The organism is Oxalicibacterium sp., assembly GCF_057353965.1.
The window spans coordinates 57,378-113,962 of the sequence record NZ_JBMQZD010000002.1 but is presented as its reverse complement, the minus strand read 5'-3'; the positions used below and the strand labels follow the sequence as shown (position 1 = coordinate 113,962).

The window sequence follows — 56,585 nt, the reverse complement described above, 5'->3', positions numbered from 1 at the left end:
GCTGTTGTCGGCATCGTCAATATCCTTGTTATCGTTCTTGATGTAATCAGCGCGAATAGCACTGACGCCAAACGGAACTGTGACGCCGAGCATGGCCGTGCGAATCTTGTCATCGAAGTCGGTCGCCCCCAAGGCGGCTACGGTTGCCGGGCCCTCCAGCTTGCGTTCGCCATAGAAGCCATGCAGTTTCAAGACGGAGAAATCATAGGTGGCGCCGAGCAGGATATTCTTGTCGTCCAGATCGGCTCCCGTGCCGCTGAAGCCGAGTACATTTGTCGTGCCGTTGTAATTTTGCTTCTGATAGGCGAATTGCACGTTCAGCGGACCATTCGCGTAACTGAGTTGTGCGCCGACGCCGCGATTGGCGCTATTGTCGCCGGCAACTTCACCAAAGATATAACCGAGGGAGCCGGAAAAACCGCCATAGTTATTGCTCAACCAAGTCAGCATATTGGGCTGGCGTTGCGGGACGCCGCCGCCGGCATAGAAATTCCGTGCGTTGCCGACGCCAGCTGCGCTGAATGGGTCGAGCTTGATGATTGCTTCGCTGATTTGATTATCCTGTCGACCCATGCGAATTTTGCCGAATCCGCCATTCAATCCTATGTATGCATAACGGCTGAAGCCCGAGCCTCCGCTGCCATCATCCGTGTTGATGCCGTTCTCCAGTTTGAATTCGGCTTGAAGTCCTCCACCTAGATCTTCTAGGCCTTTGAAACCGATACGGCTGGCACTGTTGTTGCCGCTGCTCAGGCCATTCGTACGATCGGTTCCGTTGTCGACGCTGGAAAAACCGGTGTCGACGATGCCATACACGGTGACGGAGGACTGCGCATGTGCCTGATATGCGAAGGCCCCCAAAATGGTCAGGGCCATAATGCTTTTCTTCATGAGTTGCTCCCGAGATATAGAGAATGAAGCTTGTCGTTGTAATGAATAGTGGATGTCAATATGGATACCACTAATATATTAGTAGCATACTTTTGATAATGGAAAAAGCTTTTCTCCGCATCTGCCCCGGTTGTTGTTTGATATGCGACAGTTGGCATGCATAAAAAAAGCGCCCCGCAGGGCGCTTTGGGCTGAATACGCAGTGAAGCGATATCAGAAGTTGTGCTGAATGCCGACCGCGAAGCCGCTGGTGTTTTCGCCTGCAACGACGTCGCCGCCACCGCTGAAGCCTTGTTCCGACAGGTCGTCGTTATCTACGCGGGCGTAGGTTGCGTACAGCGTTGTGCGTTTCGACAGCGAGTACGTGTAGGACAGAGCCAGCACATTGTTGTCGTAATCGTTGCGATCGTCGTTGTTGTTGATGTATTCAGCACGGATTGCGCTGGCGCCAAACGGAACCGTCACGCCGATCAGGCCGCTCTTGATCTTCAGATCGTCGCCGCCGATATTGCTTTCCAGTTTTTTCTGGCTGTATGCGCCGTGCAATTTGACTGCGCCGAAATCATAGGTGGCGCCGATCATTGCGATTTTGAGGTCGCTTTCGTCGACGAAAGGATCAACGTCGGTATCGGTGGTGTTGCCATCGCTGTAGCCGAATTGGACATTCAGCGGGCCGTTCGAATAGCCCAGTTGCGCACCCCAGACGCGATTTGCGCTGTTGTCGCCTTCGGCTTCGCCAAATTGATAAGCGATTTCGCCAGAGAAGCCGGAGAAGTTAGGCGTGATGTAAATAATTTGGTTCGGATTGCGTTCAGGAATGGCGCCAATGCCGTTCGCGCTGCCACCCAGGAAGGTGATGGCGTTGACCATGCCGCCGGTGCCGAACGGATCGATCTTCGACAGGGCTTCCTTGATCGGCGTGTTTTGTTTGCCCAGGCGGACTTTACCGAAGCCGCCTTCGAGGCCGATGTAGGAAATGCGGCTGAAGCCTGCGTTGCCGGTGCCATCATCCGTATTGATGCCGTTTTCCAGCACGAAGGTCGTCTTCAAGCCGTTGCCGAGGTCTTCTGCACCCTTGAAGCCGATACGGCTGGAGTTGTTGTTGCCGCTGCGCATCGCGTTGACGCTGTCGCCGCCGTTGTCGAGGTGAGCGATGCCGGTGTCAATGATACCGTAGATGGTGACCGACGATTGCGCCGATGCGGTGCCGGCGAACGCGCCGAAGATTGCAAGCGCCAAGAGTGATTTTTTCATTCCAATTCCTCGAGAGTTGTTTAAAGGTCACTTGCTGAGTGACGATCTTTCAGACCTTGCTTGTAATGCCTGCAAGCTGACGAGAGGATTGGAACAAAGAAATGTGACAGGATTGCTACAAGAGGACGGCGAACGAGGTGTTGATGGGTTTTTGCAACAGAACGCAGCGATTTATGACAAGTTCGTGTCAATTTGATGACAGTTTGATGTCAACCGTGTGACATATCATGCATTCAGAATGCGTGATTGAGGCCGAGCGAGATGCCTGTCTGGCTGGTTTGACCGCCAGTTGTCAACGTGGCAAGGCCGCTTAATGCGGCGTTGTCGATGGCGGCATATAGATTGGTGCGCGCCGAGAGCGCGTAGGTCGCACCGATAATGGAAAAATTCCGGCGCGCCCGTTCGTTGCCGCCGGTTTCAAAGGTTGTCCGGTAATAGCCGACCGTGACGCTGATGCGTGGCGTGAAGTCGTGGCTGGCGCCTATCCAAGTGTTTTTCGCCTGATGGCCGGGCAGCGCTGCAGCATCGTCGCTGCTGGTGCGCATATAACCACCTGCTACGCGGATCGAGCCGAAGCGCCATGATCCGCCGAAAGTGACTTGGCTTTGATTGCGGAAAATCGCGGTGCTGGCGGCGGAGACATTCGGCCGTTGCCGTGTATAGCCGCCGCCTATCGTGAAGCGCTCGTTTGCATAGCCGGCCGCGACGGCATAGGCGGAGCCATCCTTCGTTGCGCCACTTTTTTCGCCAAATGCATATTCGGCACCATAGGTCAGGCCGCCGGAAGTGCCTATATACTGAACGTCGTTGCTGAAACGGGTGCCGATCATCGTTCCGAACGGATAGCCGGGGAAGTTGCGTTCGCTGTCGCCGGCGGAAAATCCAGCCAGCGGAATCGTATGGACGTAGTGGTATTCGAAGGGATCGTAGAAGCTGATGATCTTGCACGACAGCGACGGGATGCGGCCGAATTCCAGTTTGCCGAAGTCGCCGTTCAGGCCGACCAGCGAGTAACGGTTGAAGAGCCGGCCTTGCGTGTTGTCGAGTTCGCCGGTGCCGCCGTTCCAGCCGCTTTCGAACTGGAAGTGTGCATTCAGCCCATTGCCCAGCACTTCGTTGCCTTTGATGCCGATGCGATTGTTGAAGAACTCGCCGTTCGAGCTCATTTTCACGAGCCGATCGCCGTCGGCATTGGCGTGCGTCAGACTGCGGATGCCGACGTCGATCGTGCCGTAGAACTCGACGGAAGACTGGGCGTGGGCGTTCAGGCAAAACATGCCGGACAAGGCAAGGGCGATGCGCGTGATTTTCATCGATGGGGAAGCGGCGTGCGGCCTGCGGCCTGCGGCGGCGAGGCGAAGCTGTCGAATAATTGTTATGCGGCGCATTATCCATGCCTAACGGCAACATGACTGTTAAATTTAGATAAGTTAGGGAAGGCACCATGTATTTTCTGGATCGACTGATTACCGAATTCGATTCGGCGTTGCGCACGATGGCCGCTGTCTCTGTCGCACGGCGTCCGTCGCCGGCTGCAAATGTGGCGGAAAGCGAAATGGATGCAAAGGATCGGCGGCATAGTGCGGGACTGATGCGCGTCAATCATGTCGGTGAGGTGTGCGCGCAGGCGCTGTATCAGGCGCAGGCAAGGTTCGCGCGCAACGATGTTGTGCGTGCGAAGTTCATCGACGCCGGTCATGAGGAAGAAGATCATCTGGCATGGACGGCGCAGCGTTTGCGCGAACTCGGTTCGCGCCCCAGCTTGCTGAATCCGCTCTGGTATGCGGGTTCTTATGCGTTGGGTTCGGTTGCTGCTGCGCTTGGGGATGCGCGCAGCCTGGGCTTTGTCGTCGAAACCGAACGTCAGGTCGAAGCGCACCTCAACAAGCACATGGGCAGTCTGCCGCCCAAGGACATGAAGTCGCTGGCGATCGTGGCGCAGATGAGTGTGGATGAAGCCGCGCATGGTGCGGCCGCACAGGAGATGGGAGCAAAGCCGGTTCCGCCGTTGGCGCGGCAATCGATGCGTGCGATGGCAAAGGTCATGACGACGACGGCTTATTATCTCTAGCCGTCTGCAACGCAGACATGCAAAAAGCCCGGCCTTGGTGCCGGGCTTTTCTTTTCAGGCTTCTTTGTCAGGCAGCAGCGGGAGCCAGATCGTCGATGATCTCGAACGAGTGCGTGAGTTCTGCTGTCTTGGCTAGCATGATCGAAGCCGAGCAGTATTTATCGTGCGACAGTTTGATGGCGCGTTCGACAACGTTCGGACGCAGGTTGCGACCGGTGACGGTGAAATGGAAATGCGCCTTGGTAAAGACCTTCGGGTCGGTTTCCGCTCGTTCTGATTTCAGCGAGACTTCGCAGCCGCGTACATCCTGGCCGCTCTTGCGCAGGATGACGACGACGTCATAGGCGGTACAGCCGCCGGTTCCCAGCAGGACGACTTCCATCGGGCGCGGCGCAAGGTTGCGACCGCCGCCTTCGGGAGCGCCGTCCATCGCGACGACGTGGCCGGAGCCGGTTTCAGCCAGAAAGGTCATGCCGGACAGGCCGGTCCAGCGTACTGTGCATTCCATTGTTGAATTCTCGTCAAGTTGCCAATCAAAAGTGCTGACATTGTAATGGCTGGCGTCGCGGTTCGTACGCCCATTCGCATTGCCGGATCGGCAATAACCGGCGAAAACAGCTCCTCGCATGTCGCCGGAATGTCACGGATTGGCATTGCCATGGCTGGGTTTGCGATGGATATTTGACGCCAAGTCCTTGAAAAGTCTATAATTTGCGGTTCTTCCGTTTGCTCAGGAAGAGATAACAAGGATGCGTACGCGGATTAGTGGTTTAACTGCGTAACCGCCATTTTGAGCAAGTCAATCAACTAGGAAGTCATCATGAAAACTTTTTCCGCTAAAGGACATGAAGTCCAGCGCGATTGGTTCGTGATTGACGCGACGGACAAAGTCCTCGGACGTGTTGCCAGCGAAGTGGCACGCCGACTGCGCGGCAAGCACAAACCGGAATTTACTCCTCACGTCGACACGGGCGATTTCATCGTCGTGATCAATGCAGGCAAACTGCGCGTGACCGGCACCAAGGCCACCGACAAGACCTACTATCGCCACAGCGGTTATCCGGGCGGTATCTACGAAACGAACTTCCTGAAAATGCAACAGCGTTTTCCGGGACGCGCGCTGGAAAAAGCGGTCAAAGGCATGCTGCCTAAAGGCCCGCTCGGCTACGCGATGATCAAAAAGCTCAAGGTCTACGCAGACGGCACGCATCCGCACGCCGCGCAGCAGCCTAAAGCACTCGAACTCTAAGGAACGGACATGATCGGTAACTACAACTACGGAACCGGCCGTCGCAAGAGTGCAGTGGCTCGCGTCTTCATCAAATCGGGCTCCGGCCAGATCGTCGTCAACGGTAAACCGGCCGCCGAGTACTTCTCGCGCGAAACCGGCCTGATGGTCATCCGTCAGCCGCTGGAACTGACGAACAACACCGAACGTTTCGACATCATGGTCAACGTCCACGGCGGTGGTGAATCGGGCCAGGCAGGTGCGGTCCGTCACGGTATCACCCGTGCACTGATCGACTACGATGCCGCATTGAAAGCGGAACTGTCGAAAGCAGGCTTCGTGACTCGCGATGCACGTGAAGTTGAACGTAAAAAGGTCGGTCTGCGCAAAGCACGCCGCGCCAAACAGTTCTCCAAGCGTTAATCTGCGTCTATCGAAACCCAGTTTCAGCAATATCGAAAAGCCGTCAGGTTCGCGCCTGGCGGCTTTTTTATCTTCCGGGCCGGATTTGATTGATGGAAACATTCTGAAAAATTCGGCTGTTAGAATATGCAATCGCGTATGCAAAGACGTATGGCAAGGTGATACGCGTCTTATTGGTAGGAAAGAACATGATCAAGGTTGGCATTGTTGGCGGTACGGGTTACACGGGCGTGGAACTGCTGCGGATTCTCTCCACGCATCCACAAGTGCAATTGACGGCGATTACGTCGCGCAAGGAAGACGGCATGCCGGTGGCGGACATGTTCCCGTCGCTGCGCGGTCGCGTCGATATCGCTTTTTCGTCGCCGGACAATGCCAGGCTGACCGAATGCGATGTCGTGTTCTTCGCGACGCCGCACGGCGTGGCGATGGCGCAGGCGCGCGAATTGCTGGCGGCCGGCGTCAAGGTCATCGATCTGGCAGCGGACTTTCGCCTGCAGGACATTGATGCCTTCGAGAAGTGGTACAAGATGCCGCACGGCTGCCCGGATCTGCTGAAGGAAGCGGCATACGGCCTGGTCGAACTGAATCGCGAAGAAATCAAGAAGGCGCGCATCGTCGGCAATCCGGGTTGCTATCCGACCACGATGCAGTTGGGCTTTGCGCCGCTGCTGAAGGCCAGCGTAATCGATGCGACGCATCTGATCGCCGATTGCAAATCCGGCGTATCCGGTGCCGGACGCAAGGCGGAAGTGGCGACGCTGTTCTCCGAAGCCGGCGACAACTTCAAGGCTTATGGGGTTTCCGGTCATCGTCATTCGCCGGAAACGCTGGAGCGCCTGTCGCATATGGCCAAGGGCAAGGTCGGCCTGATCTTCACGCCGCACCTGACGCCGATGATCCGCGGCATGCACTCGACGCTGTATGCACGCCTGACGACGAACATCGACAATGCCGGCCTGCAGAAGCTGTACGAAGAGATGTACGCAAACGAACCGTTCGTCGACGTGATGCCGTTCGGCTCGCATCCGGAAACGCGTTCGACGCGCGCATCCAACATGCTGCGTATCGCATTGCATCGCCCTGACGATGGCGACACCGTCGTCGTGCTGGTGGTGCAGGATAATCTGGTCAAGGGCGCATCCGGCCAGGCGGTGCAGTGCATGAACCTGATGTTCGGGCTGGATGAAACGACCGGTCTGATGCACGTGCCGGTGCTGCCGTAAGGATCCCCGCGCAGATGGCACGCAAGCAGCCGAAGCCGGTATTCAAGTCGCTGCAGCGCAAGCGGTGGCTGCAGCGCTGGTCGGTCGCCGCGCCGCGGATGACGATCAGGAATCATCTGCCATGGCCGCTGCGCGCCGTGTTCATCGCCATCGTCGTCGGGCTGGGCGGTGCGATCGCGATGTGGGCTTACGACACGGGGCGCAATTTCACAGGGTTCAATCCGGGTGCGACCAAGGCGCAATTGTCATCATTGCGCGAGCAGTTGCAGCAGGTGACAGCGGAGCGCGATCGCTTCCAGGCGACGGTGAATGCGGCGGAAAGCCGCCTGAACATCGAACATGCCTTTCAGGCGCAACTGACCGAGCAGATCAAGTCGCTACAGGATGAGAACGGCAAGTTGAAGGATGACCTGTCCTTCTTCGAAGGGCTGCTGCCGGCCGGTGCGCACGGCGTGGCCATCCGCAGTTTCAGGGTGGAAATGGTTGAGCCGCGGCAATTGCGTTATCGCTTGTTGTTAATGCAAGGCGGCAGGACGACAGTCAACGATTTCGTCGGGAGTTATCAGCTTGTTTTGACGCTGTTCCAGAACGGCAAAAATGCTATGATGACCCTCCCAAAACCGGAGGCGGCAGCATCCTACAAGCTGTCATTCAAGCATTATCAACGCGTCGAAGGCGTACTCGATATTCCCGAGGGTGCGACCGTCAAGTCAGTCCAGGTAAAGGTTCTTGAAAAGGGCGCCGTACGCGCGCAGCAATCCGAAAATCTGTAAAAGGAGCGTCATCATGTTTGGCCGTAAAACCAAAAGTACGATCGATAGCCTGATTGGCGCCGAAACGAAGATTTCCGGAAACGTGCATTTCAAGGGCGGTTTGCGGATCGATGGTCATGTGAAAGGCGATGTGATCGCCGATGCGGACGAAACCAGCATGCTGGTCATTTCCGAACATGCCAAGGTAGAAGGCGAAGTACGCGTTGCGCACCTGCTGGTCAACGGCGAGATCGTCGGCCCGGTCGTTTCGTCCGAACTGCTTGAATTACAGCCGAAAGCCCGCATAACCGGTGATGTGTATTACAAGGCGCTGGAAATGCACGGCGGTGCAGTCGTTTCCGGCAAACTGACGCATGAAGCCTCGGAAGAACCGTTGCTGAAACTGGCGACCGTTCCTGCGCTGGCGGCCAACAATACGTGAAATCCGGCCAGCGTCTATAATGGGAAGTAACGAATTCCAGCAGGAGTATGAAATGAATGCAATCGCAGAAATGCCGTCCCCGATCAACTTCAGCGACAGCGCTGCGGCCAAGGTAGCCGAACTGATCGAGGAAGAGGGTAATCCGGACCTGAAGCTGCGCGTTTTCGTGCAAGGCGGCGGATGCTCGGGCTTCCAGTATGGCTTTACGTTCGACGAGATCGTCAACGAAGACGATACGACCATGACGAAGAATGGCGTCCAATTGCTGATCGACCCGATGAGCTATCAGTATCTGGTCGGCGCCGAGATCGACTACAAGGACGATCTGGAAGGTGCGCAGTTCGTGATCAAGAATCCGAACGCGACGACGACTTGCGGTTGCGGTTCCTCGTTCTCGGTCTGATCGCTCCTCCGTCCTAAACAAAAAGCGCAGCTTAGGCTGCGCTTTTTGTTTGTACGTCGACTTTCGCGGACGTTTGGGCGCACTCACTCAGGCGGGATAGAGCGCTCCCAGCACGCGCAGACCTTCCGCGCCGGTCACGGCCGGCATGTTGCCCGGTTCGCGCGCATCGAAACGTTGCGCCAGCCAAGCAAAGGCCAGAGCTTCGATCTGGTTCGGCGGAATGCCGAGCGCTGCCGTCGATTCGACGACGATATCCGGCTGATGCAGCTTCAGCGAGAAATAGATCAGCGTCATCAGATAGGTGTTGTAGGCGCCGCCGCCGCAGACGTAGACGGCCTTCGTCGTCGGTGCGTATTGCTTGATCGCATCGGCAATCGTGGTTGCCGTGAACACGGTCAGCGTCGCCTGTACGTCGGCGCTGGCGATACCGGGAAAGGCTTCGAGCTTGGCAGCCAGCCAGGCGGGGTGGAACAGATCGCGGCCCGTGCTCTTGGGCGGCGTCGCGGACAGAAACGCTTCGTCGCGCAGCGTGGCTAGCAGCTTGGGATTGACCTTGCCGGTCTTCGCCCATTCGCCGCCGGCATCGTACGGTTGCCCGTTGTGCTGCGCGATCCAGGCATCTAGCAGCACATTGCCGGGGCCGGTGTCGAAACCGATGGCCGGTACGTTGAAGCGGCTCGGCAATACGCTGATGTTGGCGATGCCGCCGATATTGACGACCACACGATCTTCTTCGCGGCTGGAAAACATCGCGTAATGAAAGCCCGGTGCCAGCGGCGCGCCCTGTCCGTGCGCGGCGATGTCGCGGCTGCGGAAATCGGCGATCACGTCGATGCCGGTCAGCTCGGCCAGCAGCGCCGGATTGTTGGTTTGGCGCGTATAGCCGGCATCGGGGCGATGGCGGATCGTCTGGCCATGCACGCCGATGGCCGTGACCTGCTGCATCGACGTCTGCGATTGCTGCAGCAATGCCGCGACGCATTCGGCGTAATGTTCGACGAGGCGGTTGGCGGCCAGTGCCTCGCGATGAATTTCGTCGGTGCCGCTTTCCTGCAAGGCCATTAGTTCTGCGCGCAGGTCGTCGGGAAAGGGAACGTGTGCGCTGGCGAGCGTTTCGCGCAGTGTGCCGTCTTCGCCGAATGCGGCGAGGGCGCCGTCGACGCCGTCAAGGCTGGTGCCGGACATCAGACCGATGTAGAGAGACACGTTGCCCGTGTCGTTTTGTTGCGGGAAAAAAGACATGAAAAAACCGTTCGTCTGGAGAAAAGTGCAGTCACTCTACACCAGAGGAACGGTTGAAGGCCACCCATCGGCGGCGGAAAGAATTACTTTGCGGCGGCCAGTTGCACGCTCTCGTTGTTCGGCGTCAGCAGCGCGAAGCGGTGCGACATGTCCGAAGCGACGGCGCGGAAGCGCTGCATTTGCGATGCGACCAGCGGCTGTGCATTCGGAATGTTGATCTTCAGCGGATCGCGCGGCACGTTGTCAACGCGGAATTCATAGTGCAGATGCGGGCCGGTCGCCCAGCCGGTCATGCCGACATAGCCGATCAGATCGCCTTGCGAAACCTTCATGCCGTTGCGGATGCCCTTCGCAAAACGGCTCATGTGGCCATAGACGGTCGAATAGTTGGACCAGTGCTTGATCATGATCACGTTGCCGTAGCCGCGCTGCTGGCCGACGAAGGTGATCGTGCCGTCGCCGGAGGCGCGGATCGGCGTGCCGGTGGCTGCGGCGAAATCAACACCCTTGTGGGCTTTCCATTTGCCGGAAATCGGATGGCGGCGCATCGAGAAGCCCGACGAAATACGCGTGAACTGCAGCGGCGACTTGAGGAAGGCCTTCTTCAGCGACTTGCCGTCGAAGCTGTAGTAGCCACCGCTCTTGCCTGGCTCCTCGAACCAGACAGCCTGATAGGTCGACGGGCCGTTCATGAATTCGCCGGCCAGCACGCGGCCGGAATAGACGAACTCGCCGTTCATCCAGAATGTTTCGTAGACAACATTGAAGCGGTCGCCGCGACGCAGGTCGGAACCGAAGTCGATGTCGGTCGAGAACATGTCGACGATCTGCATGGCGACGTTGTCGGGAATCTGTGCGGCATCGGTGGCGGCGAATAGTGACGAGCGGATGGTGCCGGTGCGCATTTCGACACGGCGCTCCAGTGCGCCCGGCGTATCGGTCGAGGTGAACTTGTCGCCGTCGCGCGTGATGACGATGTTGCGTACCTTGCCATCGCGGCCGTCCATGATCATGCTGCTGAGGCGGGTCAGTGCGCCGTTCTGGTCGGTCTGCGCCTGCACACGCTTGCCGGCCTTCAGGCTCAGCAGGTTGCGAGCGGTCGGATCGGACTTGATGAAGCTGAGGGCATCGTTGTCGTCGACGCCGAGACGATCAAGCAGTGTGCCCAGCGTATCGCCGTAGCGCACGCGCTCTTCATTGATGTAATGCTGATTGCTTTCGTCCAGTGCCGCGATCTGTTCGGACAGTTGTGGAAGTTGCAATTCGCGCGTGATGGACTTGATCGGGAGGTCGTCCGCATCAGGCGCCATTGGGGCGACGCCGGCCGCGCCAAAAGCGCACAGGGCCAAAAGCAATGCGGAGGCGGAAACGATGCGGGTTTTACGCGATGAACCGAGAAGGAGCTTCTTTCCTGCTGAGGCGGCGCTCAGGAATCTGTTCAATGTCAACATGCAATAAGTTAAAATCAGCCGCTTGTCGGTTTCTATCTTGTTGCTTTTATCAGATTCGGGACGGCAAGGTTAAATAAAGGATTTTGCGGATTTAAATAAACGGGCATTGTACCGGCGCTTCTGCTTTTCCTACACCCCTTTTCCCCGCTTTTTCTCTTTTTCTTACAATTTTCTCGACATGGACGCTTCATCCCCATCCAGCGCCGCGGCGCTTCCGCTTTCCGATTCCGTGCAGGAGGCCCTGGCGGTCGCGAAACGCGGCGTCGAGGAACTGCTGATCGAATCTGAATTCGCGCAGAAACTGGCGCGCTCCGAGCAGAGCGGCAAGCCGCTACGCATTAAACTAGGACTGGACCCGACCGCACCCGACTTGCACCTGGGACACACAGTGGTGCTGAACAAGCTGCGCCAGTTGCAGGATCTGGGCCATCAGGTGATCTTCCTGATTGGCGATTTCACGTCGATGATCGGCGATCCGTCGGGCCGCAACGCCACGCGGCCGCCGCTGACCAGAGAGCAGATCGAAGAGAACGCGAAGACCTATTTCGCGCAGGCAAGCCTGGTGCTCGATCCGCAGCGCACCGAGATCCGTTACAACTCCGAATGGTGCGATCCATTGGGCGCGCGCGGCATGATCGAGCTGGCGGCCAAGTACACGGTGGCGCGCATCCTCGAGCGTGAGGATTTCACCAAGCGTTTCCATTCGAACACACCGATCTCGCTGCACGAATTTCTGTATCCGCTGATGCAGGGCTACGATTCGGTCGCGCTGAAATCCGATCTGGAACTCGGCGGCACCGATCAGAAGTTCAATCTGCTGGTCGGCCGCGAATTGCAGAAGAGCTACGGCCAGGAGCAGCAGTGCATCCTGACAATGCCGCTGCTGGAAGGCCTGGACGGCGTCGAGAAGATGTCGAAGTCGAAAGGCAACTACATCGGTATCACCGAGCCGGCGAACACGATGTTCGCCAAGGTGATGAGCATTTCCGACGTGATGATGTGGCGCTACTACGAGCTGCTGTCGTTCCGTTCGTTGGGCGAGATCACACAATTCCGCAGCGAAGTCGAAGGCGGCCGCAATCCGCGCGACATCAAGGTGCTGCTGGCGAAGGAAATCGTCGCGCGTTTCCATTCGGCGCAGGCAGCCGACGGCGCACTGGACGATTTCAACAACCGTGCCAAGGGCGGCATCCCGGACGATATTCCGGAAGTCTCGCTGAGCGGTGCACCGATCGGCATCGGTCAATTGCTGAAGCAGGCCAATCTGTGCGCGTCGACATCGGAAGCGCTGCGCATGGTCGAGCAGGGCGGTGTACGTATCGACGGCACCGTCGTCAGTGACAAGGCATTGAAGGTGGATGCCGGCACCTGCGTGGTGCAGGTCGGCAAGCGCAAGTTCGCGCGCGTGACGTTGGCTTGATGTCGTCTTGATCGCAGGTAGAGCCGCATGATCGCATTGCTGCAGCGGGTGACGCAGGCGCGCGTCACGGTCGCCGGTGAAACCGTCGGCGAAATCGGCGCAGGTTTGATGGTGCTGCTCTGCGCCGAGCGCGACGATACTGAAAAGGAAGCGGCTGCGTTGCTGGCCAAGCTGCTGTCATATCGTGTATTCGCCGATGACGCCGGCAGGATGAACCGCAGCGTCGCCGACATCGGTGGAGGCCTGCTGCTGGTGCCGCAGTTTACGCTGGCGGCCGATACGCGTTCCGGCACGCGGCCGTCGTTCACGCCGGCTGCGCCACCCGACGAAGCGCGCGCATTGTTCGATCGCTTCGTCCAGCTAGCGCATGACGCACATACGCATGCGACGGTCGCGACTGGCCGTTTCGGCGCGGACATGCAGGTATCGCTGACCAATGACGGGCCGGTGACGTTCTGGCTGCAGATCCGGCCGGGCGAGGGGCGCCCCGGCTGATCGTTTGCGGCAATCCCGTTACAATGCGCCAACACGAACGAGACGAGGACATGATGAAACTGTGGAGCGATTCCTTCAACGACGGCGCAGCGATTCCGGGCGAATTTGCCTTTTGCGTCATCGATCCGGCAACGCATGTCGCCATGTCTTCCAACCGTAATCCTCACCTGGCATGGAGCGATGCACCTGCGGACGCCAAATCGTTTGCACTGATCGTGCATGATCCCGACGTGCCTTCGCGTGGCGACGACGTCAATCAGGAAGGCAAGACCGTGCCGGCCGATCTGCCGCGCGTCGATTTCTTCCACTGGACGCTGGTCGATCTGCCGTCGTCCGTGAATGCGATTGCGGCCGGTGCATTTTCCGACAGCATCACGCCGCGCGGCAAGGGCGGTCCGGCCATTGCAGATTCGCCGATTGCCGGCGTGCGTCATGGCGTCAACGATTACACCGGCTGGTTCTCGCAGGACAAGGATATGTCGGGCGACTACTTCGGCTACGACGGTCCGTGTCCGCCGTGGAACGATGCGATCGCGCATCGTTATACGTTCACGCTGTATGCGCTGGATGTTGCTTCGCTGCCCGTACACGGCCGCTTTACCGGCGCACAGGCGCGCGAAGCCATCGCCGGTCATGTACTGGCCGAGGCATCGCTGACCGGCTGGTATTCGCTGAATCCCTCCGTACCTGCCACGGGAAGCAAAGCGTGATCGAACTCCTGCTGATCCGTCACGGCGAGACCGAATGGAATGTCGAGAAGCGCCTGCAGGGACATCGCGACATTACGTTGAATCGCGAAGGACTGCGGCAGGCGCTGGCGCTGGGGCGCTGCCTGCTCGACGAATCGATCGATGCCATCTATTCCAGCGACTTGCAGCGCGCGCTGCACACAGCGCAGGCGATCGCGGTGCCGCGCGGCATGGATGTGCTGCTGGAAAAGGGTTTGCGCGAACGCTGCTTCGGCGCATTCGAAGGGCTGGTGCATCCTGAAATCAACGCGCGCTATCCGGACGATTACGCAGCCTGGCAGCGGCGCGACGTCGATGCGCGCTATCCGAGCGGCGAGTTCCATGCAGAAACCTTGCGCGAATTCATGCAGCGCACGGTCGACTGCATCGAGCGCCTGGCGAGCCATCCCGGGCGCAAGCGCATCGTGCTCGTCACACACGGCGGCGTGCTGGACACCATCTATCGCCGCGCCACCGGCATGGCAAGCGAACTGCCGCGCAATTTCGACGTGCTGAACGCCAGCATCAATCGCGTCAGCTGGGACGGGCGCGATTTCCGCATCATCAAATGGGCGGACGTTTCACATCTGGCAAACGCTTCGCTCGACGAAATCGATCATCTGCAATAGTGTTTCTGCTGCAAGCGGACCGTGGCCATCCCATGATTGGCGACAATCCGTTGCCGTGCAGGCAACGTTTGCCTGTTTTTTACGCAATACGGCTCGGCGGTGCACGCGGATGCAGCTAAAATAGCCGCTTTTCCCCAACCCTTCCGCAGGCAGTCGCGCACGTGAAGATCGGCCCGTATTCCCTGGTGAACAATGTCTTCGTCGCTCCGATGGCCGGAGTGACGGATCGGCCTTTCCGTCAATTGTGCAAGCAGCTTGGCGCCGGCTATGCGGTGTCGGAAATGGCGGCATCGAATCCGCGCCTGTGGGCGTCGGAAAAGTCCGCGCGCCGCATCAACCACGAAGGCGAGATGGAGCCCAAGGCGGTGCAGATCGCCGGCGCCGATCCGGCGATGCTGGCCGAGTGCGCGAAATTCAATGTTGCGCGCGGTGCGCAGATCATCGACATCAACATGGGCTGCCCGGTCAAGAAAGTCTGCAATGCGTGGTGCGGTTCCGCGCTGCTGCAGCACGAGAGGCTGGTCGCACAAATTCTGGAAGCGGTGGTGGTCGCGGTCGACGTGCCGGTCACGCTGAAATTCCGCACCGGCTGGGATCGCGCGCACAAGAATGCGCTGCAGATTGCACGCATTGCCGAGCTGAGCGGCATTGCAATGCTGACGCTGCACGGCCGCACGCGCGCCGACGGTTACAGCGGCGAGGCGGAATACGAGACGATTGCGGCGGTGAAGACGGCTGTGTCGATTCCCGTCGTTGCCAATGGTGACATCACGACACCGGAAAAGGCGCGCGAGGTGTTGCGCCTCACCGGCGCCGATGCCGTGATGATCGGCCGCGCGGCACAGGGACGTCCGTGGATATTCCGCGAGATCGATCATTACCTGCGCACCGGCACGTATCTGCCATCGCCGAAAGTCACGGAAGTGCGCGCACTGATGCACGAACACCTGCGCGCGCATTACGCGTTTTATGGCGATTATCTCGGCGTGCGCACTGCGCGCAAGCATATCGGCTGGTACGTGCGCGACCTGGAAGGCGGCGAAGCGTTTCGCCGGCAGATGAACCGCATTGAGGATTGCGCGGAGCAGCTGGATGCGGTCGACGCCTTCTTCGAATTGCAGGCGGCGCAGGGCGAGCGGTTACAATATCGGCCGGCCGAAGAAAAGCTGGCTGCCTGACTGCAGGCAAGCTGAAAGACATTCCTATTTCCGGCCCGTCGGGCAGCAAAGAAGTGCGAGCAACGATCAGATGAGCAAAGACAATATCCAAGACATCGTCAGAAAAAGCCTTGAAAAATACTTCAGGGATCTGGGCGAGCAGAAGCCGTCGAACGTTTATGACATGGTGATCTTCACCGTCGAGCGCCCTATCCTCGAGGCGGTGATGGCGCGCGCCGACGGCAACCAGTCGCATGCGGCAGAAATGCTGGGTATCAATCGCAACACGCTGCGCAAGAAACTGCAGGAACACGATCTGCTGTAACAATCCGCTTTCCGCGCGCCGGGAAGGCGAATAACGCAAGAATTCCGGCGTCTGCAACACGTTCATTCGTCATTACGTTCTTCGGCCCGTGTTCTTGCGTTATTCATCCATTCGACATTCATCATGATCAAACAAGCTCTCATTTCTGTTTCCGACAAGACGGGCGTGCTGGACCTCGCGCGCGCGCTGTCGGGGATGGGCGTCCATATCCTGTCCACCGGCGGCACCGCGAAACTGCTGGCTGAAAACGGTATTCAGGTCACCGAAGTGGCCGACTACACGGGGTTTCCGGAAATGCTGGATGGCCGCGTGAAGACACTGCATCCGAAGGTGCACGGCGGCATTCTGGCGCGCCGCGATTTTCCCGAGCACGTCGCCGCGCTGCAGCAGCACGGCATCCCGACGATCGACATGGTGGTCGTCAACCTGTATCCGTTCCAGCAGACGATTGCGCGCGAGCACTGCTCGCTGGAAGATGCGATCGAGAACATCGACATTGGTGGCCCGGCGATGTTGCGTTCGTCGGCGAAGAACCATAAGGACGTCACCGTTATCTGCGATCCGAGCGATTATGCGCAAGTACTGGCCGAGATGAAGGCGCACGACGGCGAAGTCACGTTCGAGACTAAGTTCGCACTGGCGAAGAAAGTGTTCGCGCACACCGCGCAATACGATGGCGCGATCACCAACTATTTCACGTCGCTCGGCACCGACAAGCAGCATGCGACGCGCAGCTCGTATCCGGCCACGCTGAACCTGCATTTCGACAAGGTGCAGGAAATGCGTTACGGCGAGAATCCGCACCAGTCGGCCGCCTTCTATCGCGAGACCAATCCGCAGCCGGGCGCGCTGGCCAACTACACGCAGCTGCAGGGCAAGGAACTGTCGTACAACAACATCGCCGACGCCGACGCCGCGTGGGAATGCGTGAAGACCTTCGACGAAGCGGCCTGCGTCATCATCAAGCATGCGAATCCGTGCGGCGTTGCCGTCGGCATGACGCCGCTGGAAGCCTACAGCAAGGCATTGCAGACCGATCCGACCTCGGCCTTCGGCGGCATCATTGCCTTCAACCGCGAACTCGACGGCAATGCGGCTGAAGCCGTCGCCAAGCAGTTTGTCGAAGTGCTGATCGCGCCGTCGTTCAGCGAGCAGGCGAAGAAGGTGTTCGCCGCCAAGCAGAACGTACGCCTGCTGGAAATTCCATTGGGCGATGGTGTGAACCGTTACGACGTCAAGCGCGTCGGCGGCGGCCTGCTGGTACAGTCGCCGGATGCGAAGAACGTTGTGCTGGCCGAACTGAAAGTGGTGACGAAGAAGCAACCGACGCCGCAGCAGTTGCAGGAACTGATGTTTGCGTGGCGCGTCGCCAAGTTCGTCAAATCGAATGCGATCGTCTTCTGCAAGGACGGCATGACGATGGGCGTCGGCGCCGGCCAGATGAGCCGCATCGATTCGGCGCGCATCGCGTCTATCAAGGCGATGAACGCCGGCCTGTCGCTGGTCGGCACGGCGGTGGCGTCGGATGCCTTCTTCCCGTTCCGCGACGGCCTCGATGTCGTCGTCGAAGCGGGCGCGACCTCGGTCATCCATCCGGGCGGCTCGATGCGCGACCAGGAAGTCATCGACGCGGCCGACGAGCACGGCATCGTGATGGTGCTGACCGGCACGCGCCACTTCCGTCACTGATTCATCTGAAATTCCTTGGATAGGAGAACGTCCGCTATGATGTGGGCGTTCTCCTTCTCATTTTTGCTTCCATGAAAATCCTCGGCATCGATCCCGGCCTGCGTACCACCGGTTTCGGCGTGATCCACAAGCAGGGCAACAAGCTCAGCTATATCGCGTCGGGCACGATCAAGACCGCCGAGGCCGATCTGCCGCAACGTCTGAAGACGATCCTCGGCGGTGTCGCCGAGATCATCACGACCTATCGCCCGGACTGCGCGGCAATCGAGCAGGTCTTCGTCAACGTCAACCCGCAATCGACGCTGCTACTGGGGCAGGCGCGCGGCGCGGCGATCTGTGCGCTGGTCAATGCGGATTTGCTGGTGGCGGAATACACGGCGCTGCAGGTCAAGCAGGCGGTCGCCGGCCATGGCAAGGCGCAAAAGGCGCAGGTGCAGGACATGGTGCAGCGGCTGTTGCAACTGCCGGGTTTGCCGGGGACCGACGCGGCTGACGCGCTCGGCGTGGCGATCTGTCATGCGCACAGCGGCGATGCCTTGTCTTCCCTCGGCGCGCTGGCGCCGGAACTGGCGAAAAGAGGTTTGCGCGTGCGTGGCGGTCGCCTGGTCGGCTGATTGGCTGGATAACCGGCAAACACGCGAACATCAAAGAGGCGAACATCACATAGCAAGTCGATACCGCTCCGGTATCATTTTCGTTTTTCATTCAAGGTCATCGCAATGATTGGTCGTCTTTCCGGAATCCTGCTGGAAAAAAATCCGCCGCAACTGCTGGTCGATTGCAACGGCGTCGGCTACGAGGTCAACGTGCCGATGAGCACGTTCTACAACCTGCCGGGTCTGAACGAAAAGGTGGCGCTGCTGACGCATCTGGTGGTGCGCGAGGATGCGCACATCCTGTTCGGTTTCGGCACGAGCGAGGAGCGTAATACGTTCAAGGAGCTGGTCAAGATCAGCGGCATCGGCGCGCGCACTGCGTTGTCCATCCTGTCTGGCATGTCGGTGGCCGATCTATCGCAGGCGATCACGCTGCAGGAGGCGGGAAGGCTGACCAAGGTGCCCGGTATCGGCAAGAAGACGGCCGAACGCCTGCTGCTGGAACTGAAGGGCAAGCTCGGTGCCGACATCGGTGCGGCCGGCAGTTCTGCTGCAGCAGGCGACGCCTCGTCCGACGTGCTGAACGCGTTGCTGGCGCTTGGTTATTCCGACAAGGAAGCCTTGCTGGCGATGAAACAGGTGCCGGCCGGCAGCAGTGTGTCGGACGGTATCAAGCTGGCCCTGAAAGCCTTATCGAAAGCCTGACAGCGGATCTGAAATTGGAGCGATAACTGCGTTACTTCGCCTTGTCGTAGATTTCGTAGATTCGTACTGCCTGCGGCTTTGCGCCTTGTTCTCACTTCAATTTCAGACCCGCTACCAAGATACAATGCAGCCATGAGCATCCAGACCGACGACTTCAGCGAACAGCGCATCATTGCGGCCACGCCCGCGTCTCCGAACGAGGAGGCGATCGAGCGCGCGCTGCGTCCCAAGCAGCTCGACGAATACGTCGGCCAGGAGAAGGCGCGCGGGCAGCTGGAAATCTTCATCGCCGCTGCACGCCAGCGTCGCGAGGCGCTGGATCACACGCTGCTGTTCGGTCCGCCTGGACTGGGCAAGACCACGCTGGCGCACATCATCGCGCGCGAGATGGGCGTCAACCTGCGGCAGACCTCCGGCCCGGTGCTGGAACGTGCCGGCGACCTCGCCGCGCTGCTGACCAATCTCGAAGCCAACGACGTGCTGTTCATCGACGAAATCCACCGGCTGTCGCCGGTCGTCGAGGAAATCCTGTATCCGGCGCTGGAGGATTACCAGATCGACATCATGATCGGCGAAGGCCCGGCCGCGCGTTCGGTGCGTCTGGACCTGCAGCCGTTCACGCTGGTCGGCGCGACCACGCGCGCCGGCATGCTGACCAATCCGCTGCGCGACCGTTTCGGCATCGTCGCGCGCCTCGAGTTTTACACGCCGACCGAATTGTCGAAAATCGTCTCGCGCAGCGCCGCGCTGCTGAATGCGACGATCGACGACGACGGCGCTTTCGAGATCGCACGCCGCAGCCGCGGCACGCCGCGTATTGCCAACCGCCTGCTGCGCCGCGTGCGCGACTATGCGGAAGTGAAGGGCAGCGGTCGCATTACGAAGGAAATGGCCGATGCCGCGCTAATCATGCTGGACGTCGATCCGGTCGGTTTCGACGTAATGGACCGTAAGCTGCTGGAAGCGGTGCTGTTCAAGTTCAATGGCGGTCCGGTCGGGCTCGACAATCTGGCGGCAGCGATCGGCGAGGAACGCGATACCATTGAAGACGTGCTCGAACCCTATCTGATCCAGCAGGGTTTCCTGCAGCGCACGCCGCGCGGCCGCGTCGCCACGCAAGTGGCTTATCAGCACTTCGGTGTGGTGGCGCCGCAGGCCGGCCCGACCGGCGACTTGTGGAACGGCCAGTAAGCCCTTCCCTCCAATTTTCTTTCCCTCTGATCTGCAGACAACGGCTTTCGGTGCCGATTTGTCTGCCTCCGATTGCAATTTCCATCTGTATTTCGGCTGCGGTTTCGGCCGTCATTCCGGTTGCAATTCCGCTTCAACTTATTTCATCGACAGCAAGGATTTTGTCGAACGAATGTGTCTTTGACGCAATCCAAGCTTGTGCAAAAATGTTGCGTCGGTGACAATCGATTACCCATTCCCGCGAGAATCCGCCATGCTGATGTCCACCCAAGCCAACCGATATGCGCATCAGTTGCTGACGGCGCGTGCAGATGCAAGGCAGATTCCCTGCCTGACGCGCGATGCGGAATTGTCGGTGGACGACGGTTACGACATCGCGCGGCGCATCGCCGATCTGCGCATCGCGCAGGGCGAGACGGCGGTCGGCCGCAAGATCGCGTTTGCCAACCGCAAGACTTCGTCGAATTACGGTGCGCGCGAGCCGATCAATGCACCGCTCTGGGCCTACATCTACGACGCTACCGTCCGTTACGCGGACAATAATCACGGCCTGCAGAGCCTGAAAGGCGCCGTGCAGCCGCGCATCGCGCCCGAAATCGTCTTCAAGCTCGGCAGTGCGCCCAAGGCGGATGCGACGGTCGACGATATTGCCGATTGCATCGAATGGATGACGCACGGTTTCGAACTGGCCGTTTGCCCGTTTCCCGGCTGGAAGTTCGAGGCAGCCGATGCGGTTGCCGCATTCGGCCTGCACGGCTCGTTGATCTTGGGCGAGCCGCACGTGCTGTCGGCCGGTACGCGGCGTCATCTGGGCGACATCCTGACCAATGTCAGCGTTTCGCTGTCGTACAGCGATGGCGAGGAAACCACGCTGCACAGCGCAGGCTTCGGCAGCAACGTGCTGGACAGTCCGGTACATGCAGTCTGGCATCTGCATCAGATGCTGAAGACGCAGCCGCAGTTTCCGCCGCTGGCGGCCGGCGAACTGATCGCTACCGGCACGCTGACCGATGCGTATCCGATCAAGGCAGGGCAGACGTGGTCGACTGCGTTTTCCGGTGTGGCGCTGCCGGGATTGACGCTGTCTTTTGTCTGACTTGGTTCGAGAATAAAAAAGGCGACCGTCTGGTCGCCTTTTTTATTTCTTTTGTTTGCCTCGTCAGGCTGCGGCCCGGTAGTCGATCGCCTGATGCGATGCCGACGCGCCTTTGCCTGGCAGCGCCGCATGGCGGGCGACGGCAGCCGCCGTGTCGTGCGCATCGATTCTGAACACGCTGACGATCTGTGCCAGGCTGTCGGCCTGATCACGTAGCGATTGCGATGCCGCGGCGGCTTCCTCGACCAGCGCGGCGTTCTGCTGCGTGACCTGATCCATCTGGCTGATCGCCGTGTTGACCTGCTCGATGCCGGAACTCTGTTCCTGGCTGGCCGCCATGATCTCGTTCATGATGTCGGTCACATGACGGATGCTGGCAACCACGTCGTCCATTGTTCGTCCTGCTTCGGTCACCAGCTTGCTGCCGGCATCGACGTTGTTGACCGAATCGTCGATCAGCGTCTTGATTTCCTTCGCAGCCGTGGCCGAGCGTTGGGCAAGGCTGCGTACCTCGCCGGCGACGACCGCGAAGCCGCGTCCCTGTTCCCCTGCGCGTGCGGCCTCGACCGCCGCGTTCAAGGCAAGGATATTGGTCTGGAACGCAATGCCGTCGATGACGCTGATGATGTCGATGATCTTGCGTGACGAGCCGTCGATCGCGCCCATCGTGGTGATCATTTCCTTGACGACGGCGCCGCCGCGTGCGGCGACTTCGGAAGCGGAGACGGCCAGCTGATTGGCCTGCTGCGCATTCTCGGCGTTCTGTTTGACGGTCGACGTCAGTTCTTCCATCGACGAGGCTGTTTCTTCCAGCGACGCCGCCTGCTGCTCGGTGCGCGAGGAGAGATCGAGGTTACCGCTGGCGATCTCGGCCGATGCATTGTTGATGAAGTCGGTGCCGGATTTGACGTCGATGACGATTTTCTTGAGCCCGTTGTTCATCGTATCCAGCGCGCGCATCAGGTCGCCGATTTCATCCTTCGACGGCTTGCCGACTTGTGCCGTCAGATCGCCGTCGGCCGCGCGGTTGGCGACGGCGATTGCCGCTCTCAGCGGATGCGTGATGCTGCGCGTGATTGCAAAAGCGCAGACGGCACCCAACAGAACCATCAGCACACCCAGTGTCACCATCAGGTTCCAGCTACGCTGGCTAGCGGCGGCGATATCTGCGGAAATGCTGTCGATTTCCTTGCGCTGGACGGACAGGAATTCCTTCACCTTGTCCTGATAGGCATTGGCGGCAGGCATGAAGACCTGGCTGAAGACGCGTTCGGCTTCGGCCTTGTCGCCGGAAGTCTTCGCTTGCATGATGTCTTCCTTCGCGCGCTGATAGATTTTGCGCTGCGTGACGACCTGGTCGAGCAGTTGACGTTCCTTGTCGGTGGAAAGCAATGCTTCCAGGCTCTTCAGCAGCGCCGAGCCCTGCTTGGTGCTGTCGGCAATCACATCGGCAAAGACGTCGGACAGTGTTTCGTCGGTACTTTTGGCGATCATGGCGGTGCGTGCGATGGCCGAATAGATGAAGACGTACCAGTCGGAAATGATGCGTTCCTTGGCCAGCGGTTTTTCCATCATCAGGCGGGTTGCTTCGGCGCTTTGCCGTGCCTGATAGAGGGCGAAACCGGTGGATGCGACGGAAAGAGCCAATACCAGGATGAAGCCGATGGCAAGACGGGTGCCGATTCTGACATTCGACAGGAAGCTCATGAAAGGTCTCTCGAAAAAATGATGCGGGGGAGGAGAAGGATGTGACGCTTGTTTCTGCATGGAAAGTCTAAGGGAAAGCCGGTTTCCTGAGCGAAACATGTGCATCGTCTGTCGCGCGGATGCGTCACCGTTTTCAGGCTGCCAATGCCGTTTGCGCAAGAGCTTGCCGGAACGGCATCGGAACCTTCGCTACGCAATCGCAATCCCATTGGCAATGCAGCCACATTTGACATTTTCATGACCAGGTATCGATAGAACGAGACAGGCGAGGAGACATGAACGATCCGGCAGGATTTCCGGCATCACCGTCCACAATGCAGTCGATTTCACGGCCGACGTTGCAGTCAACATCGCAGCCGATCATCGACGATGATCCATGGCCGCTGACGGTCGCTACCTACAACATCCACAGCGCCGTCGGTACCGACGGGCGCTTCGACCCGCATCGCATCGCCGGCGTGCTGACGGAAATGGGCGCCGACGTGATCGCCTTGCAGGAAGTGCCGTTGGGCGGCAGTCGTTACGGTGACATCCTGCCGCTACTGCAGCAGGCGACAGGTTTCCACGCGGTCGAAGGCGCGGTGCGCGATACGCCACGCAGCCGATACGGCAATGCAGTGTTGAGCCGTTATCCGGTGAAGGCGACGCGCCGGCTGGATCTGTCGTTCGGCAGCCGCGAATCGCGCGGTGCGCTCGACGCCGATATCGACGTCAACGGCAATCCGCTGCGCATCGTCGCCACACATCTCGGTTTGCGTCCAGCCGAACGGCGCGACCAGATCGAACGGTTGCTGAAGGTATTTGATACCGAGCGCATGCCGGTGATCCTGATGGGCGATATCAACGAATGGTTCGTCTGGGGACGATGCCTGCGCCGGCTGGTGACGCATTTCGATGCGGTGCCGACGATGCGTACCTTTCCGTCGCGTTATCCGATGTTCGCGCTCGATCGCATCTGGATCAGTCCGCGCCATCGGCTGCTGCGCATCAAGGTGCATGCAACGCCATTGGCGAGGAAGGCTTCCGATCATCTGCCGCTGATCGCGCACATCGACGGTTGAATCGTGGAGCACGTTACGTGCAATGCAAAATGCGCAAATGCGATGGATAAATAAAAAGCGCAGGCCTTGAGCCTGCGCTTTTTTTGCGGTGATGACGTTTACAGTTTCGCGAACTGTTCGCGCAATTTCGCCAGCGTGGCCGAGAAGTTTGCGACGCGTTCCTTCTCCTGCGCGACGACCTGCGCCGGTGCACGCGCGACGAAGCTTTCGTTGGCGAGCTTGGCGTTGGCCTTCGTGATTTCACCTTCCAGGCGCGTGATTTCTTTGGTCAGACGTTCGCGTTCGGCAGCGACGTCGATCTCGACTTTCAGCATCAACTTGGTCGTGCCGACGATGGAAACCGGGGCCGGCGATTCTGGCAGCTTGGCGACGACCTGCACTTCCGACAGCTTGGCCAGCGATTGCAGGTAAGGTGCAAAACCTTGCAGGCGTTCGATCTGCGCGGCATCGGCCGCCTCCATGATCAGCGGTACGCGCTGTGCCGGCGACAATTGCATTTCGCCGCGCAGGTTACGGCAGGCGTCGGTTAGCGATTTCAGTTCAGCCATCCATTGCTCGGATGTCTCGTCGATCTTGCCCGGCTGCGCTTCCGGATACTTCTGCAGCATGATGGTGTCACCGGCCGGATTCAGCTTCAGGCCGGTCAGCGGTGCGACGGTTTGCCACAGCTGTTCGGTGATGAACGGGATGATCGGATGCGCGAGACGCAGGATCGTTTCCAGCACGCGCAACAGGGTGCGGCGCGTGGCGCGCTGTTGCGCCTCGGTGCCGGTCTGGATCTGCACCTTGGCGACTTCCAGATACCAGTCGCAGTATTCGTCCCAGATGAACTGGTAGATGGCCGAGGCGATATTGTCGAAACGATAGTCGGCAAAGCCTTTTGCGACTTCGGCTTCCACGCGCTGCAGCAGCGAGACGATCCAGAAATCGGCCTGCGAGAAATCGGTGTAGCCGCCAGGTTCGCAGTCGCCGGCTGCGCAAGGTGCGTCGCGGAAGCCGCAGTCCTGGCCTTCGCAATTCATCAGCACAAAGCGCGTCGCGTTCCACAGCTTGTTGCAGAAGTTGCGATAGCCTTCGCAGCGGCCGAGGTCGAAGTTGATGTTGCGGCCGAGCGAGGCGTAGCTCGCCATCGTGAAGCGCAGCGCGTCGGTGCCATAAGCAGAAATGCCGTTGGCGAATTCCTTGCGCGTGGCCTTGTCGATGCTGGCAGCCTGCTTCGGATTCATCAGGCCGGCGGTGCGCTTCGAAGCGAGAGCGTCGACACTGATGCCGTCGATCAGATCGATCGGGTCCAGCGTATTGCCTTTCGACTTGGACATCTTCTGGCCGCTGGAATCGCGCACCAGACCGTGCACGTAGACCGTCTTGAACGGCACCTGGCCGGTGAAGTGCGCGGTCATCATGACCATGCGCGCGACCCAGAAGAAGATGATGTCGAAGCCTGTGACCAGTACCGACGACGGCAAGAAGGCTTTGAAGTCCGGCGTTTCTTCCGGCCAGCCCAGCGTGGAGAACGGCACCAGCGCCGACGAGAACCAGGTATCGAGTACGTCATCGTCGCGTTTCAGTGCGCCGGTGTAACCAGCAGCGGCAGCCTTGGCTTTCGCTTCGGCTTCGTCATGCGCGACGTAGTAGTTGCCCTGGTCGTCGTACCACGCCGGGATCTGATGGCCCCACCACAATTGGCGCGAGATGCACCAGTCCTGGATGTTGTTGAGCCACTGGTTGTAGGTGGTGGTCCAGTTTTCCGGCACGAACTTGATTTCGCCGCTGGCGACTTTTTCCAGTGCGACTTCGGCGATCGACTTGCCCGGATTGAAGGTGCCTTCCGGCGCGGGTTTGCTCATTGCGACGAACCATTGATCCGTCAGCATCGGTTCGATCACGACGCCGGTGCGGTCGCCGCGCGGCACCATCAGCTTGTGCGGCTTGACCGATTCCAGCAGGCCCTGCGCTTCGAGATCGGCGACGATCTGCTTGCGCGCTGCGTAGCGGTCCATGCCGCGATAGGCATCGGGACCGTTGTCGTTGATCTTCGCATCCAGCGTGAAGATGCTGATCTGCGGCAGCTGGTGGCGCTGGCCGACCGCATAGTCATTGAAGTCGTGCGCCGGCGTGATCTTCACGCAGCCGGTGCCGAATTCCTTGTCGACGTATTCATCCTTGATGATCGGGATTTCGCGATGGCACAACGGCAGCGTCAGCATCTTGCCGACCAGGTGCGCATAGCGCTCGTCGGTCGGATCGACCGCGACGGCGACGTCGCCCAGCATCGTCTCGGGGCGCGTGGTCGCCACCGTGATGTGGCCGTTGCCGTCCGCCAGCGGATAGCGGATGTGCCACATGTGGCCGTCTTCTTCTTCCGACACCACTTCGAGGTCGGACACCGCGGTCCCCAGCACCGGATCCCAGTTGACCAGGCGCTTGCCGCGATAGATCAGGCCTTGTTCAACCAGGCGCACGAAGACTTCGGTGACGACCTTGGAGCGCGCTGCATCCATCGTGAAGTATTCGCGGCTCCAGTCGGCGGAAGCGCCGATGCGGCGCATCTGGCCGGTAATGGTTGAACCGGATTTTTCCTTCCATTCCCAGACCTTTTCCAGGAATTTTTCACGGCCCAGATCGTGGCGCGAAATCTTTTGCGCATCGAGTTGGCGTTCGACGACGATCTGCGTCGCGATGCCGGCGTGATCGGTGCCGGGAATCCATGCCGTGTTGTAGCCGCGCATGCGGTAGTAGCGCGTCAGGCCGTCCATGATGGTCTGGTTGAACGCGTGGCCCATGTGCAGCGTGCCGGTCACGTTCGGCGGCGGCAGCTGGATGCTGAACGACGGCTTGGCCGGATCGACGGACGCGGTGAAATATCCGCGCTTTTCCCATTCCGCGCGCCAGAAGGTTTCAATGTCGGCGGGGTCGAAGGACTTGGCTAATTCCATGGCTTGAACAGGTTGGAGGAGCAAAACCCATCATTATATAGAGGTCGCCGTACAGTCGGCGGGCAGCGGCTCTCGTGTTATGCGGATGTTGCCAGATTGGCACGTGATATAGTCGCACCTCGTTTTTACTTTTCAGGAAATATCGTCATGCGTTTGATCCTCGCCATCTTCCTTCCATGGCTGCAATTCTTCACGATCGGCCGTCCATTCGCCGGCATCATCTGCCTGATCCTGCAACTGACGCTGATCGGCTGGATTCCGGCCGCCATCTGGTCGGTTTATGCATTGAGCCAGTACAAGACCGATCGCAAGATCGAGAAAGCCCTGCAGCAACGCTAATGCGCAGGCAGGCACTCCCGGATGAAAAGCCTGTGCGGCTTATAATCCGGGGATGCAGAATCTTCTTCACAATCTCAATCCCGAACAACTCGCCGCTGTCACGCTCCCCGCGCAATCCGCATTGATCCTGGCCGGTGCCGGATCGGGCAAGACGCGCGTGCTGACGACGCGCATCGCGTGGCTGATCCAGACCGGACAGGTGTCGCCCGGCGGCGTACTGGCCGTGACCTTCACGAACAAGGCCGCCAAGGAAATGATGACGCGCCTGTCGGCGATGCTGCCGATCAATACGCGCGGCATGTGGATCGGCACCTTCCACGGATTGTGCAACCGGCTGCTGCGTGCGCATCATCGCGACGCCGCCTTGCCGCAGACCTTCCAGATTCTCGATTCGCAAGACCAGTTGTCGGCCATCAAGCGCCTGCTGAAAGCGAACAACGTCGACGACGAGAAATATCCGCCGCGCAACCTGATGTACTTCATCAACAACGCGAAGGAAAGCGGACTGCGCGCGCATCAGGTCGAAGCCTTCGACGACTACAACCGCCGGATGGTCGAGCTGTACGATCTGTACGACCAGCAATGCCAGCGTGAAGGCGTGGTCGATTTTGCCGAACTGCTGCTGCGTACCTATGAACTGCTGTCGCGCAACCAGCCGCTGCGCGAGCATTATCAGAATCGCTTCCGACACATTCTCGTCGACGAATTCCAGGATACGAACAACCTGCAATATGCATGGCTGAAGCTGATGGCCGGCGAGCACAACGCGATCTTCGCAGTCGGCGACGACGATCAGAGCATCTATGCGTTTCGCGGTGCCAACGTCGGCAACATGATCGCCTTCGAGCGCGAGTTCAAGGTCGAGAATCTGATCAAGCTGGAGCAGAACTATCGCTCGCATGGCCACATTCTCGATACAGCGAACGCGCTGATTTCGTTCAATCGCAATCGTCTCGGCAAGAACCTGCACACCGATGCAGGGCATGGCGAACCGGTGCGCATCTACGAAGCGACCAGCGACCTGCAGGAAGCGCAGTGGATCATCGAGGAGGCGAAGAGCCTGATCGCCGAAGGCAGCATGCGCAACGAGATCGCGATCCTGTACCGTTCGAATGCGCAGTCGCGCGTGATCGAACATGCGCTGTTCTCGGCCGGGATTCCGTATCGCGTCTACGGCGGCCAGCGCTTCTTCGAGCGCGCCGAGATCAAGCATGCGATCGCTTATCTGCAGTTGATGGACAACCCGCACAACGATTCGGCTTTCCTGCGCGTCGTCAATTTCCCGACGCGCGGTATCGGCGCACGCTCGATCGAGCAATTGCAGGATGCCGCGAAGCAGTACGGTGTGTCGTTGTATGCGGCCGTGCCCTACATCACCGGCAAGGCCGGCACCTCGCTCGGCACCTTCGTCAAGCTGATCGAGGCGGCGCGTTTCGAGACGCAGAACCTGCCGTTGCCGGAAATGGTGCAGGTCGTGCTCGATGCCAGCGGCCTGATCACGCATTATCAGAACGAGAAGGAAGGTGCGGACCGCATCGAAAACCTGGAACAGCTGGTCAGCGCGGCGACATTGTTCGTCTCCGAAGAAGGATTCGGCCTCGATGCGCCGGCATTGCTCGGTCCGCAAAGCCAGGCCAGCGCGGGACCGGCGATCGTTACCGACGACGGCATCGAAGTGATCGATGCCGATGCGCCGCTGGCGACGGTGATGTCGCCGCTGTCGGCATTCCTTTCGCATGCCTCGCTGGAAGCCGGCGACAACCAGGCGCAGGCCGGACAGGATGCGCTGCAACTGATGACCGTGCATTCGGCCAAGGGGCTGGAATTCGACGCCGTGTTTATTACCGGCCTCGAGGAGGGCTTGTTCCCGCACGAGAATTCACAGAAGGAAGAGGGCGGTGTCGAAGAAGAGCGACGCTTGATGTACGTCGCGATTACGCGCGCACGCCGGCGTTTGTACGTCAGTTTTTCGCAAACGCGCATGCTGCACGGCCAGACGCGCTACAACATGAAATCGCGCTTCTTCGACGAGATGCCGGAAGATTCGCTGAAGTGGCTGTCACCGAAGGTGCAGCAGCATCACTGGTTCGCCAATCCGAAATCGGCATGGGATGACGAATCGCCGGCGATCGACAACCGCATTGCGCAAAGCATCGGCAGGAAGGACGTCGGCTGGCGTGTCGGCGAAGCGGTCGCGCATGCGAAGTTCGGTGAAGGCGTGATCGTCAACATTGAGGGCAGCGGCAGCAGCGCGCGCGCCCACATCAACTTCGGCAGGCACGGCATGAAGCTGCTGGATCTCAGCGTGGCGAAACTGGACAGGATCGCCGGCTGACGCCGGCGGCCTACGGTTTTTGTCTGCTTATTCGCCGGGCAGCGGTTCCGGCGGCTCGCCGAACATCTGCGTATAGGTCGGGTAGAACGAGCAGTACATGATGACCGTGATCACCATCGAGATCGGCAGCAGGATGAAGACCGATGCGCCGGGCGAACCCAGCAGTGCGCCGACGATGGAACTGATGAAGGCCGGCAGGATCATGCCGATGCCGACCCATGCGACGCCGAATACGAAGAAGGCTGCGCCGGCGCGCTTGACGGCGAAGAAGCTGTAGAAGATCGCCTTGCCCAACCCCATTCCTTGCCAGCTGATCAGCGGTGCCGCATACCAGAATGCCATCGCCGCTGGGATGTAGAGCAGCCCGGCGAACACCATCGCCGACGTCATGTTGGAATCGCGTACCAGTTCGGCATCGACGGTCAGTCGGCCGGTGATGGCCTGCCAGAAGACGCCGCCGTCGATCAGGCTGGACGCAAACGCGGCAACGGCCGCTGCCAGCAGATACAGGCCGCCGAGCTTGAGCAACGTGCCGACCGCCGGCGAACGAAAACCCGTCAGCAACAGGTTCGGATAAACGCGCTTGCCGCGCTTGACGTAGGCGCAGGCATGCATGAAGGTCATCGAAAACAGCGGCACCAGCACCAGCGGCAGCAACTGGCCGACGATAGGCACGATGCCGACCGCCAGCATCAGGAACAGGTAGCCGAAGAACAGCGTCGACAATTCGGCCGGGCGCTTGCTGAAAATCTGGAAGCCTTCCTTGACCCACAGCCAGCCGGTCTTTGCAGGGAGTTTGTCCATTTATCCGTTCTGATCGAAAAGAGGCGGCGGCACATCGGCGATGCGCAGCTGCAGGATACGTTCGAAATGCGCGGGGTCGTGCGGCGTCAGCATCTCGGCCTCGCGCGGCAGGTGGAAATCATACAGCCGCGACAGCCAGAAGCGCAGGGCACCGGCGCGCAGCATCGGTTGCCATGCCTGCTGTTCGGCAATGGTGAAAGGGCGTTCGCGGTGATAGGCGTCCAGCATCGCGCGTGCGCGGGCGATGTCCAGCTGGCCGGTATGCAGGTCGATGCACCAGTCGTTGACGGTGACGGCGACGTCGAACAGCCAGGTATCGCAGCCGGCGAAATAGAAATCGAAGAAGCCGGTCAGCGTATCGCCGTCGAACATCACGTTGTTGCGGAACAGGTCGGCGTGGATCGGGCCGCTCTGCAGCTGACGATAGGTATCCGATGCGGCGAAGGCATTCTGGAATGCCAGTTCCGTCGTCAGCAGTGCGCGGTTCGCGTCGGACAGATGCGGCATGACGATCGGCGCATTCTCGTTCCACCACGCCAGGCCGCGCAGGTTCGGCTGCTGCATGGTGAAGTCGCGCGCAGCCAGATGCATGCGAGCGAGCATTGCGCCGACGGCGGCGCAGTGCACCGGTTGCGGCGACAGCTGGCAGTCTCCGTGCAGCTTGGTGACGATGGAGGCCGGCTTGCCGTGCAGCGTGTTGATGATGGCGCCATCGCGGTTCGGGATCGGCGCCGGCACCAAAATACCGCGGTCGGCCAAGTGGCGCATCAGGTTCAGATAGAACGGCAGTTGTTCGAAGGTGAGTTTTTCGAACACGGTCAGCACGTATTCGCCGCTGTCGGTCGTGATGAAGAAATTGGTGTTTTCGATGCCGGACGAAATGCCGCGAATCGCGTGTGCGCGGCCGAGATCGAATTGCGCGATCCACTGCGAGAGTTCGTCGAGGCTGACCGAGGTGAATACTGCCATGAATGAATCCGGGAATCTGTCGGGTCTGTAAGCAAAAAATAACGCACTTGCGTGCGTTATTCGATCGTGTCCGTGATGAATGACTACATCACTCGGCAGGAGGCGGCGCGGGCGCCGGAGCCAGTGTGTCGACAGGTTCGGCTGCGCGCGGATGTTCGTACGGCGGGCCGAAGCGACCGATTTCGAACTGTACCGGCTGCGTCGTGCTGCTTTGCACGTCGCCGCGCATGGCACCGGGCGTATCGTTCGGATGCGCATAGTACGTCGTACGGCCGGTCTGTACCTTGACTTCGGTCACGCGGCCTTGCGATTTTTTCTCGGTGATCTTTTTCTCGGTGTTCGGCGGCGTGATCGTCACGGCCGGCGCTTCGCCTTCTTCCAGCGTCATGGTTTGCGGAGGCGGCGGCGTACTGGCGCGCGGATCCGCCTGTTCCGATTGGGCATGAACGGCTGCGGGTGCTGCGAAGGTCGCAACGAAAATCGCGGCGGTGAGCGTAACGATGGACCAGAATCCGGTTGTGCGCATGATGTCGAGTGAGCCGTAATGGATGACGCAATTGATGGGAAGCGAATCTACGGCTTCATTGTAGCAAACCACATGAAGCTTGCATGAATTCCTGCGCGCCTTGCAGCCATTGCCGAATAGGCTTTTGAAATGCTTCAAGCCCATCCGAAGCCAGCATGCAAACTCTGCCATAATCTTTGTCATTTGCCATTGCGCACCGGCATGCTCCGCGAGCGCGGCCATTCTCTTCGTATCCCATGGACAAGACCCTGTTACTCGTCGACGGCTCCAGTTATCTGTACCGTGCCTTTCACGCGCTGCCGGACCTGCGCAATGCCGAAGGCGCGCCGACCGGCGCCATCTACGGCATGATCAACATGCTGCGCCGCCTGCGCAAGGATTACCCAGCCGCCTATATCGCCTGCGTGTTCGACGCCAAGGGCAAGACCTTCCGCGACGATATGTATCCGGCCTACAAGGCGCAGCGCGCATCGATGCCGGAAGACCTGACAAAGCAGATCGAGCCCATCCATGAAGCGGTGCGCGCGATGGGTTGGCCGATCCTGATGGTGGACGGCATCGAAGCCGACGACGTGATCGGCACGCTGGCCGTCGAGGCCGCCGCCAAGGGCATGCAGACCATTGTATCGACCGGTGACAAGGATCTGGCGCAACTGGTCAACGATCAGGTGCTGCTGGTCAACACGATGAGCAACGAAAAGCTTGACAAGGACGGCGTGGTCGCCAAGTTCGGCGTGCCGCCGGAACGCATCGTCGATTATCTGACGCTGGTAGGCGATGCGGTCGACAACGTGCCCGGTGTCGACAAGGTCGGCCCGAAGACGGCCGTCAAATGGCTGACGCAATACGAAACGCTGGACGGCGTGATCGAACATGCGGCCGACATCAAGGGCGCTGTCGGCGAAAACCTGCGCCGCGCGCTCGACTGGCTGCCGCAGGCGCGCGTGCTGGTGACGGTGAAGACGGATTGCGATTTGTCCGCGCACATGAAATCCATCGTCGAATCGCTGGTGCAGCAGCCGGAAGATCGCGACGCGATGATCGCCTTCTTCAAGCGCAACGGCTTCAAGACCTGGCTGCGCGAACTGACCGAGGAAGCGGCGAAGGATGCGTCGGCATCCGGCGCCGGCGATGCGCCGCAGGGTTCGCTGTTCGGCGACGCCGGCAGCGAGGCAGCAGCGCCGGCCAAGGAACTGCAGTACGAAACAGTGCTGACCGATGCCGATCTCGACCGCTGGATCGCAAAGATCGATGCAGCCGAACTGACGGCGGTCGATACCGAAACCACGTCGCTGGATGCGATGCAGGCCGAGCTGGTCGGCATCTCGCTGTGCTGCGAGCCGGGCATTGCCTGCTACATCCCGGTCGCGCACCGCTATCAGGATGCGCCGGTGCAGCTGGAACGCAATGTCGTGCTGAACAAATTGCGCAACTGGCTGGAAGACGACGGCAAGCTCAAGGTCGGCCAGCATCTGAAATACGACAGTCACATCTTTGCCAATTACGGCATCACACTGCGCGGCATCAGGCACGACACGATGCTGGAATCGTACGTCTTCGAATCGCATCGCAGCCACGACATGGACAGCCTGGCGCTGCGCCATCTGAACCGCAAGACGATTCCGTACACCGACGTCTGTGGGAAAGGCGCGTCGCAATTGTGCTTCGATCAGGTCGACATCGCGCGTGCGACCGAATATGCGGCCGAAGATGCGGAGATCACGTTCGAATTGCATCGCACGATGTGGCCGCATGTGGCCGAGGATCAGGGGCTGACTTACGTCTACGAAAAGATCGAACTGCCGACCTCCATCGTGCTGCAGAAGATGGAGCGCAACGGCGTGCTGATCGACGCCGATCTGCTCAACACGCAATCGAACGAGCTTGGCCGCCGCATGCTGGATATCGAGAAAACGGCCTACGATCTGGCCGGCCAGCCATTCAACCTGAATTCGCCGAAGCAGATCGGCGAGATTTTCTTCGAACGCCTGCAGCTGCCGGTCGTCAAGAAGACGCCGTCCGGCGCGCCGTCCACCGACGAGGAAGTGCTGCAGAAGCTGGCCGAGGATTATCCGTTGCCGAAGGTGCTGCTCGACTATCGCGGCCTGTCGAAACTGAAATCGACGTACACCGACAAGCTGCCGCGCATGGTGAATCCGAAAACCGGCCGCGTGCATACGACCTACGGCCAGGCGATCGCGGTGACGGGACGGCTGGCCTCCAACGATCCGAACCTGCAGAACATCCCGATCCGCACCGCCGAAGGACGTCGCATCCGCGAAGCGTTCATCGCACCGCCGGGCAGCGTGATCGTATCGGCCGACTATTCGCAGATCGAGCTGCGCATCATGGCGCACATCTCCGGCGACGAAAACATGCTGCGTGCGTTTGCCGAAGGCGAGGATATCCACCGCGCGACGGCGGCCGAAATCTTCGGCATCGAACGCGATGCGGTGGAAAGCGAGCAGCGCCGCTACGCGAAGGTGATCAACTTCGGCCTGATCTACGGCATGAGTGCGTTCGGCCTCGCCGGTAACCTCGGCATCGAACGTTCCGCGGCGCAGAGTTATATCGAGAAATATTTCTACCGCTTTGCCGGCGTCAAACGCTACATGGACGAAACGCGCATGGAGGCGAAGGCGCGCGGCTACGTGCAGACCGTGTTTGGTCGCCGCCTGTGGCTGCCGGAAATCAATTCACCGAACGGCCCGCGCCGCCAGGCTGCCGAGCGCGCGGCGATCAATGCGCCGATGCAGGGCACGGCGGCCGACCTGATCAAGCTGTCGATGATCGCCGTGCAGGACTGGCTGGAAAAGGAGAAACTGCAATCCAAGATGATCATGCAGGTGCACGACGAACTGGTGCTGGAAGTGCCGGAAGGCGAGCTGGCGTTGATCAAGGAGAAACTGCCGGAACTGATGCGCAATGTCGCAACGTTGAAGGTGCCATTGATCGCCGAAGTCGGCGTCGGCAAGAATTGGGACGAAGCGCATTGATGTCGATGCCATCGAATTCGGCGGCGGCATCTTCGATATAACTGCCGGAATCGGATCGCGCCGCGCCAGCACCATGTTCGTACAGATTGATTTCATCCGCCATCTTGCCCATGCGGGATGGCGATCCAAGCCATCATCCTTGCAGGAGAGATTCCATGAACGATCTGAAAGAAGACTTCGATAGCCTGGTTGCGAAGACGGGTTTGTCCGACAGCATCGACCGCCGCGATTTCCTGAAGACTGCACTGGGCACCGGATTTGCCGCAGCCGTGATGCCGGTCGTCGCGCAAAACGTGATCAAGACCGATACCGCCGGTTTGTCGGTCGGCCAGTTCAATGTCAACGTGAACGGCCAGGACGTGCCGGTCTATCGCGCGCAGCCGGAAGGAAAGACCGGATTGCCGGTGGTTCTGGTGATTTCCGAAATTTTCGGTGTGCATGAATACATCGCCGACGTCGCACGCCGCTTTGCCAAGCTGGGGTATCTGGCGTTGGCGCCCAACCTGTTCGTGCGGGAGGGCGATCCGGGCAAGTACAAATCGATCGCCGAACTGCAGAAGGAAATCATTTCCAAAGTGCCGGACAACCAGGTCATGGGCGATCTGGATGCGGTCGTCGCCTGGGCCAAGGCCAACGGCGGCAATACCGCCAAGCTGGGCATCACGGGTTTCTGCTGGGGCGGCCGCATCACGTGGCTGTATGCGGCGCACAATCCGAAGGTGAAGGCGGGTGTCGCCTGGTACGGCCGTCTGGTCGGCGACAACACACCGCGCACGCCGCATCATCCTATCGATATCGCGGCCGGTTTGAAGACGCCCATCCTTGGCCTGTACGGCGCAAAGGATGGCGGGATTCCGGTGTCGACCGTGGCACAGATGCAGGAGGCGCTGGCGAACGGCAAGAGCGGTTCCGAGTTCGTGCTGTTTCCGGATGCCGGCCATGCGTTCCATGCGGATTATCGTCCCAGCTATGTCGAAGTCGATGCCAGGGAAGGCTGGAAACGCTGCATTGCCTGGTTCAAGACGCACGGCGTGGCTTGAACGGAAAATCAAAACAAGCAAGAGCAAATTGCGCAACAACGCGGCCACATGTGGCCGCGTTTTTCATTTTTCGTTTGCCGGGAATAATCGGATATGCTTTAATTTGCAACGTTGTTGCATTTAGCCGAGGCCGAAAATCAATTCCACGCTTTTATCCATCCTGTTGACGACCGCAATTTCCGGCGTCTTCAGCATTTCCGCGGCCGCTCTGTTCTCGTTTTCCTTCCTTTCCCAACTTGTCGAACGCATGGTCAGCCTGTCGGTCGGCATCCTGCTGGCGACGTCGCTGCTGCATGCGCTGCCGGAAGCCTTCGAATCGCAGGCCGATGCGCATGTGCTGTTCGCCGTATTGCTGGGCGGGTTGCTGGGATTTTTCCTGCTGGAGAAGTTTGCGATCCTGCGCCATTCGCATCATCACGAAGACGATGGCCACGGCCATGCGCATGGCCATGATGCGCAGGAAGCCGGCAAGGCCGGCTGGATGATCCTGGTCGGCGACAGCCTGCACAACTTCACCGACGGCATTCTGATCGCGGCAGCATTCCTGGCCGATCCGCAATTGGGAATTTTGACCGGCCTGGCGATCATTGCGCACGAGATTCCGCAGGAAGTCGGCGACTTCATCGTGCTACTGAATGCCGGCTTTTCACGCCGCCGGGCTTACGCCTACAACATCATTTCCGGCCTGACGGCAGTGGTCGGCGGCCTGCTCGGCTATCTGATGCTGGATCGCGCGCAGCAGTGGATTCCGTATGTATTGGTGTTCGCATCGTCCGGCTTCATCTACATCGCCGTCAGCGACCTGATGCCGCAGATGCAGCGTCGCGCAACCCTGCGCGAGACGATTCCGCAGATCGTACTGATCACGCTTGGCGTGGCGATCGTGCTGTTCCTGACGCGCGCCACGCACTGACGTTATTCGCCGACGTCACCGATGACGTCACTGTGTAATGTCATTCGCCGGTCGCAGTCGGACGCGACGGATCGGCGCACCATTCGCTCCATGATCCCGGATACAGCGCTGCGCCTTTCAGGCCGGCGACTTCCAGCGCCAGCAGGTTGTGGCAGGCGGTAACGCCGGAGCCGCACTGCATGACGGCGTCCTCGGGTTTTCCGATCAACTGTTCAAATGTCGCACGCAATTCCTCTGCGGATTTGAAGCGGCCGTCGGTCTGCAGATTGTCCTTGAAGAAACGGTTCTTCGCGCCGGGGATGTGACCGCCGACCGGGTCCAGCGTTTCATTCTCGCCGCGGAAGCGATCGGGTGCGCGCGCATCGACGACTGTACGCTTCCTGTCTTCCAGATTCTTCAGCAGATCGTCGGCGGTGACGGTTGCCGCCAATGACGGCCTGTCGGTCAGCGTGCCCATCGTGCGCGACGACGGTTCGGTGGACAGGAACATGCCGTGCGCCAGCCACGCCGGCACGCCGCCATCCAGCACTGCGACGTTCGCATGGCCGGCCCAGCGCAGCATCCACCAGACGCGCGCAGCGAACATGCCGCCTTGTGCATCGTAGGTGACGACCTGCGTGTCGTCGCTGATGCCCCAGCGGCGCAGCGTATCGAGAAAGTTTGTGCGCTCCGGCAGCGGATGGCGGCCGCGGAATTTGCCGGTGTCATCGGTCTTGCTGCCGGCCAGTTCGCCGTCGAGGTCGGCAAATTGTGCGTTTGGCAGATGGCCTTCGTCATAGGCGTTGCGGCCGGCAGCCGGATTCGTCAGGTCGTGGCGGCAATCGAGGATGACCCAGTTCGGATCGAAGATGTGTTCGGCCAGTTCGGCAGCGGAAATCAGCGTCGTGTATGCCATGCGGTCCTCGCGATGGTGGGTTTGATATAGGTGTGATGCGAGCGTGCTGGATGCCGATCCGTGCTCACACTTCGGCGGCGATCGGATCGGCAGGCGGCACCTTGGCGGCGGCCGTGTTGCGGATATTGTAGAACGTTGCGACGATGCCGCTGGCGACGATGATCGCAATGCCGAGCCAGCCGGTGATGCCAAATGCATCGCTCCAGATCAGGATGCCCCACAGGCTGGAAAAGACGATGCCCGTGTATTGCAGGTTCGCCGTGAGCAACGTGTTGCCGAGGCGATAGGCGCGCGTCATCGCCATTTGCGCAAGCGCGGCCAGCACGCCGATGGCGATCAACAGCGTCAACCCTTGCGTCGTATGCGTGCGGAGTAGTGCGATCGGCTCGCCATGCGTGCCGGTACCGAACAGGCAGCCGAGCAATCCGGCCAGCATGCCGGTTGCGGAGAAATAGAATACGACGCGCGATTCCGGTTCGCCCAGCTGGCCGAGCTTGCGCACCTGCAGATAGGCCAGTGCCGACAGTGCACCCGAACAGAGGCCGAAGATGCCGCCCAGCCATTCGTCCTGATGGATCGATGGGCGCAGCAGCAATGTGACGCCGACGAAGCTGGCGAGAATCGCGGCCGTCAGTCCCCATTCGAAACGCTGTCGCCCGCTGCGCCATGCGGCAAGGAACAACACGGCCGAGATCCAGATCGGCGCCATGTAGTTCAGCGTCATCGCCGTTGCCAGTGGCAGCAAGCCGATCGCGACGAACCACAGCCACAGCGCCGTCGTGCCGACTGCGCAGCGCCACAGATGCTGCCAGACCAGATGCGTCTTCAGCGTACCGCCCTGACGTAGTATCAGGCAATAAATGAAGACCACGCCGATGACGCCGCGGTACAGGATGATTTCGGCGACCGAATAGGTATCGGATGCCAGCTTCACGCAAACGCCCATGATGGAAAAGGCGAAGGTGGCGAACAGCATCCAGAGCGATTGCATGATGAAGAAAAGGGGTGAGAGAAATTAAAACCGGGCTGGTCGCGATGGAGCCAGCCCGGTGGATCGATTACAGACTACAAGACTTTAATGTGAAGCTTTAAACGTCCAGATGACGGCGATACCACTCGTGGAAATGCTGCATGCCGTCTTCCATCGGCGATTGATACGGGCCGACTTCGCTGACGCCGCGATCGAGCAGAATCTTGCGGCCGGCATCCATGCGCAGTGCGATCTCGTCGTCTTCCTCGCAGGTTTCCATGTAGGCCGCGCGTTCCGCTTCGACGAATTCGCGCTCGAACAGTACGATTTCTTCCGGGTAGTAGAACTCGACGACGTTGCGCGTCTTTTGCGGCCCCATCGGCCACAGCGTCGAGACCACCAGCACGTGCGGATACCACTCGACCATGATGTTCGGATACAGCGTCAGCCAGATCGCGCCGTACGGCGGCGCTTCGCCGTTGCGATAATTCAGCACGGCTTCCTGCCATTTCTTGTATGCGACCGAACCCGATTTCGACAGCGCGTGATTCACGCCGACTGTCTGCACGCTGTAGTGCTCGCCGAATTCCCAGCGCAGATCGTCGCAGGTGACGAAGTTGCCCAGGCCCGGATGAAAGGGCTCGACGTGGTAATCCTCCAGATAGACTTCGATGAAGGTCTTCCAGTTGTAGTCGCAGTCATGCACTTCGACGTGGTCCAGCATATAGCCGCTGAAATCCAGATCCTTGGTGACGCTGAGCTTGGACAGGATCTGCGCGACGTCGACGCCGTTCTGCTCGAACAGCAAACCGTTCCAGCCTTGCAGCGGCGTCTTCGACAGGTTCAGGCACGGCGTTTCGCCGAAATGCGGCGCGCCGATCAGTTCGCCCTTCAGATCGTAGGTCCAGCGATGCAGCGGGCACACCAGCGTATTGGCATTGCCGCGGCCGTCGAACATCTTGGCCTGGCGATGACGGCAGACATTGGACAACAGTTCGATGCCCTGCTTGTTGCGCACCAGCATGCGGCCTTCGTTTTCCCATGCGAGCGTGGCGTAGTCGCCGACGTTCGGCACCATCAGTTCGTGGCCAGCGTAGCGTGGGCCTTTCAGGAACAGCTGCTGATTTTCGCGCTGCAGGAGCGCGTCGTCGAAATAGACGTTGACAGGAAGTTGCGCGTTCGAGCGCGCCAGTTTGGCGAGACTAGCCAGATCGGACATTCCCCTACCCCCAAATTAATTTGCACCAACCTAAGAGAGAAAGAATCCGCAAAAACCAAGTTCAAACGAAGTGAAGAGGCAATTTTGGACAGAACCGCGGATTATAGCCGAAGCACCCCTCGCGGGCTACCCTGAAACCCTTGTTGAACAAGGGAAACCGCCGTTTTGCGCCGTTTTTTGCGCGATTGAATTGGCAAAAACAAAACGTTTCATTGCGGGCAATTCGGCATGCGCTCCGCCGGCGCGTCAGTGCAACATGGCGCTTCCGATGCGATTTTTCAATTAGGGTTTTTCTTGGGAATGCCCGGCATGGATAGCCAAAGGGCGTTTTGCCAGCCGTATCGGGTGGATTGCACTAAAATAACGGGCTAAACCTTTTTCCGGTCGTCATGTCAAAAAAACAGTCCGCTTCTGCCGAAATGCAGCCGTCGTCGTTCGAAGAAGCGATGGCGGAACTCGAACAACTGGTCGCGCGCATGGAAGCGGGCGAGCTGCCGCTGGAAGCGTCGGTCGCCGCGTACAAGCGCGGTTCGGAACTGGTCAAGTATTGCGCCGCGCAACTGGAGAAGGTCGACAGCCAGGTCAAGGTGCTGGAAGGCGAGATGCTGAAGCCTTTCAGTGTGGATTCGACCGGGGCGGATGAATGACGACGATGCCATCGTTCGATCAATGGATGAAAGCGGTGCAGGCGGAAATGGAAGACGCCTTGCTGCGTCATCTGCCGGCCACGCAACAGGTGCCGACGCGCCTGCATGAAGCGATGCACTACGCGGTGCTGGATGGCGGCAAGCGTGTACGCCCGCTGCTGGTGCATGCGGCCGGTGCACTGTTCGATGCCGATGCGCGCGAACTGCAGCGCGCGGCAGCAGCCGTCGAAATGATTCACGCCTACTCGCTGGTGCACGACGACATGCCGTGCATGGACGACGATGCGCTGCGCCGCGGCAAGCCGACCGTGCATGTGCAGTACGACGAAGCGTGCGCGTTGCTGGTCGGCGATGCATTGCAATCGCAGGCGTTCGATGTGCTGTCTTCCGGCACGCTGCCGCCGGAGCGGCAACTGAAGATGGTGCGTCTGCTGGCGCATGCGTCCGGTTCGCTCGGCATGTGCGGCGGCCAGGCGATTGATCTCGACAGCGTAGGACTGCAGTTGTCGCTGGAAGAACTGGAGCGCATGCATAGATTGAAGACCGGCGCCTTGCTGCGTGCTTCGGTGCTGTTGGGCGCATTGGCCGGCAAGGCCTTGAGCGACGACGAGACGGCGGCACTGGATGCCTATGCGGCGGCGATCGGCCTGGCGTTCCAAGTGGTCGACGACGTGCTGGACGCGACGGCCGATTCGGCCACGCTCGGCAAGACGGCCGGCAAGGATGCGGCGGACAACAAGCCGACGTACGTGTCGATCCTCGGCCTCGAGCAGTCGCGTGCGCTGGCGGAACAACTGCGTGCCGATGCCCATCGCGCGCTGCAACCATTCGGAGAAAAGGCACGACGTCTGCGCGAACTCGCGGACCTGATCGTGCAGCGGAAGGCATAGCATGGATTTGCTTCAGACTATCAACGACCCGGCAGACGTCCGGAAACTGTCGCGCCAGCAACTGAAACAGCTGGCCGATGAACTGCGCGCCTATGTGCTGGAATCGGTGTCGCAGACTGGCGGCCATCTGTCGTCCAATCTCGGCACCGTCGAGCTGACGATCGCATTGCACGCGATCTTCAATACGCCGGAAGACCGCATCGTGTGGGACGTCGGTCACCAGACCTATCCGCACAAAATCCTGACCGGTCGTCGCGACCGCATGCATTCGCTGCGCCAGCTGAACGGCATCTCCGGTTTTCCACGCCGCGAGGAAAGCGAATACGACACCTTCGGTACCGCGCATTCGTCGACATCGATCTCGGCCGCGCTCGGCATGGCGCTGGCAGCCAAGACCAAGGGCGAACAGCGCCACGCGATCGCCGTCATCGGCGATGGCGCGATGACGGCCGGCATGGCGTTCGAAGCGCTGAACAACGCCGGCGTCTACGATGACATCAACCTGCTGGTTGTGCTCAACGACAACGACATGTCGATCTCGCCGCCGGTCGGTGCATTGAACCGCTATCTGGCGCGCCTGTTGTCCGGCCAGTTTTATGCCGCCGCAAAAAACGTCGGCAAGACCGTGCTGCCGGCACCGGTGCGCGAGCTGGCCAAGCGCATCGAGGAACATGCGAAGGGCATGCTTGTCCCGGCCACGATGTTCGAGGAATTCGGCTTCAACTACATCGGCCCGATCGACGGCCACGATCTCGATTCGCTGATCCCGACGCTGCAGAACCTGAAACATCTGAAAGGCCCGCAGTTCCTGCACGTTGTTACGCGCAAGGGGCAGGGCTACAAGCTGGCGGAAGCCGATCCGGTGCTGTATCACGGTCCCGGCAAGTTCGATCCGGCAGAGGGCATCAAGCCGGCCGCCACGCCCAAGGTCACCTACACCAGCGTGTTTGGTGACTGGCTGTGCGACATGGCGGCGGCGGACAAGCGTCTGGTCGGCATCACGCCGGCGATGCGCGAAGGCTCCGGTATGGTCGAGTTCGAGCGCCGCTTCCCGGATCGCTACTACGACGTCGGCATTGCCGAACAGCACGCGGTGACGTTCGCCGGCGGCATGGCCACCGAAGGATTGAAACCGGTCGTTGCGATCTATTCGACCTTCCTGCAGCGCGGTTACGATCAACTGATTCACGACGTTGCCCTACAGAATCTCGACGTTACGTTCGCGCTGGATCGCTCCGGCCTGGTCGGCGCTGACGGTGCGACGCATGCCGGCAATTACGACATTGCCTATCTGCGCTGCATCCCGAACATGGTCATCATGGCCGCGTCGGACGAAAACGAGTGCCGCCGGATGCTGTCGACGGCTTTCCAATACAATGGCCCTGCATCGGTGCGCTATCCGCGCGGTTCCGGCATCGGCGCCAAGGTCGACAAGACGCTGGAAACGATTCCGCTGGGCACCGGCGAAGTGCGCCGCGAAGGACGTAGCATTGCGATCCTCGCGTTCGGCACGATGGTCGCGCCCAGCCTGAATGCCGGCGAAGAGCTCGACGCGACGGTCGCCAACATGCGCTTCGTCAAACCGCTGGACGTCGAACTGGTCAAGCGCCTAGCGGCGACGCACGACGCGTTGGTCACGGTCGAGGAAGGTTCGATCATGGGCGGCGCCGGTTCGGCCGTAGCGGAAGCGCTGGCGGCGGAAGGCATTGTCAAGCCGCTATTGCATCTGGGCCTGCCGGACCAATTTATCGACCATGGCGACGCCGGCAAGCTGCTGTCGCTGTGCGGACTGGATGCAAAAGGAATCGCCGCTTCGATTCGACAACGTTTTTCCAAAGACGAGCCAAGACTGGTCGTCAACAACAAGCAGTAAAGCAGTACTTATTTCGGCTTCGTGCCGACAGGACAGGTTTCACCATGAATACTCGCGATCCCGGCTTGAGCGCCATGCCCGATGTACAAGCAACACCGGACACTCGTCACATTGTCATTCAGCGTGTCGGCGTCAAAGGCGTGCGTTATCCGCTGACCGTCAAAACTTCCGCCGGCACGCAACCGTCGGTCGGTACGTGGAACATGTATGTGCATCTGGCTGAAGAGCAAAAAGGTACACACATGTCGCGTTTCATCGCGCTGCTGGAAGATATGCAAGGCCCGCTAGATGTGCCTGCATTCAGTAAATTGATGCATGACATGCTGGCTTTGCTGGAAGCGAACGCCGGCCGTATCGAAGTGTCGTTCCCGTATTTCATCAACAAGACGGCGCCGGTTTCCGGCGTGCAGAGCTTGATGGATTACGAAGTCGGCCTGACCGGCGAACTGAAGGACGGCAAGCTGGAGATCACGCTGAAAGTGCTGGTGCCGGTTACCAGCCTGTGCCCGTGCTCGAAGAAGATTTCCGCCTACGGTGCGCATAACCAGCGTTCGCACATCACCGTGCATGCGTTGATGGATGGCGAGTTCGTGGTGGAAGATCTGATCGCCAAGATCGAGGCGCAGGCTTCGTGCGAGCTGTACGGTTTGCTGAAGCGGCCGGATGAGAAGTATGTGACCGAGCGTGCGTATGACAATCCGAAGTTTGTCGAGGATCTGGTGCGGGATGTGGCGGTGATGCTGAACAACGAGACTGGTGTACTGGCTTATACGCTGGAAGCGGAGAACTTCGAGTCGATTCACAATCATTCGGCTTATGCGGTGATTGAGAAGGATAAGCGAGTGAAGTGAGTTTCGCTTTGGTTGAATAAAAAAATGCCGCTTGATTAAGCGGCATTTTTGTTTGGTGTTCTTGTTGAGGACAGTTGTTTCTGATTGATGGGTTTCTTCGTGGGGAATGGGTTTGCCGGGGGCGGCCCGGCAGCCGCTCACTTTTCTTGTCTCGCCCCCTGGCCGGGCGCAAGAAAAGTGAGCAAAAGAAGGCGACCGCAAGACACTGCCCCTTCGGGGTACCCGATTGGGTGATACGGAAAATGGAAAAAGAAACGGGCGTTGTCTGAGCGAAGCGAGTTTCGCCCGTTTCCCATTTTTCGTATCACCCAATCGGCAGCGCCCCAGCGGAAACTGCCGGACGGCTCGTCTGCGGCATTGCTGTCCTGAAATGCAATCAGAGTTTCTGTCTTTTAGCCAACCCCGATGCCGCAGGCGAGGATTGGCACCTTCCCCGCTGGGACGTTGTCAAGGCTGGCGATGGTCAGACGGATAAAGGGCGCAAACATGTTTGAGCGAAGCGAGTTGGTTTGTGCCCCCGGCTGATTATCGCCAGCCTTGGGAACCCGCGAAGCGGGCAACGTCTTGCGGTCGCCTTTCTTTGCCTTCTTTCTTTGGCGAAGCAAAGAAAGAAGGTGGCCGCCGGGCCAACCCCGGCAACGGACGTTCATACGAAGAGATAACGCTGTTGCCACAGATAAGCAGTAAGAAGAGGGAGATGACTACCTTTCTCTCTCCCGTTCCCACAAAACATCCCCACCACCCCCAAACCGATTCAACACCCGCGCCACAACAAACATCAAATCCGACAACCGATTCAAATACCGCCGCGGATTATCGTTCAACGTCTCCACACGTCCTAAAGCCACAACCAGTCGCTCAGCCCGCCGACAAACCGTCCGACAAACATGTGCCTGAGAAGCCGCCCGCGACCCAGCCGGCAGGATGAATTCCTTCAACGGCGGCAGATCCGCGTTGTATTTCGCCAGCAACGCATCCAACCGCGCCACATGCGCATCTTCGATCAACGCATAACCGGGAATGCATAATTCCCCGCCAAGATCGAACAGATCGTGCTGGATAGACACCAGTTCCTCGCGCAACGCAGCCGGCATGTCCTCGCACAGCAGCAGTCCGACGTGCGAGTTCAGTTCGTCCACATCGCCCATTGCCTGCACGCGCAAGGCATCCTTGCCGGTACGGCTGCCGTCGCCCAGGCCGGTCGTGCCGTCGTCGCCGGTGCGTGTGGCGATCTTTGAAAGTCGATTACCCATGATGAATGGAGTTGGTTGCAGAGAATGCGAGGATACGGGAAAACCGCTACGAAGGCCGTTACGTCTTCCGTATGGATGAATGCCAAAAGCGACGAGTGCGGCCGTAAAACCGGCATACAGACGATGTTGCCGCCGAACCGGTAAAATCCTGTTATTAACCACTAACGCAGGATGCAATGGCCATCAGACTTCCTCCCGTTCACGCTCTTTCCGCATTCGAGGCGGCGGCACGCCACGGTTCGTTCGCGATCGCCGCGGAAGAACTCTGCATTACGCCATCGGCCTTTTCGCATCGCATCCGCCTGCTGGAAGAATTCGTCGGCGAACGCCTGTTCGTGCGCGATGGCCGCAGTGTCAGCCTGACAGAATTCGGCCGCCGCTATCTGGACGTGGTGCGTGATGCGCTGCGTTCGCTGGCCGAGTTTCCGCTGCCGTATCGCAATGCGCCGGCGCAGCCGCGCGTCAAGGTGACGGTGCCGCCGACGTTCGCACGCTATCTGTTCCTGCCGCATCTGCACGAGTTCATGGCGCAGCAACCGGACGTGACGATCGAAACCTATCTGTCGGTACCGCTGTACGATATGAGCCTGTCCGAAACCGATGTCGAAGTGCGTTTCGGCGCGGGCAAGTATCCGGACATGGTGACGGAGAAATTGTTCGAAGAACCGGTGTTTCCTGTCGCCAGCCCGGCCTATCTGGAAAAGATCGGCGGCCTGGAAAAGCCGGCCGATTTAAAGAAAGCGCAATTGCTGCGTTCCGCACTGGAGCCGTGGCAATCGTGGTTCGATGCAGCCGGCCTCGACTGGCCGGAGCCGGTTAACGGCCTGCGCTTCGATGATCTCGGTCTGCTGCTGGAAGCGGTGCGCCACGGTTATGGCGTCGCACTTGCACGTGGGCATTTCGCCAGCGAGATGATCCGCAAGGGCGAGATGGTGCCGCTGTTCGATATCAAACTCGCCACACCGCAGCATGCCTACTATCTGGTCTACGAGCGCAATGCGCGCGACCGGCCCGAAGTGGCAGCGATGCTCGAATGGATGAAAGGTCGCTTCATCACGCAACGGCTGAAGTAAGCGGCAAATCGTTTCGAGTCGTTTCCGGTTTTTGTTGTCTTCTTTCGATTCCTTCCCTATTGCGTCATAGAGCATGCCGTCGATCGGCATGCTCTATCGTCAATGCGGCACGTCGTGCATGCCGATTCCGGCAGCGCATGAGTTGAATATTTTTCACCCGCTGGCAACAGCGTCGTCGCTACACTCTAGTTCCATTGAATAACTGTGCGCACGCGTGCGCGCCGTGCTTGCAACGCGCACAACATCGCATCACCATGAACGCCATTTCCGCTCCGCCTTTCACTGCCGAATACCAGCGCACCGTCGTCGATGCGCTGCGTGCCGTTCTGCCGGAGCGCAGCGTGCTGTTCGACGAAGAAGACACACGACCCTATGAGTGCGACGGACTGGCGGCCTATAGCCGGCTGCCGATGGTCGTCGTATTGCCGGAGAACGAAGAGCAGGTGATTGCGGCGCTGAAGGTGTGCAATGCGCTGCAGGTGAAGATCGTGCCGCGCGGCGCGGGTACCGGACTTTCTGGCGGCGCGATGCCGATCGCCGACGGCGTCGTGCTGTCGACGGCGCGCATGAATCGCATCCTGTCGATGGACTTGTACTCGCGTACCGCCGTCGTGCAACCGGGTGTGCGCAATCTGGCGATTTCGGAAGCGGTCGCGCCGCTGGGTTTGTATTACGCGCCCGATCCGTCGTCGCAGATCGCCTGCTCGATCGGCGGCAACGTCGCGGAAAATTCCGGCGGCGTGCATTGCCTCAAATACGGACTGACGGTGCACAACGTGATGCGCGTGCGTATGGTGACGATCGAAGGCGATGTCGTCGAACTCGGCGGCACCGCACTCGATGCGCCCGGCCTCGATCTGCTGGCCGTCTTCATCGGCTCGGAAGGTATGCTCGGCGTGGTGACGGAAGTCACGGTCAAGCTGATTCCGAAACCGCAACAGGCGCGCGTGATCCTGGCGTCGTTCGACGATGTCGCGCGTGGCGGCGATGCGGTAGCGAAGGTAATCGCCGCCGGCATCATTCCCGCCGGACTGGAGATGATGGACAAGACATCGTCGCGCATGGTCGAACCGTTCGTGAAGGCTGGTTACGACATCGATGCGGAAGCCCTGCTGCTGTGCGAATCCGATGGCATCCCGGAAGAAGTCGACGAAGAAATCGCGCGCATGATCGCGGTGCTGGAAGCCTCCGGCGCAACGGCGATTTCGGTATCGCGCGACGAAGCCGAACGGTTGAAATTCTGGTCGGGCCGCAAGAATGCCTTTCCTGCCGCCGGGCGCATTTCGCCGGACTATTACTGCATCGACGGCACGATTCCGCGCCGCGCGCTGGCGGAAGTGCTGCTCGGCATCCAGAAGATGGAAGAGAAGTACGGCTTGCGCTGTGCGAACGTCTTCCATGCCGGCGACGGCAATCTGCATCCGTTGATTCTGTTCGATGCCAACATCGCCGACGAATTTCATCGTGCCGAACTGTTCGGTGCGGAGATTCTGGAAATGTGCGTCGCCGTCGGCGGCACGATCACCGGCGAGCACGGTGTCGGTCTCGAAAAGATCAACCAGATGTGCGTGCAGTTTTCGCGCGCGGAAATGGATGTCTTCTTCGGCGTAAAGGCGGCCTTCGATCCGCCGCGTCTGCTGAATCCGGACAAGGCCATTCCGACGCTGCAACGCTGCGCCGAATACGGAAAGATGCATGTGCGTCGCGGCATGCTGAAGTTCCCCGATCTGCCACGCTTCTGATTTCACCCTTTCAATCGATGGAACAGGTACTCGCCCAATTTCGCGACCAGATTCTGGCCGCCAGCCACAACCAGCCGCTGCGCATTCGTGGCGGCGGCAGTAAGGACTGGTACGGCCGTCAACTGACCGGCGACGTGCTGGATATGCGCGCCTATGCCGGCATCGTCAATTACGATCCGACCGAACTGGTCGTGACCGTGCGTGCCGGTACAAAACTGACCGACGTCGAACAGACGCTGGCCGCGCAGAACCAGATGCTGGCCTTCGAACCGCCGCATTTCGGTGCCGGCGCGACCGTTGGCGGCATGGTTGCAGCCGGACTTTCCGGTCCGCGCCGTGCAGCAGTCGGCGCAGTGCGCGATTTCGTGCTGGGAGCGGCGCTGATGGATGGCAAGGGCGAATTGCTGCAGTTCGGCGGCCAGGTGATGAAGAACGTGGCCGGATACGACGTGTCGCGTTTGCTGGCCGGTTCGTTGGGCATGCTTGGACTGATCGTGGAAGTGTCGCTGAAAGTCTTGCCGCGTCCGGTCGCGGAAACCACGCTGCGCCTCCAACTGACGGAAGAAGAGGCGATCCGCCGTCTGAATGAATGGGGCGGCAAGCCGCTGCCGATCTCGGCCAGCGCCTGGTGCGACGGCGTGCTGGCGGTGCGCTTGTCCGGCGCGCAAGCGGCGATTGCTGCGGCACGCCGCACGATCGGCGGTGACGAGATGGCGGAAGCAGCCGATTTCTGGTTGGCACTGCGCGAGCATCGCAATGCGTATTTCGATCGCCCCGGCATGCTGTGGCGTTTGTCGGTGCCTTCGGTGGCGCCGCCGCTTGCCCTGGGCGATGCAGGTGCGCAACTGATCGAGTGGGGTGGCGCGCAGCGCTGGTTGCACGTCGACGATGCATCGCCGCAGACCGCGCAGGCGGTACGCGATGCAGCGATCGCGGCTGGTGGTCATGCAACGATGTTCCGCGGCGGCAATCGTGACGGCGAGATATTCCAGCCGCTGGCGCCGGCCGTGGCGCGCATCCATCACAACCTGAAGAATGCCTTCGACCCGCAGCGCATCTTCAATCCGGGCCGCATGTACGCGCAGCTCTAGCCGCATCGGGAAACGAACACATGCAAACCAATCTGGCCGATTTCATCAAGGACACACGCGACGGCGCCGAAGCGGATGCCATCCTGCGCAAATGCGTGCATTGCGGTTTCTGCACGGCGACCTGTCCGACGTATCAATTGCTCGGCGACGAACTCGACGGGCCGCGTGGCCGCATCTATCTGATCAAGCAAGTACTGGAAGGCAAGAAACCGACGGCGAAGACGCAACTGCACCTGGATCGTTGTCTGACCTGCCGCAATTGCGAAACGACCTGCCCATCCGGCGTGCAGTATGGCCGTCTGGTCGATATCGGGCGCAAGGTGGTGTCCGAGCGCGTCGAGTACACGTTCGGCGAACAATTGAAGCGCACGGCACTGAAGGAATTCTTGCCGCGTAAATGGCTGTTCACGCCGGCAATGAAGACCGGTCAATTGTTCCGACCGCTGCTGCCGAAAAAATTGAAGGACAAGGTGCCGCGTGCGCAGCATGCCGGCGTTCGTCCGACGGCCGCACATGCGCGTCGCATGCTGTTGCTGGAAGGCTGTGTCCAGCCGGCGATGTCGCCGAACATAAACGCGGCGACCGCACGCGTGTTCGATGCGCTGGACGTGCAGCTGATCGCCGCGCCCAAGGCTGGCTGCTGCGGTGCGATCCGCTATCACCTGAACGATCATGAGGCAGCGCGCGACGATGCGCGCCGGAATATCGATGCATGGTGGCCGCATGTGGAAGACGGCGTGGAAGCGATCGTGATGACGGCATCCGGCTGCGGCGTGATGGTCAAGGATTACGGCCATCTGCTGATCGACGATCCGGTCTATGCGGAAAAGGCGCGACGGGTTACCGAACTGACGAAAGACCTCAGCGAAATCCTGCCGCAGTTCGAGCATGAACTTGCCGGTAAGCTCGCGGGAAAAATGACGCAGCGCGTCGCCTGGCATCCGCCGTGCACGTTGCAGCATGGCCAGCAGATACGCGGCAAGGTCGAACAGATATTGCGCATCGCCGGCGTCGATGTGCAACTGTGTGCAGAAAGCCACTTGTGCTGCGGTTCTGCGGGTACGTATTCGGTATTGCAACCGGAGCTGTCGTACAGTCTGCGTGATCGCAAGCTGGCGAATCTGGAAGCGACCGGTGCGGAGGCCATCGTTTCGGCCAACATCGGCTGCATCACGCATCTGCAGTCCGGCACCGACAAGCCGGTACGGCACTGGATCGAACTGATCGACGATGCGTTGCAGAGCGCCTAGCGCATGCATGTCGCATCAAACAAAACGCCGGCAACTGCCGGCGTTTTGTTTGGTTGAAATAAGTGAAGAAAAGTGGCGCAGAAAAATTGAGAGAAAAGATTCAATGACAAGGCTCGACGACAAGCGCTCGTTCGCTGCGCATTACTCTTGAGTGTTCTTTATAGGAATCGCTATTCGTCGAGCAGTTGCATGATGTCGGCCGTCAGTTCCTCGGGTTTGGTTTGCGGCGCATAGCGTTTGAATACGCTGCCATCCTTGCGGATCAGGAACTTGGTGAAATTCCATTTGATCGCTTCGCTGCCGAGTAGGCCTGGGGCGGCATGCTTCAGATATTTGAACAGCGGTTCGGCATCGCTGCCGTTGACGTCGATTTTTTCGAATAGAGAAAACGTTACGCCGTAGTTCTTTTCGCAGAACGCGCCGATTTCGTCGGCATCGCCCGGTTCCTGCGCGCCGAACTGGTTGCATGGAAAACCGAGTACTTCCAGGCCGTGTTCACCGAATTGCCGATGCAATTCCTCGAGTCCCTTGTATTGCGGTGTGAAGCCGCATTTGCTGGCCGTGTTGACGATCAGCATGACCTTGCCGCGATATTGCGACAGGTCCACCGGCGCGCCGGTCAATGCGGTGACGGTGAAGTCATGGACGTTGCTCATGCTGCCTCCTGCTCCCTGTGCGGCTGTGCATGCCGCTTTTTACGGCCTACACGATACCGAGATGCTCGGTACCCTTGGACAGATCGCGGCCGTGCGCCTCCTTGCCGTGCAGCTTGATCGACAGCCGCAGGTCGTTGACCGAATCCGCATTGCGCAGCGCATCCTCGTAGCTGATCTTGTCGGCTTCGTACAGGTCGAACAGCGCCTGATCGAAAGTCTGCATGCCGAGTTCGCGCGACTTCTTCATGATTTCCTTGATCTCGTGCACGTCGCCCTTGAAGATCAGGTCCGAAATCAGCGGCGAGTTCAGCATGATCTCGACGGCGACGCAGCGGCCCTTCGTATCCTTCAGCGGGATCAGGCGTTGCGACAGCATCGCCTTCAGGTTCAGCGACAGATCCATCAGCAACTGCTGGCGGCGTTCCTCGGGGAAGAAGTTGATGATACGGTCCAGCGCCTGGTTGGAGCTGTTCGCGTGCATCGTCGCCAGGCACAGGTGACCGGTTTCGGCGAAGGCGATCGCATAATCCATCGTTTCGCGGTCGCGAATTTCACCGATGAAGATCACGTCCGGCGCCTGGCGCAGCGTGTTCTTCAGCGCAATCGCCCAGTCTTCGGTATCGACGCCGATCTCGCGCTGCGTGATCACGCAGTTCTTGTGCGGATGCACGTATTCGACCGGGTCTTCGATCGTGATGATGTGGCCGTAGCTGTTTTCGTTGCGATAGCCGAGCATGCCGGCCAGCGTCGTCGATTTGCCGGAGCCGGTGGCGCCGACCATGATGACGAGGCCGCGCTTGGTCATCACGATGTCCTTCAGCGTTTCCGGCACGCCGAGGTCTTCCAGTTTCGGAATTGCCGTCGTGATGGTTCGCAGTACCATGCCGACCTTGCCTTGCTGCACGAAGGCCGAGACGCGGAAGCGGCCGATGCCGCCGGGGCTGATCGCGAAGTTGCATTCCTTGGTGGCTTCGAACTCGGCAGCCTGCTTGTCGCTCATGATCGCGCGTGCGAGTTCCACCGTGTGCTGCGGCGTCAGCGGCTGGTTCGATACCTGCGTCATCTTGCCGTCGATCTTGAAGGCGGGCGGAAAGTCCGCCGTGATGAAGAGGTCGGAGCCGTTCTTGCTGAGCATCAGGCGCAGCAGGTCGTACATGAATTTGGTGGCCTGATCGCGTTCCATGCTGTTCCTCGTTCAGAGTGGCTACGGCAAAAATTATCCAGGGAAGTTTTCCGGCGTCTTCGCCGCCGAACGCGCAGTTGCGCCGGAAATGACGTTGCGCCGTACCAGTTCCGTCAGGTTGTTGTCCAGCGTCTGCATGCCGACGTTGGCGCCGGTCTGGATCGCCGAATACATCTGCGCAATCTTCGCTTCGCGGATCAGGTTGCGGATCGCCGGCGTGCCGAGCATGATCTCGTGCGCGGCGACACGGCCGCTGCCGTCCTTGGTCTTCAGCAGCGTCTGCGAGATGACGGCCTGCAGCGATTCGGACAGCATCGCGCGCACCATTTCCTTTTCCTCGCCGGGGAAGACGTCGATGATACGGTCGATGGTCTTGGCGGCCGACGACGTATGCAGCGTGCCGAACACGAGGTGACCGGTTTCGGCCGCGGTCAGCGCGAGGCGGATGGTTTCGAGGTCGCGCAATTCACCGACCAGCACCACGTCCGGGTCTTCACGCAGTGCGGAACGCAGCGCGTTCTCGAACGAGTGCGTATGCGGGCCGACTTCACGCTGGTTGATCAGGCATTTCTTCGAATCGTGCACGAATTCGATCGGGTCTTCGATCGTCAGGATATGCGCATATTCGTTTTCGTTGATGTGGTTGACCATCGCCGCCAGCGTGGTCGATTTGCCGGAACCGGTCGGGCCGGTGACGAGCACGAGACCGCGCGGCTTCAGTGCCAGTTCGGCGAAGATCTTCGGTGCGTGCAGGTCTTCCAGCGTCAGGATCTTCGACGGAATTGTTCGCAGCACAGCAGCTGCGCCGCGATCCTGGTTGAAGGCGTTGACACGGAAACGCGACAGGCCGGGAATCTCGAACGAAAAATCGATTTCCAGGCGCTCCTCGTAGGTCTTGCGCTGGCCGTCGTTCATGATGTCGTAGATCATCGCATGCACGTCCTTGTGTTCCAAAGGCGGCAGGTTGATGCGTCGCACGTCGCCATGGACGCGAATCATCGGCGGCAGGCCGGCGGACAGATGCAGGTCGGAAGCCTTGTTCTTGACGGAGAACGCGAGTAGTTCGGAAATGTCCATTTATAATCCCTGAGCCCGCCCTGACGGGGAAAGTGCCTGCTGCGCCTGATGCGGCGGCAATTGCAAAATATCGCGAAACCTTGCTTTAAAGAACTTTGATTATGTCTGCAATACGCCAGAACTTGCAAGCCGTGCGCAGGCAGATCGCCGAGGTTGCAGACAACGCGCAACGCGCGGCGGACGGCGTGGCGCTGCTGGCGGTTTCCAAGACCTTCGGCGCCGATGCGGTGATCGATGCGGCCGGCGCCGGCCAGCGGGCGTTCGGCGAGAACTACCTGCAGGAAGCGCTGGACAAGATGGCAACGGTGCGCGCACAGCGGCCGGACCTGCAACTCGAATGGCATTTCATCGGGCCGATCCAGAGCAACAAGACACGGGCAATCGCCGAGCATTTCGACTGGGTGCACTCGGTCGATCGCGAAAAGATCGCGCAGCGGCTGTCCGATCAGCGCCCTGAACAACTGCCGCCGCTGAACGTCTGCCTGCAGGTGAACATCAGCGGCGAAGCGAGCAAGAGCGGCGTGCCGCCGGAAGAGGTCGCCACTGTCGCGAAGGCGGTCGCCGCAATGCCGCGTCTGCGTCTGCGCGGGCTGATGGCGATTCCTGAACCGGAAGACGATGCGGCACGGCAGCGTGTGCCGTTTAGGAAGATGCACGAACTTTTCACGCAGTTGCAGGCCGACGGGTTGCAACTGGATACCTTATCGATGGGCATGTCGGCCGACATGCCCGCCGCCATCGCCGAAGGCGCCACCATCGTGCGCATCGGTTCGGCCATTTTCGGAACCAGGAACTATGCAAAAAAATGAATTGAAGATCTGTTTCATCGGCGGCGGCAACATGGCGGCCGCCCTGATTGGTGGTTTGGCGGGCAAGCTGACGGCCGGCTCCAACATTCACGTAGTCGATCTGAATGCCGATGCATTGCAGCGGCTACAGCAGCAGTTCGGCGTGCGCACGGCAACCGTTATCGACGATGCCGTGGCGCACAGCGACGTCATCGTGCTGGCGGTCAAGCCGCAGCAGATGAAGGACGTCGTCGCGCAACTGAAGCCGCATATCGAAAAGCAGCTGGTGCTGTCGATCGCCGCCGGCATCCGTGCGTCCGATCTGTCGCGCTGGCTGGGCGGCCACGATGCGATCGTGCGCACGATGCCGAATACGCCGGCGCTGATCGGCAAGGGCGTGACCGGCATGGTGGCGACGGCTGGTGTTAGTGCCGAACAGCGCGACGCAGCCGATGCGATCCTGCGCGCGGTAGGAGAAACGGTGTGGCTGGATGACGAGGCGCTGATCGATCCGGTCACAGCCGTCTCCGGCAGCGGTCCGGCGTACGTCTTCTATTTCCTCGAGGCGATGCAGCAGGCAGCGCAGGAAATGGGTTTGACCGCGGAACAGGGCAATGCGCTGGCGATCTCGACCTTCGTCGGCGCGGCGCAACTGGCGGCACAATCGGACGATCCGGTTTCCGTGCTGCGCGAACGTGTGACGTCGAAAGGCGGCACGACGTATGCGGCGCTGACCAGTATGGAAGAGAGCGGCGTGAAGGATGCGATCGTCAAGGCGATGAAGGCGGCTGCCGCGCGGGGCCGTGAACTCGGCGAGGAATTCGGACGCGACTGAGTGCCGTGACGGAAATGAAAAAAGGGGCTGCGGATGCGGCCCCTTTTGCATGGTGTAACGGTTAGTGCGATTTAGTTGCTCAACACGATCTGCGCGATGATGCCGGTGGTGATGGCAATCAGCACATAGTCGCTGCCGGTCTGTACCCAGTGATAGCCGCGCGGCGGCGCGCTCAATCGGTGGTAACGCCAGTTGTCGACGACGTATTCGTGTCGGCGGTATTCAGCCGAGAGACGCTGGCCGCGATAGAAATCGTGGTGCGGACCGGCGCCGCGACCGTTGTGATAATAGCGATGGTCGCGTTGATCATGGCGATTGTCGCGATCGTGACGGTCATGGCGATCGTAATGGCGTTGCGATTTTCCATGGCCATGACCACGGCCGTGATCGTCGGCAAACGCTGTGCCTTGTGCTGCCAGCGCGGCGGCGATGAGCGTACAGGCGATAAGACGCTTCTTCATATATTTTCCCTTTCCTTGATATGGCACTGTTGCGGCAATACTGCGGTATGTACATGTATTGGCCGCTTGCCTTTCAGCGTCGTCTTCGCAATGACGATGCCTGCAGGTGACAACGCTATTAAAGGCGATTCGGTTGTCAGGAACCAGCCCGATTTCGGTAAGCGCTGTTACAGAATGTATCGGGAGCGCCGTTTGCAAGCATATCGACGCTGCCGGAAAGGGGATTCAGGTCTGCTGCCGCGAAGCGACGCGGCCGCTGACGCTGTCGCCATCGTGCGGGCGCAATGTCCAGAACGACAGCGAAGACAAGATGGTGATGGCACCCAGCGTCAGGAAGGCATGATGCAGTGCGCTCATCACGGCGACGTGGTTGGATTGCGGCAGGCCGCCGAGGAACCAGCCGGCGATCAGCGAGCCGAACGCCAGGCCGAAGCTCATCGACATCTGCTGCATCGAACTGGCGATCGTGCTGGCCATGCTGGAATCTTCCGCCTTGATATCGGCATAGGCCATCGAGTTCATGCTGGAGAACTGCAGCGAGTTGAAAAAGCCCTGCGTCAGGCCGAGCAGCACGATCAGGAAGATCGGCGTATTCGGCGTGATCTGCGAGAACAGCGAGATCGTCAGGCCGATCATCACCGTATTGACGATCAGCACGCTGCGGTAGCCGAAACGGCGCAGCACGCGCACCGCGATCAGTTTCATTCCCATCGCCGCGACTGCCGCCGGCATCATCAGCATGCCGGATTGCCAGGCCGGCAGGTCGAGTCCGATCTGGTACAGCAGAGGCA

At 59.9% G+C, this 56,585-nt stretch carries 54 protein-coding genes (2 of these 54 cut by a window edge); 34 read left to right on the top strand and 20 right to left on the bottom strand.

The features are described 5' to 3' along the window. From ACO1VH_RS05010 to ACO1VH_RS05000, 3 genes are all read right to left on the bottom strand, one after another. Positions 1 to 891: the 5' portion of a porin gene (locus ACO1VH_RS05010; RefSeq protein WP_486243062.1), read on the bottom strand. The gene continues 177 nt to the left of window position 1, outside the view; the window shows 891 of its 1,068 coding nt (coding positions 1–891); it begins with the start codon at positions 889 to 891; its stop codon lies beyond the left edge, outside the window. Between the two features lie 213 nt (positions 892 to 1,104). After that, complete coding sequence (locus ACO1VH_RS05005; RefSeq protein WP_486243060.1) at positions 1,105 to 2,145, bottom strand: porin; 1,041 nt, start codon at positions 2,143 to 2,145, stop codon at positions 1,105 to 1,107. 233 nt (positions 2,146 to 2,378) lie between these two features. Beyond that, positions 2,379 to 3,458, bottom strand: coding sequence for a porin (locus ACO1VH_RS05000; RefSeq protein WP_486243058.1), 1,080 nt, complete (start codon positions 3,456 to 3,458; stop codon positions 2,379 to 2,381). 131 nt (positions 3,459 to 3,589) lie between these two features. Between ACO1VH_RS05000 and coq7 the strand changes: the two genes are divergently transcribed. Next, positions 3,590 to 4,216: a 2-polyprenyl-3-methyl-6-methoxy-1,4-benzoquinone monooxygenase gene (gene coq7 / locus ACO1VH_RS04995; RefSeq protein WP_486243056.1), complete on the top strand. Its 627-nt coding sequence runs from the start codon at positions 3,590 to 3,592 to the stop codon at positions 4,214 to 4,216. Positions 4,217 to 4,283: 67 nt separating this feature from the next. On the opposite strand, the gene ACO1VH_RS04990 is transcribed toward coq7, so the two are convergent. After that, the gene (locus ACO1VH_RS04990; protein WP_486243054.1) at positions 4,284 to 4,724 is read right to left on the bottom strand and encodes an OsmC family protein; all 441 of its coding nucleotides are present in this window, start codon (positions 4,722 to 4,724) and stop codon (positions 4,284 to 4,286) included. 312 nt (positions 4,725 to 5,036) lie between these two features. On the opposite strand from ACO1VH_RS04990, the gene rplM reads away from it, so the two are divergent. From rplM to erpA, 6 genes are all read left to right on the top strand, one after another. Beyond that, a complete protein-coding gene (gene rplM / locus ACO1VH_RS04985) occupies positions 5,037 to 5,465 on the top strand; it encodes a 50S ribosomal protein L13 (protein ID WP_188422479.1) in 429 nt (142 codons plus the stop codon). Positions 5,466 to 5,474: 9 nt separating this feature from the next. After that, on the top strand, positions 5,475 to 5,867 hold the full coding sequence (rpsI, locus tag ACO1VH_RS04980; protein ID WP_486243052.1) for a 30S ribosomal protein S9: 393 nt from the start codon (positions 5,475 to 5,477) through the stop codon (positions 5,865 to 5,867). Between the two features lie 188 nt (positions 5,868 to 6,055). Next, positions 6,056 to 7,093, top strand: a complete 1,038-nt coding sequence (argC, locus tag ACO1VH_RS04975; protein WP_486243050.1) for an N-acetyl-gamma-glutamyl-phosphate reductase — start codon at positions 6,056 to 6,058, stop codon at positions 7,091 to 7,093. 14 nt (positions 7,094 to 7,107) lie between these two features. Next, positions 7,108 to 7,866 (top strand): DUF6776 family protein, encoded by a 759-nt coding sequence (locus ACO1VH_RS04970; RefSeq protein WP_486243048.1) that lies wholly within the window; start codon positions 7,108 to 7,110, stop codon positions 7,864 to 7,866. A gap of 13 nt (positions 7,867 to 7,879) precedes the next feature. Beyond that, positions 7,880 to 8,287, top strand: a complete 408-nt coding sequence (locus tag ACO1VH_RS04965) for a bactofilin family protein (protein ID WP_486243046.1) — start codon at positions 7,880 to 7,882, stop codon at positions 8,285 to 8,287. Positions 8,288 to 8,339: 52 nt separating this feature from the next. Then, positions 8,340 to 8,690 (top strand): iron-sulfur cluster insertion protein ErpA, encoded by a 351-nt coding sequence (gene erpA / locus ACO1VH_RS04960; protein ID WP_486243044.1) that lies wholly within the window; start codon positions 8,340 to 8,342, stop codon positions 8,688 to 8,690. A gap of 87 nt (positions 8,691 to 8,777) precedes the next feature. Here the strand turns inward: erpA and ACO1VH_RS04955 are convergent, their stop codons facing one another. Together ACO1VH_RS04955 and ACO1VH_RS04950 are read right to left on the bottom strand one after the other, a co-directional pair. Then, positions 8,778 to 9,932, bottom strand: coding sequence for an anhydro-N-acetylmuramic acid kinase (locus ACO1VH_RS04955; RefSeq protein ID WP_486243042.1), 1,155 nt, complete (start codon positions 9,930 to 9,932; stop codon positions 8,778 to 8,780). Positions 9,933 to 10,015: 83 nt separating this feature from the next. Then, positions 10,016 to 11,383, bottom strand: a complete 1,368-nt coding sequence (locus tag ACO1VH_RS04950; RefSeq protein ID WP_486243040.1) for a peptidoglycan DD-metalloendopeptidase family protein — start codon at positions 11,381 to 11,383, stop codon at positions 10,016 to 10,018. 178 nt (positions 11,384 to 11,561) lie between these two features. On the opposite strand from ACO1VH_RS04950, the gene tyrS reads away from it, so the two are divergent. From tyrS to ACO1VH_RS04895, 11 genes are all read left to right on the top strand, one after another. After that, positions 11,562 to 12,803 carry a tyrosine--tRNA ligase gene (gene tyrS, locus ACO1VH_RS04945; RefSeq protein ID WP_486243038.1) on the top strand — a complete coding sequence of 414 codons (1,242 nt, stop codon included), beginning with the start codon at positions 11,562 to 11,564 and terminating at the stop codon, positions 12,801 to 12,803. A gap of 27 nt (positions 12,804 to 12,830) precedes the next feature. Continuing rightward, complete coding sequence (dtd, locus tag ACO1VH_RS04940) at positions 12,831 to 13,298, top strand: D-aminoacyl-tRNA deacylase (RefSeq protein ID WP_486243037.1); 468 nt, start codon at positions 12,831 to 12,833, stop codon at positions 13,296 to 13,298. Between the two features lie 53 nt (positions 13,299 to 13,351). Then, on the top strand, positions 13,352 to 14,008 hold the full coding sequence (locus ACO1VH_RS04935) for a YbhB/YbcL family Raf kinase inhibitor-like protein (RefSeq protein WP_486243108.1): 657 nt from the start codon (positions 13,352 to 13,354) through the stop codon (positions 14,006 to 14,008). Continuing rightward, positions 14,005 to 14,655, top strand: coding sequence for a histidine phosphatase family protein (locus ACO1VH_RS04930; RefSeq protein WP_486243035.1), 651 nt, complete (start codon positions 14,005 to 14,007; stop codon positions 14,653 to 14,655). Before ACO1VH_RS04935 ends, ACO1VH_RS04930 begins: the two co-directional genes overlap by 4 nt. Before the next feature lie 161 nt (positions 14,656 to 14,816). Then, positions 14,817 to 15,833 carry a tRNA dihydrouridine synthase DusB gene (gene dusB / locus ACO1VH_RS04925; protein WP_486243033.1) on the top strand — a complete coding sequence of 339 codons (1,017 nt, stop codon included), beginning with the start codon at positions 14,817 to 14,819 and terminating at the stop codon, positions 15,831 to 15,833. Between the two features lie 70 nt (positions 15,834 to 15,903). Continuing rightward, positions 15,904 to 16,137, top strand: a complete 234-nt coding sequence (locus ACO1VH_RS04920; RefSeq protein WP_486243031.1) for a Fis family transcriptional regulator — start codon at positions 15,904 to 15,906, stop codon at positions 16,135 to 16,137. A 123-nt stretch (positions 16,138 to 16,260) separates the two neighbouring features. Next, complete coding sequence (purH, locus tag ACO1VH_RS04915) at positions 16,261 to 17,826, top strand: bifunctional phosphoribosylaminoimidazolecarboxamide formyltransferase/IMP cyclohydrolase (protein ID WP_486243029.1); 1,566 nt, start codon at positions 16,261 to 16,263, stop codon at positions 17,824 to 17,826. Between the two features lie 71 nt (positions 17,827 to 17,897). Next, complete coding sequence (gene ruvC / locus ACO1VH_RS04910; protein ID WP_486243027.1) at positions 17,898 to 18,440, top strand: crossover junction endodeoxyribonuclease RuvC; 543 nt, start codon at positions 17,898 to 17,900, stop codon at positions 18,438 to 18,440. A gap of 105 nt (positions 18,441 to 18,545) precedes the next feature. Further along, complete coding sequence (gene ruvA, locus ACO1VH_RS04905) at positions 18,546 to 19,127, top strand: Holliday junction branch migration protein RuvA (protein WP_486243025.1); 582 nt, start codon at positions 18,546 to 18,548, stop codon at positions 19,125 to 19,127. A 132-nt stretch (positions 19,128 to 19,259) separates the two neighbouring features. Next, positions 19,260 to 20,318: a Holliday junction branch migration DNA helicase RuvB gene (gene ruvB / locus ACO1VH_RS04900; protein WP_486243023.1), complete on the top strand. Its 1,059-nt coding sequence runs from the start codon at positions 19,260 to 19,262 to the stop codon at positions 20,316 to 20,318. A 253-nt stretch (positions 20,319 to 20,571) separates the two neighbouring features. Beyond that, the gene (locus tag ACO1VH_RS04895; RefSeq protein ID WP_486243021.1) at positions 20,572 to 21,414 is read left to right on the top strand and encodes a 2-keto-4-pentenoate hydratase; all 843 of its coding nucleotides are present in this window, start codon (positions 20,572 to 20,574) and stop codon (positions 21,412 to 21,414) included. Positions 21,415 to 21,477: 63 nt separating this feature from the next. On the opposite strand, the gene ACO1VH_RS04890 is transcribed toward ACO1VH_RS04895, so the two are convergent. Next, complete coding sequence (locus tag ACO1VH_RS04890) at positions 21,478 to 23,121, bottom strand: methyl-accepting chemotaxis protein (RefSeq protein WP_486243019.1); 1,644 nt, start codon at positions 23,119 to 23,121, stop codon at positions 21,478 to 21,480. 314 nt (positions 23,122 to 23,435) lie between these two features. Here ACO1VH_RS04890 and ACO1VH_RS04885 point away from each other — a divergent pair, with 314 nt between their 5' ends. Then, positions 23,436 to 24,182, top strand: a complete 747-nt coding sequence (locus ACO1VH_RS04885) for an endonuclease/exonuclease/phosphatase family protein (RefSeq protein WP_486243106.1) — start codon at positions 23,436 to 23,438, stop codon at positions 24,180 to 24,182. A gap of 98 nt (positions 24,183 to 24,280) precedes the next feature. On the opposite strand, the gene ACO1VH_RS04880 is transcribed toward ACO1VH_RS04885, so the two are convergent. Continuing rightward, positions 24,281 to 27,118: a valine--tRNA ligase gene (locus ACO1VH_RS04880; protein WP_486243017.1), complete on the bottom strand. Its 2,838-nt coding sequence runs from the start codon at positions 27,116 to 27,118 to the stop codon at positions 24,281 to 24,283. A gap of 147 nt (positions 27,119 to 27,265) precedes the next feature. Here ACO1VH_RS04880 and ACO1VH_RS04875 point away from each other — a divergent pair, with 147 nt between their 5' ends. Beyond that, positions 27,266 to 27,457, top strand: coding sequence for a YqaE/Pmp3 family membrane protein (locus ACO1VH_RS04875; protein WP_486243015.1), 192 nt, complete (start codon positions 27,266 to 27,268; stop codon positions 27,455 to 27,457). A 52-nt stretch (positions 27,458 to 27,509) separates the two neighbouring features. Beyond that, positions 27,510 to 29,792, top strand: coding sequence for a UvrD-helicase domain-containing protein (locus ACO1VH_RS04870; protein ID WP_486243013.1), 2,283 nt, complete (start codon positions 27,510 to 27,512; stop codon positions 29,790 to 29,792). A 27-nt stretch (positions 29,793 to 29,819) separates the two neighbouring features. Here ACO1VH_RS04870 and ACO1VH_RS04865 read toward each other — a convergent pair whose 3' ends face one another. The 3 genes from ACO1VH_RS04865 to ACO1VH_RS04855 form a co-directional block, all read right to left on the bottom strand. Beyond that, complete coding sequence (locus tag ACO1VH_RS04865) at positions 29,820 to 30,596, bottom strand: BPSS1780 family membrane protein (protein WP_486243011.1); 777 nt, start codon at positions 30,594 to 30,596, stop codon at positions 29,820 to 29,822. Continuing rightward, complete coding sequence (locus tag ACO1VH_RS04860; RefSeq protein WP_486243009.1) at positions 30,597 to 31,565, bottom strand: homoserine kinase; 969 nt, start codon at positions 31,563 to 31,565, stop codon at positions 30,597 to 30,599. A gap of 88 nt (positions 31,566 to 31,653) precedes the next feature. After that, entirely contained in the window at positions 31,654 to 32,091 is a 438-nt protein-coding gene (locus ACO1VH_RS04855; RefSeq protein ID WP_486243007.1) for a DUF2782 domain-containing protein, read from the bottom strand. Positions 32,092 to 32,327: 236 nt separating this feature from the next. On the opposite strand from ACO1VH_RS04855, the gene polA reads away from it, so the two are divergent. The 3 genes from polA (at position 32,328) to ACO1VH_RS04840 (ending at position 37,040) form a co-directional block, all read left to right on the top strand. Beyond that, a complete protein-coding gene (gene polA, locus ACO1VH_RS04850) occupies positions 32,328 to 35,087 on the top strand; it encodes a DNA polymerase I (protein WP_486243005.1) in 2,760 nt (919 codons plus the stop codon). 155 nt (positions 35,088 to 35,242) lie between these two features. Continuing rightward, complete coding sequence (locus ACO1VH_RS04845) at positions 35,243 to 36,127, top strand: dienelactone hydrolase family protein (RefSeq protein ID WP_486243003.1); 885 nt, start codon at positions 35,243 to 35,245, stop codon at positions 36,125 to 36,127. A gap of 160 nt (positions 36,128 to 36,287) precedes the next feature. Then, on the top strand, positions 36,288 to 37,040 hold the full coding sequence (locus ACO1VH_RS04840; protein WP_486243104.1) for a ZIP family metal transporter: 753 nt from the start codon (positions 36,288 to 36,290) through the stop codon (positions 37,038 to 37,040). Between the two features lie 40 nt (positions 37,041 to 37,080). On the opposite strand, the gene ACO1VH_RS04835 is transcribed toward ACO1VH_RS04840, so the two are convergent. The 3 genes from ACO1VH_RS04835 to ACO1VH_RS04825 form a co-directional block, all read right to left on the bottom strand. After that, complete coding sequence (locus ACO1VH_RS04835) at positions 37,081 to 37,935, bottom strand: sulfurtransferase (protein WP_486243001.1); 855 nt, start codon at positions 37,933 to 37,935, stop codon at positions 37,081 to 37,083. Between the two features lie 64 nt (positions 37,936 to 37,999). Continuing rightward, a complete protein-coding gene (locus tag ACO1VH_RS04830; RefSeq protein ID WP_486242999.1) occupies positions 38,000 to 38,926 on the bottom strand; it encodes a DMT family transporter in 927 nt (308 codons plus the stop codon). A gap of 97 nt (positions 38,927 to 39,023) precedes the next feature. Continuing rightward, on the bottom strand, positions 39,024 to 40,124 hold the full coding sequence (locus ACO1VH_RS04825; protein WP_486242997.1) for an aromatic ring-hydroxylating oxygenase subunit alpha: 1,101 nt from the start codon (positions 40,122 to 40,124) through the stop codon (positions 39,024 to 39,026). A 389-nt stretch (positions 40,125 to 40,513) separates the two neighbouring features. On the opposite strand from ACO1VH_RS04825, the gene ACO1VH_RS04820 reads away from it, so the two are divergent. From ACO1VH_RS04820 to folE2, 4 genes are read left to right on the top strand one after another with little or no spacing between them, the layout of a single operon-like run. Further along, positions 40,514 to 40,771 carry an exodeoxyribonuclease VII small subunit gene (locus ACO1VH_RS04820; protein ID WP_486242995.1) on the top strand — a complete coding sequence of 86 codons (258 nt, stop codon included), beginning with the start codon at positions 40,514 to 40,516 and terminating at the stop codon, positions 40,769 to 40,771. Positions 40,772 to 40,776: 5 nt separating this feature from the next. Beyond that, entirely contained in the window at positions 40,777 to 41,661 is an 885-nt protein-coding gene (locus tag ACO1VH_RS04815) for a polyprenyl synthetase family protein (RefSeq protein ID WP_486243102.1), read from the top strand. A 1-nt stretch (position 41,662) separates the two neighbouring features. Continuing rightward, positions 41,663 to 43,534 carry a 1-deoxy-D-xylulose-5-phosphate synthase gene (dxs, locus tag ACO1VH_RS04810; RefSeq protein WP_486242993.1) on the top strand — a complete coding sequence of 624 codons (1,872 nt, stop codon included), beginning with the start codon at positions 41,663 to 41,665 and terminating at the stop codon, positions 43,532 to 43,534. Between the two features lie 44 nt (positions 43,535 to 43,578). Further along, positions 43,579 to 44,385, top strand: a complete 807-nt coding sequence (gene folE2, locus ACO1VH_RS04805; protein WP_486242991.1) for a GTP cyclohydrolase FolE2 — start codon at positions 43,579 to 43,581, stop codon at positions 44,383 to 44,385. 701 nt (positions 44,386 to 45,086) lie between these two features. Here folE2 and ACO1VH_RS04800 read toward each other — a convergent pair. Further along, on the bottom strand, positions 45,087 to 45,638 hold the full coding sequence (locus ACO1VH_RS04800) for a cob(I)yrinic acid a,c-diamide adenosyltransferase (protein WP_486242990.1): 552 nt from the start codon (positions 45,636 to 45,638) through the stop codon (positions 45,087 to 45,089). Between the two features lie 176 nt (positions 45,639 to 45,814). Here ACO1VH_RS04800 and ACO1VH_RS04795 point away from each other — a divergent pair, with 176 nt between their 5' ends. From ACO1VH_RS04795 to glcF, 4 genes are all read left to right on the top strand, one after another. After that, a complete protein-coding gene (locus ACO1VH_RS04795; RefSeq protein WP_486242988.1) occupies positions 45,815 to 46,711 on the top strand; it encodes a LysR substrate-binding domain-containing protein in 897 nt (298 codons plus the stop codon). A 254-nt stretch (positions 46,712 to 46,965) separates the two neighbouring features. After that, a complete protein-coding gene (locus ACO1VH_RS04790) occupies positions 46,966 to 48,453 on the top strand; it encodes an FAD-linked oxidase C-terminal domain-containing protein (RefSeq protein WP_486242986.1) in 1,488 nt (495 codons plus the stop codon). Positions 48,454 to 48,470: 17 nt separating this feature from the next. Continuing rightward, positions 48,471 to 49,544, top strand: a complete 1,074-nt coding sequence (glcE, locus tag ACO1VH_RS04785) for a glycolate oxidase subunit GlcE (protein WP_486242984.1) — start codon at positions 48,471 to 48,473, stop codon at positions 49,542 to 49,544. Positions 49,545 to 49,564: 20 nt separating this feature from the next. Continuing rightward, complete coding sequence (gene glcF, locus ACO1VH_RS04780; protein WP_486242982.1) at positions 49,565 to 50,794, top strand: glycolate oxidase subunit GlcF; 1,230 nt, start codon at positions 49,565 to 49,567, stop codon at positions 50,792 to 50,794. A 170-nt stretch (positions 50,795 to 50,964) separates the two neighbouring features. Here the strand turns inward: glcF and ACO1VH_RS04775 are convergent, their stop codons facing one another. Genes ACO1VH_RS04775 through ACO1VH_RS04765 form a run of 3 tightly spaced genes read right to left on the bottom strand, consistent with a single transcriptional unit; the run spans position 50,965 to position 53,710 of the window. Beyond that, on the bottom strand, positions 50,965 to 51,450 hold the full coding sequence (locus ACO1VH_RS04775) for a glutathione peroxidase (protein ID WP_486242980.1): 486 nt from the start codon (positions 51,448 to 51,450) through the stop codon (positions 50,965 to 50,967). A gap of 46 nt (positions 51,451 to 51,496) precedes the next feature. Next, positions 51,497 to 52,633: a PilT/PilU family type 4a pilus ATPase gene (locus ACO1VH_RS04770; protein WP_486242978.1), complete on the bottom strand. Its 1,137-nt coding sequence runs from the start codon at positions 52,631 to 52,633 to the stop codon at positions 51,497 to 51,499. A gap of 33 nt (positions 52,634 to 52,666) precedes the next feature. After that, entirely contained in the window at positions 52,667 to 53,710 is a 1,044-nt protein-coding gene (locus ACO1VH_RS04765) for a type IV pilus twitching motility protein PilT (RefSeq protein WP_486242976.1), read from the bottom strand. A gap of 101 nt (positions 53,711 to 53,811) precedes the next feature. On the opposite strand from ACO1VH_RS04765, the gene ACO1VH_RS04760 reads away from it, so the two are divergent. Further along, positions 53,812 to 54,519, top strand: coding sequence for a YggS family pyridoxal phosphate-dependent enzyme (locus ACO1VH_RS04760; protein ID WP_486242974.1), 708 nt, complete (start codon positions 53,812 to 53,814; stop codon positions 54,517 to 54,519). After that, the gene (gene proC / locus ACO1VH_RS04755; RefSeq protein ID WP_486242972.1) at positions 54,506 to 55,333 is read left to right on the top strand and encodes a pyrroline-5-carboxylate reductase; all 828 of its coding nucleotides are present in this window, start codon (positions 54,506 to 54,508) and stop codon (positions 55,331 to 55,333) included. The genes ACO1VH_RS04760 and proC overlap by 14 nt, the downstream gene beginning before the upstream one ends. 71 nt (positions 55,334 to 55,404) lie before the next feature. On the opposite strand, the gene ACO1VH_RS04750 is transcribed toward proC, so the two are convergent. Further along, on the bottom strand, positions 55,405 to 55,794 hold the full coding sequence (locus ACO1VH_RS04750; RefSeq protein ID WP_486242970.1) for an RcnB family protein: 390 nt from the start codon (positions 55,792 to 55,794) through the stop codon (positions 55,405 to 55,407). 225 nt (positions 55,795 to 56,019) lie between these two features. Beyond that, positions 56,020 to 56,585, bottom strand: partial view of a DHA2 family efflux MFS transporter permease subunit gene (locus ACO1VH_RS04745; RefSeq protein ID WP_486242968.1) — the 3' portion only. 877 nt of this gene lie beyond the right edge of the window; only the last 566 of its 1,443 coding nucleotides appear in the window; the start codon falls outside the window, past its right edge; it ends in the stop codon at positions 56,020 to 56,022.

Bases quoted from the DNA above. Each gene is read 5' to 3' on its own strand.
- ACO1VH_RS05005 (WP_486243060.1), bottom strand. From the start codon at position 2,145: ATGAAAAAATCACTCTTGGCGCTTGCAATCTTCGGCGCGTTCGCCGGC.
- ACO1VH_RS05000 (WP_486243058.1), bottom strand. From the start codon at position 3,458: ATGAAAATCACGCGCATCGCCCTTGCCTTGTCCGGCATGTTTTGCCTG.
- coq7 (WP_486243056.1), top strand. From the start codon at position 3,590: ATGTATTTTCTGGATCGACTGATTACCGAATTCGATTCGGCGTTGCGC.
- ACO1VH_RS04990 (WP_486243054.1), bottom strand. From the start codon at position 4,724: ATGGAATGCACAGTACGCTGGACCGGCCTGTCCGGCATGACCTTTCTG.
- rplM (WP_188422479.1), top strand. From the start codon at position 5,037: ATGAAAACTTTTTCCGCTAAAGGACATGAAGTCCAGCGCGATTGGTTC.
- rpsI (WP_486243052.1), top strand. From the start codon at position 5,475: ATGATCGGTAACTACAACTACGGAACCGGCCGTCGCAAGAGTGCAGTG.
- argC (WP_486243050.1), top strand. From the start codon at position 6,056: ATGATCAAGGTTGGCATTGTTGGCGGTACGGGTTACACGGGCGTGGAA.
- ACO1VH_RS04970 (WP_486243048.1), top strand. From the start codon at position 7,108: ATGGCACGCAAGCAGCCGAAGCCGGTATTCAAGTCGCTGCAGCGCAAG.
- ACO1VH_RS04965 (WP_486243046.1), top strand. From the start codon at position 7,880: ATGTTTGGCCGTAAAACCAAAAGTACGATCGATAGCCTGATTGGCGCC.
- erpA (WP_486243044.1), top strand. From the start codon at position 8,340: ATGAATGCAATCGCAGAAATGCCGTCCCCGATCAACTTCAGCGACAGC.
- ACO1VH_RS04955 (WP_486243042.1), bottom strand. From the start codon at position 9,932: ATGTCTTTTTTCCCGCAACAAAACGACACGGGCAACGTGTCTCTCTAC.
- ACO1VH_RS04950 (WP_486243040.1), bottom strand. From the start codon at position 11,383: ATGTTGACATTGAACAGATTCCTGAGCGCCGCCTCAGCAGGAAAGAAG.
- tyrS (WP_486243038.1), top strand. From the start codon at position 11,562: ATGGACGCTTCATCCCCATCCAGCGCCGCGGCGCTTCCGCTTTCCGAT.
- dtd (WP_486243037.1), top strand. From the start codon at position 12,831: ATGATCGCATTGCTGCAGCGGGTGACGCAGGCGCGCGTCACGGTCGCC.
- ACO1VH_RS04935 (WP_486243108.1), top strand. From the start codon at position 13,352: ATGAAACTGTGGAGCGATTCCTTCAACGACGGCGCAGCGATTCCGGGC.
- ACO1VH_RS04920 (WP_486243031.1), top strand. From the start codon at position 15,904: ATGAGCAAAGACAATATCCAAGACATCGTCAGAAAAAGCCTTGAAAAA.
- purH (WP_486243029.1), top strand. From the start codon at position 16,261: ATGATCAAACAAGCTCTCATTTCTGTTTCCGACAAGACGGGCGTGCTG.
- ruvC (WP_486243027.1), top strand. From the start codon at position 17,898: ATGAAAATCCTCGGCATCGATCCCGGCCTGCGTACCACCGGTTTCGGC.
- ruvA (WP_486243025.1), top strand. From the start codon at position 18,546: ATGATTGGTCGTCTTTCCGGAATCCTGCTGGAAAAAAATCCGCCGCAA.
- ruvB (WP_486243023.1), top strand. From the start codon at position 19,260: ATGAGCATCCAGACCGACGACTTCAGCGAACAGCGCATCATTGCGGCC.
- ACO1VH_RS04895 (WP_486243021.1), top strand. From the start codon at position 20,572: ATGCTGATGTCCACCCAAGCCAACCGATATGCGCATCAGTTGCTGACG.
- ACO1VH_RS04890 (WP_486243019.1), bottom strand. From the start codon at position 23,121: ATGAGCTTCCTGTCGAATGTCAGAATCGGCACCCGTCTTGCCATCGGC.
- ACO1VH_RS04885 (WP_486243106.1), top strand. From the start codon at position 23,436: ATGCAGTCGATTTCACGGCCGACGTTGCAGTCAACATCGCAGCCGATC.
- ACO1VH_RS04880 (WP_486243017.1), bottom strand. From the start codon at position 27,118: ATGGAATTAGCCAAGTCCTTCGACCCCGCCGACATTGAAACCTTCTGG.
- ACO1VH_RS04875 (WP_486243015.1), top strand. From the start codon at position 27,266: ATGCGTTTGATCCTCGCCATCTTCCTTCCATGGCTGCAATTCTTCACG.
- ACO1VH_RS04870 (WP_486243013.1), top strand. From the start codon at position 27,510: ATGCAGAATCTTCTTCACAATCTCAATCCCGAACAACTCGCCGCTGTC.
- ACO1VH_RS04865 (WP_486243011.1), bottom strand. From the start codon at position 30,596: ATGGACAAACTCCCTGCAAAGACCGGCTGGCTGTGGGTCAAGGAAGGC.
- ACO1VH_RS04860 (WP_486243009.1), bottom strand. From the start codon at position 31,565: ATGGCAGTATTCACCTCGGTCAGCCTCGACGAACTCTCGCAGTGGATC.
- ACO1VH_RS04855 (WP_486243007.1), bottom strand. From the start codon at position 32,091: ATGCGCACAACCGGATTCTGGTCCATCGTTACGCTCACCGCCGCGATT.
- polA (WP_486243005.1), top strand. From the start codon at position 32,328: ATGGACAAGACCCTGTTACTCGTCGACGGCTCCAGTTATCTGTACCGT.
- ACO1VH_RS04845 (WP_486243003.1), top strand. From the start codon at position 35,243: ATGAACGATCTGAAAGAAGACTTCGATAGCCTGGTTGCGAAGACGGGT.
- ACO1VH_RS04835 (WP_486243001.1), bottom strand. From the start codon at position 37,935: ATGGCATACACGACGCTGATTTCCGCTGCCGAACTGGCCGAACACATC.
- ACO1VH_RS04830 (WP_486242999.1), bottom strand. From the start codon at position 38,926: ATGCAATCGCTCTGGATGCTGTTCGCCACCTTCGCCTTTTCCATCATG.
- ACO1VH_RS04825 (WP_486242997.1), bottom strand. From the start codon at position 40,124: ATGTCCGATCTGGCTAGTCTCGCCAAACTGGCGCGCTCGAACGCGCAA.
- ACO1VH_RS04820 (WP_486242995.1), top strand. From the start codon at position 40,514: ATGTCAAAAAAACAGTCCGCTTCTGCCGAAATGCAGCCGTCGTCGTTC.
- ACO1VH_RS04815 (WP_486243102.1), top strand. From the start codon at position 40,777: ATGCCATCGTTCGATCAATGGATGAAAGCGGTGCAGGCGGAAATGGAA.
- dxs (WP_486242993.1), top strand. From the start codon at position 41,663: ATGGATTTGCTTCAGACTATCAACGACCCGGCAGACGTCCGGAAACTG.
- folE2 (WP_486242991.1), top strand. From the start codon at position 43,579: ATGAATACTCGCGATCCCGGCTTGAGCGCCATGCCCGATGTACAAGCA.
- ACO1VH_RS04800 (WP_486242990.1), bottom strand. From the start codon at position 45,638: ATGGGTAATCGACTTTCAAAGATCGCCACACGCACCGGCGACGACGGC.
- ACO1VH_RS04795 (WP_486242988.1), top strand. From the start codon at position 45,815: ATGGCCATCAGACTTCCTCCCGTTCACGCTCTTTCCGCATTCGAGGCG.
- ACO1VH_RS04790 (WP_486242986.1), top strand. From the start codon at position 46,966: ATGAACGCCATTTCCGCTCCGCCTTTCACTGCCGAATACCAGCGCACC.
- glcE (WP_486242984.1), top strand. From the start codon at position 48,471: ATGGAACAGGTACTCGCCCAATTTCGCGACCAGATTCTGGCCGCCAGC.
- glcF (WP_486242982.1), top strand. From the start codon at position 49,565: ATGCAAACCAATCTGGCCGATTTCATCAAGGACACACGCGACGGCGCC.
- ACO1VH_RS04775 (WP_486242980.1), bottom strand. From the start codon at position 51,450: ATGAGCAACGTCCATGACTTCACCGTCACCGCATTGACCGGCGCGCCG.
- ACO1VH_RS04770 (WP_486242978.1), bottom strand. From the start codon at position 52,633: ATGGAACGCGATCAGGCCACCAAATTCATGTACGACCTGCTGCGCCTG.
- ACO1VH_RS04765 (WP_486242976.1), bottom strand. From the start codon at position 53,710: ATGGACATTTCCGAACTACTCGCGTTCTCCGTCAAGAACAAGGCTTCC.
- ACO1VH_RS04760 (WP_486242974.1), top strand. From the start codon at position 53,812: ATGTCTGCAATACGCCAGAACTTGCAAGCCGTGCGCAGGCAGATCGCC.
- proC (WP_486242972.1), top strand. From the start codon at position 54,506: ATGCAAAAAAATGAATTGAAGATCTGTTTCATCGGCGGCGGCAACATG.
- ACO1VH_RS04750 (WP_486242970.1), bottom strand. From the start codon at position 55,794: ATGAAGAAGCGTCTTATCGCCTGTACGCTCATCGCCGCCGCGCTGGCA.